A 55,426-nucleotide genomic window follows, 5' to 3' on the forward strand; every position below is an offset into this window, starting at 1 on the left:
GGGCGGGGGTGGAGCCTTCGGTTCGGGTGAAGATGTCGGCAAGGGCCATGGTGTCGCTCCTCGTTGATGCAGATTCGTGCTCTTCCTCTACTTTCCCGGGTAACAGACAGCTCTTCCCGCGAAATCTGGTGTCAAGAGTTGCGATTCTTTCGCTAGCATCAAGGAATGCCCCCCACGTCACTGGAACTGTCGACCCTGGGTCACCGCATCCGTCATCAGCGTCTCGCCCACGGCTACACGCTCGACGAGCTCGGAGCGCTGGTCGGGGTCGCCGGGAGCCAGCTCAGCCTCATCGAGAACGGCAAGCGCGAGCCGAAGCTGTCGCTGCTGCAGGCGATCGCCTCGACGACCGGCGTCGAGGTGGGCGACCTCCTGTCGGCAGAGCCGCCGAACCGTCGTGCCGCGCTCGAGATCGAGCTCGAGCGCGCGCAGTCCAGCTCGGTCTTCCGCCAGCTCGGCGTCACGCCGATCAAGGTGACCAAGGGCATGTCCGACGACACGATCGAATCGATCCTGGGCCTGCACCGCGAGCTGCAGCGCCGTGAGCGCGAGGCCATCGCGACGCCCGAAGAGGCACGCCGCGCCAACACGGAGCTGCGCCTGATGATGCGCGAACGCGACAACTACCTCCCCGACATCGAGAGACTCGCCGAGAAGCAGCTCAAGGCGGCGGGTCACGTGTCGGGCGCCCTCACCCACCGCACCGTCAGCATCATGGCCGAGAAGCTCGGCTTCGAGCTGATCTACGTGAACGACCTCCCGCACTCGACCCGTTCGGTGACCGACCTCGAGCACGGCCGCATCTACCTGCCGCCCGCATCCATCCCGGGCGGGCACGGCCTGCGGTCGATGGCGCTGCAGGCGATGGCGCACCGTCTGCTGGGCCACAAGAGGCCGACCGACTACGCCGATTTCCTTCAGCAGCGGCTCGAGATCAACTACTACGCCGCGTGCTGCCTCATGCCCGAGACCGCATCGGTGGCGTTCTTGCAGCAGGCCAAGAAGGACCGCAACCTGGCCGTCGAGGATTTCCGCGACGCGTTCGGCGTCACCCACGAGGCGGCGGGCATGCGGCTCACCAACCTCGCGACGCACCACCTGGGTATCAAGCTGCACTTCCTGCGCGTGGACGGCTCGGGTGCGATCTCCCGCGTGTACGAGAACGACGACCTGCCGCTCCCGATGGATGTCACGGGTGCCGTCGACGGCCAGATCGCGTGCCGCAAGTTCTCGGCCCGCGCCGCCTTCTCGGAGCAGAACCGCACGACGGAGCACTACCAGTACACCGACACCCCCGCGGGCACGTACTGGTGCTCGACGCAGACCGGGACCACGGCAGAGGGCGAGTTCTCGATCACCGTCGGGGTGCCCTTCGACGACGCGCGGTGGTTCCGCGGGCGCGAGACGCAGAAGCGCGCGACGTCGACGTGCCCCGACGAGTCGTGCTGCCGCCGCGTCGCCTCCGATGTCTCAGAACGCTGGGCGGGCAAGGCCTGGCCGAGCGCCCGTGTGCACATGCAGATGTTCTCGCCGCTCCCCCGCGGCGCGTTCCCCGGCGTCGACGACAACGAGGTGTACGACTTCCTCGACCGCCACGCGGACTGACGAGGAGCACGGATGCCGCGGCCCGGCCACTCGTCGCGTGCTATGCCGTGATGAAATCGCGGTAGCGGTCGAGGGCTGCGGCGATCTCTTCGTCGGTCGCGGCGCCGGGGGTGAACAGCTCGGGCACCGGGGACTCGGCGTGCCGGCCGACGGCAAGCGAGTGCGTCCACACCCCGACGGCTTCACCACGGGCGACGAGGATCGGTCGCACGATGCCGTTCATGCTCGGGCCGATCGCCCTGAGGAACTCCGGCGCACACGGCACGGTCCGGTCGACGTACGACAGGTAGTACTCCTCGAACGGCGGCAGCGCGACGACCTCCGGGGCCGCGGCGCTGCGGCGCGGCGCGGCGCCCGCGACGACGTACTGCGGCTCGGGTTCGTCGGCGACGACACGGACGCGATCGGATGCCGCCTCCGCCGCCCCGCGCGACACCCCGAGCGGGAGCCCGGTCCACCACGCGAAGTCGCGGGCCCCGGCGGGCCCGTGGGAGGCGATGTAGCGGACGAAGAACTCGGCCATCGGATCGGCCGGGGTCGCAGCATCCGTGATCCATTCGTCGGCGAGCACGAAGTACTGCTCGCGCGTGGGCCCGTTATCCCGTGGCACGACCGGCCCCTGGCACAGCACGGCGCGCAGCGACAGCGCGACGAGAAGGTGGTAGCCCCGCTGGCGCAGGGTCGACACGCCGCCCCGCTCCCACGCCTGGAACAGCTCCTTGCGGGTGAGGCGGTCGCCGCCGCCGAGCGCGGCCCTCGCCAGGCGCTCCGCGCGGCCGGCCTCGTCGGCGTCGATCCCCTCGTTGCGATGAACGGCCGCCGCCTGCCGGCGCTGACGCTCGGCGGTGAGCGACAGCACCCACTCCATGTCCGCCGCGGGGATGGTGTGGATCGTCCCGCGCATCGTCCACGTGCGCACGATCTCGCCGCGACCATACGCGGCGTCGACGTCGTGCACCGTCGTGCGGCCTCGCACGCGCGACGCGAGCGCCCAGCGCCCACCCCAGAACTCCTGGCTCTGCGTCGCGAGCATGTGCTGCGCCGCGTCGGCGACGGTCGCCGCGGGCGCGCTCAGCCGATGCGACCGGAGCCGCTCGTGCCGCAGGGTCGAGGCATCCATTCGCCCATCATGGCGCAGGCCACGGACGCGGTGTCCGCGATCGTCAGCGCTGGTGCGCGGCGTCGCAGGCCGCGCGGGCGTCCTCGATGCGCGGGTGGTTCTCGATCGCCCAGTCCGCGAGCGCCATCGCCAGCTGGATGAGCGTGAGCGGATGCCTCGGCCCGAGCCATCCGCTCTCCGCTGTCGTGGACTCCAGGCACACGATCTCCCTATGCTGACGGAATGACGGTGCCCGCCGAGGATCCGCGGAGCTGCCCCACGTGCGGCGACCCGCTGAGGTTCGAGATCCTCGACGACGAGCGCTTCCTCGTCGCCTGGTCGTGCGTGAACTGCGGCCTGATCCGTACGACCGAACCGGCTTAGGAGACCTCCATGGATGAGTCGACGAACGGGTCGGGCTGGATGTCCCCTGGAGCGTTCCACCGGGCGCCGGACGTCTCCGACTGGCGCGTCACCGGCACCGGCCCGCAGGCCGTCTTCACCGCGACCTCGCTCGCGCACGCGGCCGAGCTCGTCGCCCCGATCGTCGCCGCCGCCGAGCGGCTCGAGCTCCTGCCCGACATCGACCTGCGCCCCGAGGGGATCGTCGTGCGTGTCCCGTACCGCGACGCAGCGGGTATCCCGGCGGCCGCCGCGGACTTCGCGGCGGCCGTGTCGCGGGCCGCCGCCGAGCGCGGTCTGACCCCGGATCCCTCGCGGGCGCAGTCGATCGGCATCTACGTCGCCGAGCACTCGCGGGCCGACGTGCGACCTTTCTTCATCGCCGCACTCGGCTACGAGCCCTTGGGCGACACGGATGCTGCGGACCCGCTGCGGTGCGGACCGCAACTGGCGTTCAACCCGATCACCGGAGACTCGCCGTCGAGGGGCCGCACTCATTTCGACGTCTTCGTGCCGGCCGACCAGGCCGAGGCGCGGGTGGATGCCGCACTCGCCGCGGGCGGCAGACTCGCCGACGACTCGCACGCTCCGGCCTGGTGGTCCCTCGCCTCGCCCGACAACCACGGCGTCGACATCGCGGCCTGGACGGACACCTTCGACTGAACGGCGGCGCCGCGGTCTCGTCTTCTAGGTGACGGCCGGCGGGACCGTGATGCGCATGACGGTCTTGTTCTTGCCGAGGTGGCGCTCGAACGTGAAGCCGGCCTTCTCGAACATGGCCCTCGTTCCGTTGTGGAGGAACGACGACGACGTCTTCTTCCCGACGGGCAGCTCGTTGGGGAAAGAGACGACTTCGCCCCCGCCCGCCTGGGCGATCAGCTCGAGGGCGCCGTCCAGTGCCTCTCGCGCGACTCCCGAACGGCGGTGATCGCGGTCGACGAAGAAGCAGGTGATGCGCCACGGCGCCGGGTTCGTCTCACCGGCGTCGTACTCCCTGCGGTGGTAGATGCCGGGCAGTTCGAGCGGGCTGCCGTACTCGCACCACGCGATCGCGTCGTCGCCGTCGAAGACGAGCGCAGCGTGCGCGACGCCCTCCCCCACGAGTCGCTGCTTGAACGTCGGCCGGTCGTACTCGCTCTTGACGGTCGTATCCGTGTCGCCATGGAAGTAGGAGCAGTAACAGCCGCCCCAGACCCCGTTGTGCTTCTCGGCGAGTGCCAGCCACGCGGGGAACGTCTCGGGGGTGAGCGGCTTGACCACGTGCGACGTCGTCGCGGAGCCCACGTCCTACCTCCGACTCGACCTCGCCGCGGTGATGATCCGCGCCAGCGCCCAGCCGGCGGCGGACACCAGCGGCACGCTCACCATGATCATGGCCACGGGGTTCGGCTGGAACTTCGGACCGTTCGGACCGTTCACGTACGCGCCGATGGGCAGCACGTAACCGCCGCCTCCCCCTCCGCTTCCCTCGCCTTCACCCTCGGGCAGCCCGCCGCGCTGAGGCCACTTGCCGGAGCCGCCGCCACCGCCGAATCCGAAGATCACCAGCGCCGCGGGCGTCACCTGCCGCCCGCCGACGTCGATGGTCTCGCCGAACGCCATCTTCGCGCCCCAGGAGGGCGCGGACCTGGTCAGGCTCTCGATCGGTGACTCCATCGGCGACTCCTCCGGTTGCGCCCGCCACACCCAACCTAGAGAGCCGCGCCTGACGCCGCCAGAGGGCGATGCGACGCGTCACTCGGGGGCGTACTTGAACGAGAGCTGGATCCGCGAGCGGAACAGCAGCGCGCCGTCGTCGCCGACGACGACGTCCTGCTTCGTCACCTCGGCGATACGCAGATCGTGCAGCGATCCCGACGCGGTGCTGATGGCTTCTCGGGCGGCCTCCTCCCAGGACGAGGCACTCGTGCCGATGACGTCGATCACTCGGTAAACGCTCATCTCAACCCCTCATCGCTTCATCGTCGATGCCGACAGGTCCATAGTGATCGCGCTCACGCGCGTATGGAAGGGGTCCCCTGCGCGGGGGCCGCTCAGAAGGGGTTCGGCGTCAGGGTGTACTTGGTCTGCAGGTACTCGTGGATGCCCTCCGCGCCGCCCTCGCGGCCGAGGCCCGACATCTTCCAGCCGCCGAACGGGGCGGCGGCGTTGGAGACGACGCCCATGTTGAGGCCCATCATGCCGGTCTCGAGGCGCTCGATCATCCGCTGCCCGCGCGCGAGGTTCTCCGTGAACACGTACGACACCAGACCGTACTCGGTGTCGTTGGCCAGGCGCACGGCCTCGTCCTCGTCGTCGAACGGGACGATGGCGAGGACCGGCCCGAAGATCTCCTCGCGGAGGATGTCGGAACCCGCCTGCACGTCGGTGACGACGGTGGGCTCGTAGAACGTGCCGGGACCGTCGACCTCGTTGCCGCCGGTGGCGACCTTCGCGCCGCGCGACACCGCGTCCTGCACGAGCTGCGCTGCCTTGGCGACGGCGCGGTCGTCGATGAGCGGGCCGATCACGACGCCCTCCTCCGTGCCGCGACCGATCTTGAACCCGTTGACGCGCTCGGTGACCCGGCGGGCGAACTCGTCGGCGACCGAGCGGTGCACGATGAAGCGGTTGGCGGCGGTGCACGCCTGCCCGATGTTGCGGAACTTCGCCGCGATCGCACCGTCGACCGCCTTGTCGAGGTCCGCGTCGTCGAACACGACGAACGGCGCGTTGCCGCCGAGTTCCATCGACGTGCGCAGCACGCCCTGCGAGGCCTGCTCGAGGAGGCGCTGGCCGACCTGCGTCGACCCGGTGAACGACAGCTTGCGCAGCCGCGGGTCGCGGATGATCGGCTCCGACACCGCACCCGAGGTCGAGGTCGTGAAGACGTTGACGACACCCTTGGGCAGGCCCGCGTCTTCGAGCAGCTTCGCGAAGTAGAGGGTGGTCAGCGGCGTGAGCTCGGCCGGCTTGATCACGACGGTGCAGCCGGCGGCGAGCGCGGGCGCGATCTTGCGGGTCGCCATCGCGAGCGGGAAGTTCCACGGTGTGATGAGGAAGCAGGGGCCGACCGGGTGCTGCGACACGATCATGCGTCCAGTGCCCTCGGGGTTGGCGCCGTAACGGCCCTGGATGCGGGAGGTCTCCTCGCTGAACCAGCGCAGGAACTCGCCGCCGTACGCGACCTCGCCGCGGGCCTCGGCCAGGGGCTTGCCCATCTCGATCGTCATGAGAAGCGCGAACTCCTCCTTGCGCTCCTGCAGCAGATCGAACGCGCGACGCAGGATCTCGGCGCGCTGACGGGCCGGCGTCGCCGCCCATGCCGGGAACGCCTCGACCGCGGCGTCGAGCGCCGCTTTGCCGTCTTCGGGCGAGGCGTTCGCGATCTCCTTCACGACCTCCCCGGTCGCGGGGTCGTAGACCTTCAGCGTCTTGCCGCCGGATGCCGCACGCCACTGCCCGCCGATGAGCAGCCCATCGGGCACGGACGCCAGCAGCTCGGACTCACGGGTTTCGGTGATCGTCGTGGTCACGGGGACTCCCTTGTCGGTGGACGGATGCCTCGGCACCCTCTTCGATCGTTGGTCTGGGGCTATTCTGCCCGCGGCCGCCTACGCCGGCCGATGTACATCTTGTACAGTTCGCTGTCATGATTCGCCCGCCCGCACAGCGGTCGCGCCCTCCGCCCGCTTCCTCATCTGAGGTCGTGGGCCGAGACGAGGACCGGACTCGAGCCGCGACCCCTCATCTCGGCGCTGCTCCTCAATTGAGGACCCGCTCGAGTGCCGGCGCGTGCTGGTCGACGAGGGCGCCGGCGAGGAACGCGGCGAGCTCGCCGGTCGCGGCGAGCGGGAGCACCGCAGCGACGTACTGATCGGGACGCACGACGACGACCACGCCGTCGCGCGAGATCCCGCGCTCCTCGAAGATGTCGTCGGTGGTCCACGCACTCGGCGCGGCCGCGTAGACCTTCTCCCAGTCGGTGAGCCCGAGGGGACCGGTCTTCGGCAGGAAGAGCTCGGGTACGCGGGTGATGTCGACGTCCTCGTGCGCCTGCTGATAGACCACCTTCACGTCGAACACGGCGTCGACGTCGGCACCGTCGGGCGTGAAGCGCTGCACGGGCGACTCCGGCGACGCCATGAACGCCGCCCAGTCGGAGAGGACGGATGCCTCGCCCGCGGCCGGCGCGTCGGCGAAGGCGTAGATCCGCCAGCGGCCGTCGGCTTTCGCGTGGTGCCCCAGATGCACGGGGTTGCCGTCGCACACGCGGACGACCTCGACCGACTTGAAGCGCTTGCCCAACGGGAAACCATCGGCGAGGGCCTGGTGCGCAGCATTCGTCACGATCATCGATGGGCCGTACTGCGTCATGAAGCCCGACGGGAACTCCGCGGTGCCGAGGTAGAACGTCGCGAGCTCCTGGGGGTCGGAGATCTCCTCGGGCTTGCGAGCCATGAGGGTCGACCACTCGCGGTCGAAGTCGATGAGCTGCTGCGCGACGGGCTGCCGCTCGGCCGAATACGTCGACAGGAGCGAGGCGGGGCTGAGGCCGGTGAGGACGTGCCCCAGCTTCCAGCCGAGGTTGAAGCCGTCCTGCATCGAGACGTTCATGCCCTGGCCCGCCTTGGCGCTGTGCGTGTGGCACGCGTCGCCGGTGAGGAAGACGCGCGGGTCGTGCCCCTGGTCGACGTCGACGTCGTCGAACTTGTCGGTCACGCGGTGGCCCACCTCGTACACGCTGTGCCACGCGACCTGCTTCACGTCGAGCGAGTACGGGTGCAGGATCGCGTTCGCCCTGCGGATGATCTCGTCGATGGGCGTCTGGCGCACCCGGTGGTCGTCGTCGGCGGCGACCGCACCGAGGTCGACGTAGACGCGGCAGAGGTAGCCCCCCTCGCGCGGGATCAGGAGGATGTTGCCGGCCTCCGCGTTGATCGCGCACTTGGTGCGCCAGTCCGGGAAGTCGGTGTTGACGAGCACGTCCATGACGCCCCACGCGTGGGCCGAGAACGCGCCGACGTGCTTGCGCCCGATCGCCTCGCGCACGCCGCTGCGCGCGCCGTCGCACCCGACGACGTACTTCGCACGGACGATGCGCTCCTCGCCGGTGCGCTCCCCTGCCGTGTGGCGCACGCGCACCTCGACGGGGAAGTCGCCGTCGTCGTGGACCGTGAGGCCTGTGAATTCGATGCCGTAGTCGGGCACGATGCGGCCCGGACCGTGGGCGGCGGCCTCGGCGAAGTAGTCGAGCACGCGCGCCTGGTTCACGATGAGGTGCGGGAACTCGCTGATCTTGAGCGCGTAGTCCTCGGTGCGCGCCGTGCGGATGATGTTGTCGGGGTTCTCGGGATCGGGGCCCCAGAAGTTCATCCAGGCGATGTTGTAGGCCTCGGCGATGATGCGCTCCGCGAACCCGAACGCCTGGAACGTCTCGACGCTGCGCGGCTGGATGCCGTCGGCCTGGCCGAGCACGAGGCGTCCGTCACGCCGCTCGATCAGTCGCGTCGTGACGCCGGGGAACTGCGACATCTGCGCCGCGAGGAGCATGCCCGCCGGCCCCGAGCCGACGATCAGCACGTCCGTCTCGTCGGGCAGCTCGACCGGGCGGTCGATGCCCGTGCCGGCGGCGTCCTGCACGCGCGGGTCGGCGGAGACGTAGCCGTGGTGGTGGAACTGCATCGGTGTCCTCCTCGGACGACGGTGTCGAGGGCTCGTGGCGCGAAGTGCTTGCTGCGAGCGCGAGCGTGTTCTATATTCGAACACGCCGTTCTACTATTGAACAGATCGTATACGAAGGGATGCGGCATGACAAGGCTCGACAGCACGACAGCGCCCGCGTCGCAGACGCTGAGCCGCGGCATCCGGATCCTCGAAGTGCTCGCCGACGCGCGCGGGCCGCTCTCGATCGACGAGATCGCCACGCGGCTCGAGGTGCATCGATCGGTGGCCTACCGGCTCCTGCGCACCCTCGAAGACCATGGGCTGGTCGAGCGCGACGCGGCGGGTCGCATCGAACTCGGCGCGCGGCTCGCCGCCCTCGCGGCCGGCGTCGCGCACGACCTGCAGGCCGAGGCGCTCCCCGAGCTCACCGCGGTCGCGGGCGACCTCGGCGTCACCTGCTTCCTCGCGGTGCTCGACCATGAGGAGTGCGTCACCCTGTCGAGCGTCGAGCCGCGGCACGCCGTGAACCCCGTCGCGCAGCGGCCGGGAACGCGGCATCCCATCACGCGCGGCGCGCCGGGCAAGGCGATCCTGTCGCTGCTCCCGACGGCGGCGTGGCCGGCCGGCGTGTCAGCGGAGCTGACGGAGGAGGTGACGGACGCTGCCGCCCGCGGCTACGCGACCAGCCACGACGAGGTCATCCCGAGCCTGCGCGCGGTCGCCGTGCCCCTTGTCGTGCGCGGACGCGGGCCCGCGGCCATCGCGGTCGTGTTCGTCGCGAGCGCCCACTCGGACGACGAGATCGCGACGCGTCTCACCCGGTCGGCGGGGGCGATCCGCGAGGCGCTCGGCGGCTGAGGCTCTTCCGGCTTACGCGGTCGTCGAGTACTCGGTGACGAGGCGGATGTTGTACTCCGCGACGCGCTGCGGTACGCCGTCGAACGCCTCGGCCCGCGCGTCAGACGCCAGGTACTCCTTCTCGAGGGCGACGAACGCGTCCTCGTCGCCCGGCGCGCTCACCGCCCACACGAACTCGTTCGTCTCGGGCACGCCGTAGGCGAACTCGATCGTGAAGCCGGCGGCGGGCCGCACCCGCGGCATCCACTCGTTCCACCACGCGACGAACGCGTCGTACTCCCCTTCGACGAGCGTGTACCGGCGGAGCTGGGTCGTCTTCATGACTCCCATCCTGCCCGAAGACCTATACTCGTCACGTCCGGTGGCACCGTCGCCCGCCGGTGCTCGAAAAAAGGGCACGCAGCGCGCTCGCGCGAGACACATACGGCTCTTGATCCGTTCCGTCTCGAAAGGCACCGCCATGTCTCCCGCCATGAGCACCGTCTCGGCGCATGTCGCCCTCACGCTCGCCCGCCACATCGACCACGTCTTCGGCGTGATGGGCAACGGCAATGCGTACTTCCTCGACGCGCTCGAGCGCTCCACCGACGTGCACTTCACGGCGGTGCGCCACGAGGCGGGCGGCGTCGTCGCCGCCGACGCCTATCACCGCGCCTCCGGCCGGCTGGCCGCCGCCACCGCGACCTACGGCGCGGGCTTCACCAACACCCTGACCTCCCTCGCCGAAGCGGTGCAGGCCCACGTGCCGCTCGTGCTCGTCGTCGGCGATGAGCCGACGTCCGGCCCGCGCCCGTGGGACGTCGACCAGATCGCCCTCGCATCGGCCGTCGGCGCGCGCACCTATACGGTCGGGCGAGCGGATGCTGCGGCCACCACGATCATCGCGATCGAGCACGCGCTCACCTACCGGGTGCCCACAGTGCTCGCCATCCCCTATGACGTCGCCGCGCGCGATGCGGGGCCGCTTCCCGAGGCACCCGAGCCGCGTCTTCCCGCGCCGCTCGAGCCCGCAGGGCCGTTCGCCGAAGGCGCGGTCGAGGGGCTCGTCGAGGCGCTGGCCTCGGCCGAGCGCCCGTTCCTGCTCGCCGGTCGCGGAGCCTGGATCTCGGGCGCCGGCGAGGCGCTCGGCGACGTGGCCGACGCCGTCGGCGCCGTCACCGCCTCCACGGCCCTCGGCCGCGGCATCTTCCCGCGCGCCGAGTTCGACCTCGGGGTCGCCGGCGGCTTCGGCGCAGAAGGGGCGATGGAGCTCGTGCGCGAGGCGGACGTCGCCGTGGTCTTCGGAGCGTCGCTGAACCAGTTCACGATGCGGTTCGGAGACCTGTTCTCCCCCGGCACCCGGGTGTTCCAGGTCGACGTCGCACCGGCCGCCACCCACCCGCACGTCGGTGGCTACATCCGAGGCGATGCCGCAGTCGTGGCCCGCGCCGTCGCCGACGGCCTGCAGGCGCGCGGCGGTTCGGCGAGCGGCTGGCGCGAGCGCGTCGACCTCATGCCGCTGCGTGCCTATGAGCGCGGCGACGACGTCGCACCCGACGGCCGCCTCGACCCGCGCGCCGTCGCCGCGCGCATCGGTGAGCTGCTGCCCGAGGATCGCGTCGTCGTCTCGGACGGCGGACACTTCATCGGCTGGGCGAACATGTACTGGCCGGTCGCCGCGCCCGACCGCATGACGATGGTGGGCACGGCGTTCCAGTCGATCGGGCTCGGCTGGCCGTCGGTCCCCGGGGCCGCGCTCGCCAAGCCCTCGGCGACCGTCGTGCTCACGACCGGCGACGGCGGCGGGCTCATGGCACTGGCCGACCTCGAGACCGCCGTCCGCGTCGCGGGCGGCCGCGGTCTCGCCGTCGTCTGGAACGACGCGGCCTACGGCGCCGAGATCAACCTGTACGGCCTCAAGGGCCTCGCGAAGGAGCCCATGCTCATCCCGGAGGTCGACTTCGCCGCCCTGGCTTCCGGCGTCGGGGCGGAGGGCGTCGTCGTGCACACGCTGGCCGACCTCGACCGGCTTGCGCAGTGGGCCGCCGAGCCCGCAGCATCCCGCCCGTTCCTCGTGCTCGACTGCCGCATCTCGGGCGCGGTGATCGCGCCGTATCAGCGCGAGATCATCCGCGTGAACTCCTGACTCCTGCTGCCGAGCGCATCCTTCGCAGTGAAGGCCTCTCCCGGCCTCGTCACTCACCGGTGAAGTCGGGCTTGCGCTTCTGCTGGAAGGCGGCGAAGCCCTCCCGGTAGTCGGCGGTGCTGCGGAGGGCCTCCTGGCCGCGGGCCTCCTCGGCGACCGCGTCCCACAGCCGCTCGCCGCGCAGGCGCGCGATGAGGCGCTTCGAGGCGACGAACGCCGCCGTCGGCCCCGACGCCGCGACCGTCGCCCGCTGCAGGGTGAAGTCGAAGACCTCCTCGACCGGCATCGCCCGACTGAACAGCCCCGCGGCCACGGCTTCCGCGCCCGAAATCATCGCACCGGTGTAGATGAGATCCAGCGCCCGGTGCGCGCCGAGCCGTTCGTAGAGCAGGGCGTGGCCGCCCGAGTCCAGCATCGCTCCGAGGCTCGCGAAGGGAGAGCCGATCTTGGCGTCCTCGGCGACGTACACGACGTCGGTCGCGATCGCGAGCCCCAGACCCACGCCGAGGCACGCACCGTGGACAGCCGCGAAGGTCGGCGCGGGGAACGCGGCGATCCGCCTCATCAGCGTCTCGACGCCGGCGAGGTATTCGGGCACGTCGTCGGTCGCCGGGTCCACACCCGCGATGTCGCGGCCCGCGCAGAACGCCCGACCCTCGGCGCGCAGCACGAGCGCACGCACCCCCGACTCCTCGGCGCTGCGGTACGCGGCATCCATCTCCCCCAGCTCGCGCAGCGAGAGCGCATTGAGCTTCCCGGGCGCGTTCAGCACGACCTCGGCGACATCGCCGGTGATGGACAGCTCGATCATGGCGTTCCTCTTAGACGTCGTAGTCGACGACCACCGTGTCGGTCGTCGGGTGGGATTGACAGGTCAGCACGTACCCGCGTTCGAGCTCGTCGGGTTCGAGCGCGTAGTTCTCGGTCATCGTGACCGACCCCTGGAGGAGGCGAGCACGACACGTGCCGCACACGCCGCCGGCACAGGCGAAGGGGACGTCCGGCCGCACCCGCAGCGCCGCGTTGAGGATCGACTCGTGCGCGGCGACGGGGCTGTCGACGGCCTGCGACTGCCCGTCGAGGGTGAACTCGATGCGGCGCACGGGCTCGTCCTCCGCCACCACGACGGTCCGACCCGCCGACGGCTCGGCGCGATCCCCCTCTCCCGTCGTGAAGAGCTCGTAGCGCACGTGCGCGGGGTCGATGCCGATGTCGGCGAGGGTGTCGCGGCAGAGCTGCACGAGCTCGAACGGCCCGCACAGGAACCACTCGTCGACCGTGTCGGGGAGCACGAGGTCGCCGAGGATGCGCCGCAGCCTCGGCTCGTCGATGCGGCCCGAGAGCAGCGGCGCGGTGCGCTGCTCGCGTGAGAGCACGTGGTGCAGCGCGAGCCGGGTCGGATAGCGGTCCTTGAGGTCTGACAGCTCGTCGAGGAACATCACGTCGAGGCTCGAGCGGTTCGTGTACACGAGCGTGAACCGCGACGTGCGTGACCGCGCCAGCACGGTCGCGGCGAGCGCCATGAGAGGCGTGATGCCGGACCCCGCGGCGATGCCCGCGACGTGCGCGTCGTCGAGGTCGGCGAGCTTCGACGTGAATGTTCCCTGCGGGCTCATCACGTCGATCTCGTCGCCGACCTTCAACTCGGTCTGCGCCCACGTCGAGAACCGGCCGCCGAGATCGCGCTTGATCGCGACGCTGATCGTGCGCGGCCCGTCGCCCCCGCCGCCGGAGTCCTCCGCGCGGCACAGCGAGTACGAGCGGCGCACCTCGTGCCCGTCGAGCACTTTGCGCAGGGCGACATGCTGCCCCGCGAGGTAGCCGAACTCGTCGCGGGCCTCCTCGGGGATCGCGAATGTCACCTCGACCGAGGCATCCGTCAGCGGCCTGATCGCGGCGACCCGCAGCGTGTGGAAGCGCGCGCGGTGCTTGGCCCCGCGCGGGCCGCCGACCGCGGTCGTCAGCAGCGTCTCGGCGATGCGCTCGTTCTCGCCCGCCGCGCCGTCGGGCCGCATCAGTGCACCTTGAAGTGGTCGAAGGGCTCGAGGCACGCGCGGCACTCGTAGAGGGCCTTGCACGACGTCGACCCGAACCGAGCGATCTCACGCGTGTCGAGCGACCCGCAGCGCGGGCAGCGCACCGACAGCTGCAGCCGGATCGGCCCGCCCACGGCCGCGCGCCCGGAGGGCGGCGCGATGCCGTACTCGACGAGCTTGCGCTTGCCGGCCTCCGTCATCCAGTCCGTCGTCCACGCAGGGGTCAGCACGAGTCGCACCTCGACGTCCTCGTAGCCCGCCGCCGTCAGCGCGAGCACGACGTCGTCGCGGATCGCATCCATCGCCGGGCAGCCCGAATAGGTCGGCGTGAGGGTGACGGTCACACGCCCGTCGTCGACGGCGACGTCGCGCAGCACGCCGAGGTCCTCGATCGTGAGGACGGGCACCTCGGGGTCGAGGACGGATGCCGCGACCTCCCACGCGCGCCGGGCCGTGGTGCCCAGGCCGGTCACCATGTGGCCCCCCGGTGCTGGCGGGCCAGCACCTGCATCTCAGCGAGCAGGTAGCCCAGCGTCGGGAAATGCGACCCGCGCCGCCCACCGGCCGACGACATCGCGGTGGCCGGGACCTCGAGCTCGGCCTCGGCGAACACCGCCGCGATCACCGCGTCGAACGCCGGCTGCAGCGCAGACGGCGGCACCGCGACGCCGTCGAGCCGGTCGATCAGCGGCTCGTCCCGGAACAGCTCGCCCACGTAGGGCCACACGTCGCCGATGGCCTGCACCATGCGCCGGCGCGACTCGTCGGTGCCGCCGGCCAGGCGCAGCGTCCACTGCACCGCGTGGTCGCGGTGGTACTCGACCTCCTTCACCGCCTTCGCGGCGATCGCGGCGAGCGTCTCGTCGGACGACCCGCTGAGTGCCGTGTAGAGCTCGAAGAGGTACACGGATGCTGCGAGCTGACGCGCGATCGTCTGCGCGAAGTCCCCGTTGGGCTGCTCGAAGAGCCAGGCGCACCGGAACTCGGGCTCGTCGCGCCAGTAGGCGAGGTCGTCCTCGGAGCGCCCGTCGTAGCTGCCGGCATACCGCAGGAACGACCGCGCGTGCCCGAGCAGGTCGAGCGCGATGTTGGCGAGTGCGACGTCCTCCTCGAGCTCCGGGGCGCGGGCGATCCAGCCGCCGAGCTGCTGCGACAGGATGAGCGCGTCATCACCCAGCCACAGGGCGTACTCGGCCACCTCCGCCGTCGCCGCGCGGCCCTCGGCACCGGCCAGTTCGGCCGACAGCTCGACCTGCTCGACGGTCACGTCGCCGTGCGGGGCACCGACCGGTTCCTGAGCGTGTCGACGGGTCACAGGTGCGGCACCCCCTCCGACGCCGTGTAGTACGTCGCGTGGCGGTAGTTCTTGCCCGCGGGGCTCTCGAAGAACGCCCCCTTCGCGTCGGGGTCGCTCGTCGTGATCGCGTCGGCGGGCACCACCCAGATCGAGGTGCCCTCCCCCCGGCGGGTGTACAGGTCGCGGGCGTTGCGCAGCGCAAGCTCGGCATCCGGCGCGTGCAGCGACCCGGCGTGCACATGGCTGAGCCCGCGGTTCGCGCGCACGAACACCTCCCACAGCGGCCACGACTCGCGCGGCGATGCACCTGGCGTGGTCATCACGCCGCTCCCTTCCTCGCCGCGGTTACGCGCAGCTGCTGCTTGCGGGCGTACTCGGCGGCGGCCTCCCGCACCCAGGCGCCGTCCTCGTGCGCGTTGCGCCGATTGCGGATGCGCTCGACGTTCATCGGCCCCCGGCCGGCGAGCACCTCGTGGAACTCCGTCCAGTCGATCTCCCTCGTGTGCCACCGCCCGGCGGCCTCGTCCCACCGCAGCTCGGGGTCGGGAAGCGTCACACCCAGCACCTCGGCCTGGGGCACCAGCATCCCGATGAACCGCTGCCGCAGGTCGTCGTTCGAGAACCGCTTGATCTTCCACGCCATCGACTGCGCCGAGTTCGGCGACTCGTCGTCGGGCGGCCCGAACATCATGAGCGACGGCCAGTACCAGCGGTTGACGGCATCCTGAGCCATCTCCCGCTGCGCGGGCGAGCCCTGCATCAGCGTCAGCAGGATCTCGAACCCCTGCCGCTGGTGGAACGACTCCTCCTTGCAGATGCGCACCATCGCCCGGCCGTACGGACCGTACGACGCGCGGCACAGCGGCACCTGGTTGCAGATCGCGGCGCCGTCCACGAGCCAGCCGATCGCGCCCATGTCGGCCCACGTCGGCGTCGGGTAGTTGAAGATCGACGAGTACCGCGCCCGTCCCTCGATGAGCTGCTCGGTCATCTCGTCGCGCGTGATGCCGAGCGTCTGGGCGGCCGAGTACAGATAGAGCCCGTGCCCCGCTTCGTCCTGCACCTTCGCCATCAGGATCGCCTTGCGCTTGAGGCTCGGCGCCCGCGTGATCCAGTTACCCTCGGGCTGCATGCCGATGATCTCGGAGTGCGCGTGCTGCGAGATCTGCCGGATCAGCGTCTTGCGATACGCCGCCGGCATCCAGTCCCTCGGCTCGATGCGCGAGTCGGCCTCGATGAGCGCGTCGAACGCCGCCTGCTCGGCCGCCTCATCGATCAGCGTCTCGGTCGTCATCATCGACTCCTCATTTACAGACCGTTCGTTCAGTAAAGTCTACCCGGTGACGGATGCCTCGGCACCGCCGCCGACGGCATCGTCAGGGTGAGTCCGCCGCGTGGTGAAGGACCGGCCGCGGAACTCTGCGACCACGTCGCCCGTCTCGTCGGTCACCGTGACGTCGTAGAGGCCGCTGCGGCCGGAGAGGATGCGGCGCCGCGCGTGTGCGGTGAGGATCTGGCCCGCGCGCGTGGCCTTGACGAACGAGATGTCGGCTCCGGCGGCGACGGTGACGTCGTCCCCGGCGCCCGCGGCCAGCGGATCGAGCTCGTTGCACGCCATCGCGAACGCCGTGTCGGCGAGCGCGAACACCATCCCGCCGTGCGTGATCGCGAATCCGTTGGTCATGTCTTCGCGCACCCGCATCGAGACGACGGCCTCCCCGGGCTCGTCCCGCTCGACGACCATGCCGAGCGCGGCCGAGGCGCGATCGCGCCGCAGCATGCGGCGCTGCCCGGCGAAGTGCTCCGCGGGATCGCTCACGCCGTCACCTCTCGGGCCTCGGATGGCACGGATGCGGCGGTGGCGGCATCCGTGTCCGCGGTCTTCGCGACCAGCGTGAGCACGTCGTAGGTCGCGACGGTCTCGTCACGCTGGTTCAGGATGACGGCGTCCCACCGCACCTCGCCGTACTCGTCGGTCTCGCGCGGGGTGATCTGCTTCGCCGTGAGCACCACGCGGATCTCGTCGCCGGGCGACACCGGCGTCATGAAGCGCAGGTTCTCGAGGCCGTAGTTGGCGAGCACCGGACCCGGCTCGGGATCGACGAACAGGCCCGCCGCCCACGACACGAGCAGGTACCCGTGGGCGACGCGGCCCGGGAAGAACGGGTTCGCTGCGGCGGCCTCCTCGTCCATGTGGGCGTAGAAGAGGTCGCCGGTGAAGCTCGCGAACGTCTCGATGTCGTCCAGCGTCACCGGGCGCAGGGGCGAGGCGACCTGGTCGCCGACGGCGAGCTCCGCGAGCGACTTGCGGAAGGGGTGACGATCGGAACGGGATGCTGCGCCCTGGTGCCAGACCCCGGTGAGGGCGGTCAGCATGGCGGGCGAGCCCTGCACCGCCGTGCGCTGCATGTGGTGCAGGACGGCACGGATGCCGCCGAGCTCCTCTCCCCCGCCGGCGCGGCCGGGTCCGCCGTGGACGAGGTGGGGCACCGGCGCGCCGTGGCCCGTCGACGTGCGGGCGTCGTCGCGGTCGAGGAAGAGGATGCGCCCGTTGTACGCGGCGGTGCGCGCGAGGAGGGTGGCGGCGACCGCCGGGTCGGCGGTGGCGACGCTCGTGACGAGGGACCCGCCGCCCCGGCCCACGAGGTCCGCTGCCTCGTCCACCGTGCGGTAGGCCAGAACGCTCGCCACCGGACCGAACGCCTCGACGTCGTGCACGGCGTCGGGAAGCGCATCCGGCGCGCCCTCGAACCCGATGACGATCGGGCCGACGAAGGCGCCGTCCGGGGCGGGACCCGTGGAGCCGTCCGCGAGGGTCACGTCCGGGGCATCCGTCGATCCGAGCAGGATGCGGCCGCCCGCGGCCTCGAGCGCCCCGACGGCGTGGAGCACCTCGTCGCGCTGGGCGAGCGAGACGAGCGGACCCATCGTGACGGCGTCGGCGTGCGGGTCGCCCACGACGACGCGCTCCGCGATCCTGTCGCGCAGGGCCTCGACAAGCGGCTCGACGACCCCGGCCGGCACGATGGCGCGACGGATCGCGGTGCACTTCTGCCCGGCCTTCGTCGTGAGCTCGACCATGAGCTGTCTGACGTACGCCTCGAACTCGGGTGTGCCCGGGACGGCGTCGGGGCCGAGAACCGACGCGTTGATCGAGTCGGTCTCGCTCGTGAACCGCACGCCGGGCGCCGCCTGAGACCGCAGGCGCTCCGCGGTCGACGCGCTGCCCGTGAATCCGACGAGGTCGCCGAGGCCCAGATGGTCGAAGAGCCCCGGCACGGCACCGCTCACCAGCTGCAGGGAGCCGGCCGGCAGGCGTCCCGTCTCGACGAGGATCCGCACCCACGCCTCGGCGACATACGCCGTCGGCGTCGCAGGTTTCACGATCGTGGGCACGCCCGCCAGGAACGCCGGCGCGAACTTCTCGAGCGCACCCCACATCGGGAAGTTGAAGGCGTTGATCTGCACGGCGACTCCGGGCAGCCGCGTGTACACGTGACGCCCGAGGAAGGAGCCGTCGTTGGACAGCGGCTCGACGGGGCCGTCGAGGTACACCTGCGCGTTCGGCAGCTCGCGCCGCCCCTTCGACGAGTACGTGAAGAGCACGCCGATGCCGCCGTCGACATCGCTCAGCGAATCGCGCGTGGTCGCACCGGCCCGCTTGGAGAGCTCGTACAGCTCCTCCTTGCGCGCGGTGAGCGCGATGCCGAACTCCTTCAGCAGCAGCGCGCGCTGGTGGAAGGTCAGCGCGCCGAGGCCGGCCTGGCCCACCGAGCGGGCGTGGGAGATCGCTCCGGCGAGGTCGATGCCCTCGGTGCTGACGAGCGTCACGACCTCGCCCGTCGAGGCGTCGCGCACGTCCGTCGCCCCGGCTTCGGATGCGGGCGTCCACCATTCGTCGCGCAGGTAGCTGGGGAGGACGGCCGTCCCTGTCCGCTCGATCATCGCTGTTCACTCCATTCGTAGAAGCCGCGGCCGGTCTTGCGGCCGAGATGTCCGTCCGCGACGAGGCGCCTGAGCAGTTCCGGAGGAGCGAAGCGCTCCCCGAGCCGGCGGTGCAGCTCCTCGGCGATGCCGAGTCGCACGTCGAGGCCGACGAGGTCGGTCGTGCGCAGCGGGCCGAGCGGATGCCGGTACCCGAGCTGCATCGCCGCATCGATGTCGGCAGCCGAGGCCACGCCCTCCTCGAGCATGCGGATCGCCTCGAGCCCGAGCGCGACGCCGAGTCGGCTCGACGCGAAGCCCGGGCTGTCGCGCACGACGATCGGCGTCTTGCCGAGCGCGGTGATCCAGCCGCGCGCGTCGTCGACGAGCGCGGGGTCGGTCGCCGCGCCGGTCACGACCTCGACGAGCTGCGACGTCGGCACGGGGTTGAAGAAGTGCAGGCCCAGGAAGCGCTCCGGGCGGTCGAGGCCGGATGCGAGGTCGTCGATCGAGATCGATGAGGTGTTGGTGGCGAGCGCCGCATCCGATCCGAGCACGCGCTCGGCGCGCGCGAGCGCCGCGAGCTTCAGCTCCCGATCCTCGGGGACCGCCTCGACCACGAGGTGACAGCCGGCCAGTGCCGCAGCATCCGTCGCGGTCTCGATCGCCGCGGCGAGCGCGTCGTACCCGATGTCGGTCGTGCCGCGCTCGACGCTCTGCCGCACGCTCTCGAGAAGACGAGCGGATGCTGAGGCCGCCGCCTCGTCGTCGCGCTCGACCACGACCACCCCGGCGCCGGCGAGCACGAACGCGTGTGCGATGCCCGCACCCATGCGCCCGCCGCCGATCACCCCGACCCGCCCCGGAACGTCGTTCATCACCGCTTCCTCTCGAGGAAGGCCGTCATGCGCCGGTCCTTCTCCGGGCTCTCGAAGAGCTGCGCCTGCAGTTCGAGCTCGATCTCGGGATGGGCCGCGCGCGGGGCGAGCAGCGCCGTCTTCGTGTGGCGCGTAGCAAGCGGGTCGTTGTGCGCGATGCGGTCGGCGATCGCATGGGCCGCGGCGAGCAGATCGCCGGGATCATAAAGGGACGACACGAGCCCCCACTCGACGGCGGTCGCAGCATCCAGGATCCGCCCCGTGAGCAGCATCTCGGCGGCGCGGGCCTCACCGACGATCTCGGGCAGACGCCAGGTCGCGCCGGCCGCGGCGATGATGCCGAGACCGGTCTCGGGGTTGCCGATCTTGAGGCTCGGCGTGCCGATACGGATGTCTGCCGCGTACGCGAGCTCGGCCCCGCCGCCCAGCGCGTAGCCGTCGATCGCCGCGATGACGGGCATCGGGAGACCCCGCACCCGCGTGAACGCCCGTGTGTTGATGCCGCGGCGGGCGTCGGCGGCGCGGCGCTCGCGCAGCTGCGCGATGTCGGCACCCGAGGCGAACACGCCGTCGGAGCCGGTGAGGATAAGCGTGCGCGGCTCGCGCTCGAGCTCGCCGCACAGCTCGTGCAGGCGGTCGATGGTGTTCTGGTCGATGGCGTTGCGCACCTCGGGCCGCGACAGCGTCGCGACGACGCGGTCCTCGCGACGCTCGATCTTGAGCGGCTCAGGCATCGGCATCCTCTCGCTCCGCTCCGTCGCGGTCTCGCGCCCATAATATCTGATCGATCGTTCAGTAATGGCATGCGCTCACGTTCGATCCATGCGCTCTCGCCGAGATCACCCGTCGCGTGCGCGCGCGACGTTTCCGCTCGGCGAGAGCACGCGATGTGGACAACGGCGACGCGCGGCACGGACGAGAGGTCGGGAGATGGATGCTGCCGGCACAGGTGCGAGACTGGGCGCATGTCGGCGAGCACCGAGGCCTCCCCCGCGCGACGCGGGCGGCCGGGCTACGACCGCGACCAGGTGCTCGCGGTGGCGGTGGCCCTCTTCAACGAGCAGGGATACGACGCGACGTCCGTCTCCCATCTGGCGTCACGCCTGGGCCTGACCAAGTCGGCGCTGTACCACCACTTCGACTCGAAGGAGCAGCTGCTCGCGCTCGCCCTCGGCGAGGCGCTCGACGGGCTGGAGGGCGTGCTCGACGGCCCGGACGCGGCGGTGACCGACCCGGCCGAACGGCTCGGGGCGGTGCTGCGCGGCGCGGTGCGCGTGCTCGTCGACAAGCTCCCCTACGTCACCCTTCTGCTGCGGGTGCGCGGCAACAGCGACGTCGAGCGCGCCGCCCTCCAGCGGCGGCGGGCGTTCGACCACCGCGTGACTGCGCTCGTGGCCGAGGCGCAGCGCGCCGGTCAGGTGCGCGCCGACGTCGACGGCGCCGTCGCCACGCGTCTGGTGTTCGGCATGGTCAACTCGATCGTCGAGTGGTACCGCCCCGGCGGCGCCGTCGACCGAGAGCGCCTTGCCCACGACGTCGTCGCAGTCGCGCTGGACGGCATGCGCACCCGCTGACCGGTCGCGACGGGAAGGGCACGGTCACGACACGAAGGGCACGGTCACGACACGAAGGGCATGGTCCGCGACGGGACGAGCGGGACGGGACGACGGATGCCGCGGCCCGCGGCCTGCGGGCAGGCTGGGGACGCGGCATCCGCCTTCGAAACGAGGCTCAGGCCTTGGAGAGGCCGTAGATCGGGCTGACCGACTGCTCGGCTTCGTGGTCGGGACCCAGCGGGATGCCGGAGCGGTCGCGCAGCAGCAGCGTCGCGATGAGGCCGATCACCGTCATGCCCGCCAGGTACCAGGTGACCGACAGGGTCGAGCCCGTCTGCTGGACCAGCCACTGCGCGATCGTCGGGGCGAACGCGCCGCCGAGGATCGCGCCGATCGCGTACGAGATCGAGACGCCCGAGAAGCGGATGGATGCCGGGAAAAGCTCCGAGTACAGCGCGGCCTGGGGGCCGTACGTGAAGCCGAGGCCGATCGTGAGGATCGCGAGGCCCAGGAAAAGCAGCCAGATGTCGCCGGTGTTCACGAGGGGGAAGAGCAGGAACACGCCCACGAGCTGCAGGATCCAGCCGATGATGTACGTGGTGCGGCGGCCGATGCGGTCCGAGATGAACCCGGCGGCCAGCGTCGAGAGCAGCCAGGTGACGGCCGAGCCCGCGACAGCCCACAGCACCGGCCCGCGCTCGAGGCCGAGCGGCCCCTCGGGGTTCGTGGAGTAGCCCTGGATGTACCCGCCGGTGGTCATGTAGCCGACGGCGTTGTTGCCCGCGAAGACCAGCGCGGCGATGATCACGAGCAGCAGGTGCTTGCGGAAGAGCGTGATGATCGGCATCTTCGCCTTCTCCTTGCGCTCGGCGAGCTCGGCGAAGACCGGGCTCTCCTCGACGCGGCGGCGGACGTAGTAGCCCACGAGGATCAGCACGACGCTGAGCAGGAACGGCACGCGCCAGCCCCACACGAGGAACGCGTCGCCGGGGGCGATCATCGCCATGAGCGCCATGACGCCCGAGGCGAGGAGGAGACCCAGCGGCACGCCGATCTGCGGCGAGGCGCCGAACGCGCCGCGGCGCTTCTTGGGCGCGTGCTCGACGGCCATCAGCACGGCGCCGCCCCACTCGCCGCCTGCGGAGATGCCCTGGATGATGCGCAGGAGGACGAGGAGGATCGGCGCCGCGACGCCGATCGCCTCGTAGGTCGGCAGCAGGCCGATGAGGGCAGTCGCCGCGCCCATGAGGATCAGCGTCCACATGAGCACGACCTTGCGGCCGTACTTGTCGCCGAAATGACCGGCGAGGAAGGCGCCCAGCGGGCGGAAGAGGAAGCTCACGCCGACGGTCGCGAAGGCGACGATCGCGCTGTTCGCGCCGAGCGGCGCGAAGAACAGCTGGCCGAACACGAGTCCGACCGCGGTGGCGTAGATGAAGAAGTCGTACCACTCGACGGTGGTGCCGACGACGGTCGCGAAAACGACGCGGCGTCGGTCTGTGGTGGACGCGATGGTTCCGGTCGGGGTGAACCCTGCTGCGGGCCCGGATGTGCTGCTGCTCATGGTGACTCCTGTGTCGGGGGCTGACGGCGTCGTCGCCGGCGAACCGATGAGGTGGTTGCCGGATGCAGCACGATCATATACGATTTCGGATACGACGCAACAGATCGCTTCGAAGAGGGAGCTCATGGACGAGATCACGGATGCCGCAGACCGCCGTTTCGCGGCCCTCCCCGGCCGCCCGGGCAAAGTCGTCGCGGTCCACCTCAGCTACGCGTCCCGTGCGGATCAGCGCGGACGGCGGCCGCAGCATCCGTCCTACTTCTTCAAGCCGTCGAGTTCGCTCGCGGCATCGGGCGACACGATCGAGCGCCCCGCGGGAACCGAGCTCCTCGCCTTCGAGGGCGAGATCGCGCTCGTGATCGGCGCGTCGGCCCGCCGCGTGGGACCGGCCGACGCGTGGGATCACGTGGCGTGGGTCACGGCGGCCAATGACTTCGGGCTGTACGACCTGCGCGCGAACGACAAGGGCTCGAACGTGCGCTCCAAGGGCGGCGACGGGTACACGCCCATCGGCCCTTCGCTCATCGACGCCCGTGCGATCGACCCCGACGCGCTGCGCGTGCGCACCTGGCTCAACGGCGAGATCGCCCAGGACGACACGGCGGCGGGCATGATCTTCCCGCTCGCGCAGCTCGTCGCAGACCTGTCGCAGCACTTCACGCTCGAGACCGGCGACGTGATCCTCACGGGCACGCCCGCCGGGTCGTCGGTGGCCCAGCCCGGCGACGTGGTCGAGGTCGAGGTCGACGTTCCCGGCGGCCCATCGTCGGGGCGGCTCGTCACCACGGTGGTGCAGGGCTCGGAGACCTTCGACGCGGAGCTCGGCTCGCTGCCCGCGGTCGACGACCTGCAGCGCACCGAGGCCTGGGGCTCACGCCAGGCGGCCGGCCTGCCCGCGGCCGGGTCTCCCGAATCAGGAGATCTGACGAACGCAGGGCGTTCGGCCGCGGATTCTCCTGTCTCCACCAGATCTCCTGTTCTCAGCGACGTGCTGCGCGCCAAGCTCGACGTGGTGCCCGTCGCGGGCCTGTCGGCGCAGCTGCGCAAGCGCGGGCTCAACAACGTGCACATCGACGGCGTGCGGCCGCTGCATCCGGAAGCGAAGCTCGTGGGCACGGCCCGTACGCTGCGGTTCGTGCCCAACCGCGAGGACCTGTTCGCCTCCCACGGCGGCGGCTTCAACGCCCAGAAGCGGGTGTTCGACGCCGTCGGCGAGGGCGAGGTCGTCGTGATCGAGGCACGCGGCGAGGCGGGGTCGGGCACGCTCGGCGACATCCTCGCGATCCGCGCTCACGCGCGCGGTGCGGCCGGCATCGTCACCGACGGAGGGGTGAGGGATGCTGCAGCCGTCGCCGCTGTCGGCATCCCGGTCTACTCGGCCGGCGCGCACCCGGCGGTGCTGGGCCGCAAGCACGTGCCGTGGGACGCCGACGTCACGATCGCGTGCGGCGGCACGACCGTCCAGCCGGGCGACATCATCGTCGGCGACGCCGACGGGGTCGTCGTGATCCCGCCGGGGATCGCCGAGGAGGTCGTCGACGCCGCGCTCGCGCAGGAGGACGAGGACGCCTGGATCGCCGAACGCGTCGCTGAGGGGCATCCCGTCGACGGGCTCTTCCCGATGGACGCCGAGTGGCGCGCGAAGTACAACGACCGCGAGGGAGACCGCGCATGACCCCGCTCGAGGCCCTGCCCGCGGCAGCGAACGACGCCGCGCTCAGCAAGTCGCAGCAGGCGTACCGCTGGATCAAGGAGCGCATCGCCAACCAGGAGTTCACGCCCGGCTATCGGCTCGTGCTCGGCAGCATCGCCGGCGAGCTCGACATGAGCGTCGTGCCGGTGCGCGAGGCGATCCGCCAGCTCGAGGCCGAGGGGCTCGTCACGTTCGAGCGCAACGTCGGCGCGCGCGTGTCGATGGTCGACGACTCGCAGTACCGCTACAGCATGCAGGCGCTGTCGATCCTCGAGGGCACCGCGACCGCGCTCGCCGCGCGCCGGCTCACCGCCGACGACATCCGCAACGCGCGCCGCATCAACGAGCTCATGATCGAGACGCTCGAGCACTTCGACCCGCGCGCGTTCACCGCGCTCAATCAGGAGTTCCACGCGGCGCTGTTCGAGAAGTGCGCGAACCCCCGCATGCTCGACCTCGTCCACGCCGAGTGGGCCCGCCTCGGGCACCTGCGCGACTCGACCTTCAGCTTCGTGCCCGGCCGCGCCCAGGAGTCGGTGCGCGAGCACGAGAACATCCTCGTGCTCATCGAGACCGGCGCTCCCCTCGGCGAGATCGAGAAGGCCGCTCGGCGCCACCGGTCGGCCACGCTCGACGCCTACATGATCCACGAGCACCCCGACGAGGCCCTCGGCCTTCCCGCGTTCTGATCGATGGATGCCGCGCGCCGCGGCATCCGTCCCCCCGACCTCCGACGAAGGAGCAGCAATGACCGACACCCAGACCGCTCTCGCGACGCGGCATGTGCCCGAGGGCCTGCCGAGCCGTATCCAGCACTACATCGACGGCGAGTTCGTCGACTCGGCCGACGGCGACACGTTCGACGTGCTCGACCCCGTGACCAACGAGACCTACGTGCAGGCCGCGGCCGGCAAGAAGGCCGATATCGACCGGGCCGTCGCCGCCGCGCGCCGCGCGTTCACCGAGGGCCCGTGGCCGCGGATGCTGCCGCGCGAGCGTTCGCGGGTCCTCCACCGCATCGCCGACATCGTGGAGTCGCGCGACGCGCGCCTCGCGGAGCTCGAGTCCTTCGACTCGGGTCTGCCGATCACGCAGGCTCTCGGCCAGGCCCGGCGGGCGGCCGAGAACTTCCGGTTCTTCGCCGACCTGATCGTCGCGCAGGCCGACGACGCCTACAAGGTGCCGGGCCGCCAGATGAACTACGTGAACCGCAAGCCGATCGGCGTCGCCGGGCTCATCACGCCGTGGAACACGCCGTTCATGCTCGAGTCGTGGAAGCTCGGCCCCGCGCTGGCCACCGGCAACACCGTCGTGCTCAAGCCCGCCGAGTTCACGCCGCTGTCGGCGTCGCTGTGGGCCGGCATCTTCGAGGAGGCGGGTCTCCCGAAGGGCGTCTTCAACCTCGTCAACGGGCTCGGCGAGGACGCCGGCGACGCGCTGGTCAAGCACCCCGACGTGCCGCTGATCTCGTTCACGGGAGAGTCCCGTACCGGGCAGATCATCTTCGGCAACGCCGCGCCGTTCCTGAAGGGCCTGTCGATGGAGCTCGGCGGCAAGAGCCCGGCCGTCGTGTTCGCCGACGCCGACCTCGACGCCGCGATCGACGCCACCATCTTCGGGGTGTTCTCGCTGAACGGCGAGCGCTGCACGGCGGGCTCGCGGATCCTCGTGGAGCGCCCGATCTACGACGAGTTCGTGAAGCGCTACGCCGCGCAGGCCGACCGCGTCGTCGTCGGCTACCCGCACGACCCCAAGACCGAAGTCGGGGCTCTGGTGCACCCGGAGCACTACGACAAGGTCGTCTCGTACATCGAGATCGGCAAATCCGAGGCGCGCCTCGTCGCCGGCGGCGACCGCCCCGACGGGTTCGAGACGGGCAACTTCGTGCGCCCCACGGTGTTCGCCGACGTCGCCCCCGACGCCCGCATCTTCCAGGAGGAGATCTTCGGACCCGTCGTGGCGATCACCCCGTTCGACACCGACGAGGAGGCCCTCGAGCTCGCCAACGGCGTGCGCTACGGCCTCGCCGCGTACGTGTGGACCAACGACCTCAAGCGTGCGCACAACTTCTCGCAGGCCATCGAGGCGGGGATGGTGTGGTTGAACTCCAACAACGTGCGCGACCTCCGCACCCCGTTCGGCGGTGTCAAGGCCTCCGGGCTCGGACACGAGGGCGGCTACCGCTCGATCGACTTCTACACCGACCAGCAGGCCGTGCACATCACGCTCGGCCCGGCCCACAACCCGACCTTCGGCAAAGCCGATCCTCACGCCGAGCAGGCCGACGCCGCGGCGAAGCTGCAGGCCTGAGCCGCAGCATCCGTTTCCTCACCCGAACTCACCACGCAAGGACGCGACATGACCCACCGTGACCAGATGACCCGCACCTCCTCCGGCTTCTATGTCAGTCAGGAGGCGCCGATCCTCTCCGACAACCCCATCCCGACGCCGAGCGTGCCGGCGCCCGACATCCTGCGGTGCGCATACATGGAACTCGTCGTGACCGACCTGCTCGCGTCGCGCGAGTTCTACGTCGACGTGCTCGGCCTGTACGTCACCGAGGAGGACGAGAACACGCTCTACCTCCGCTCGACGGAGGAGTTCATCCACCACAACCTGGTGCTCCGCCAGGGACCGGTGGCCGCCGTCGCGGCGTTCTCGTACCGCGTGCGCACCCCCGAGGACCTCGACCGGGCCGTCGCCTTCTACGAGGAGCTCGGCTGCCGCATCGAGCGGCGCCCCGACGGATTCACGAAGGGCATCGGAGACTCGGTGCGGGTGACCGACCCCCTCGGCTTCCCGTACGAGTTCTTCTACGCCACCGAGCACGTCGAGCGCCTGTCGTGGCGGTACGACCTGCACACGCCCGGGGAGCTCGTGCGCCTGGACCACTTCAACCAGGTCACCCCCGACGTGCCGCGGGCCGTCAACTTCATGCAGTCGCTGGGCTTCCGCGTGACGGAAGACATCCAGGACGAGGAGGGCACCGTCTACGCCGCCTGGATGCGCCGCAAGCCCACCGTTCACGACACCGCGATGACCGGCGGCGACGGCCCGCGCATGCACCACGTCGCGTTCGCCACCCACGAGAAGCACAACATCCTCGCGATCTGCGACAAGCTGGGCGCACTCCGCCGCTCCGACGCGATCGAGCGCGGCCCGGGCCGCCACGGCGTCTCGAACGCGTTCTACCTGTACCTGCGTGACCCCGACGGCCACCGCGTCGAGATCTACACGCAGGACTACTACACCGGCGACCCCGACAACCCCGTCGTCACGTGGGACGTGCACGACAACCAGCGCCGCGACTGGTGGGGCAACCCCGTGGTGCCGTCCTGGTACACCGAGGCCTCTCTCGTGCTCGACCTCGATGGCAACCCGCAGCCCGTCGTCGCCCGCACCGACTCGTCGGAGATGGCGGTGACGATCGGCGCGGACGGCTTCTCGTACACGCGCCCCGACGACGAGGCCGAGGAGATGCCCAGCTGGAAGCAGGGCGAGTACAAGCTCGGCCACCAGCTGTAGGGGGAACGGATGCTGCACCCCGACGACATCACCGCGATCGCGGCCGAGCTGGCCGAGGCCGACCGCACACACGGCGTGATCCCGCGCATCACCGCGCGTTACCCGAACGCGACGGTGGAGGACTCGTACGCCATCCAGGGCGTGTGGCGCGACCAGAACATCGCCGCCGGACGCACGCTCGTGGGCCGCAAGATCGGGCTGACCTCGAAGGCGATGCAGCAGGCGACCGGCATCACCGAGCCGGACTACGGCGTGATGTTCGACGACACCGTGTACGAATCGGGCGCCGAGATCCCGGTCGAGAAGTTCTCGAACGTGCGCATCGAGGTGGAGCTCGCGTTCGTGCTGAAGACGCCGCTCGAAGGCCCCGACTGCACCCTCGATGACGCCGTGGCGGCGATCGACTACGCGGTGCCCGCGCTCGAGGTGCTGAACTCGCACATCGAGCTCGAGGGCCGCACCATCGTCGACACCATCAGCGACAATGCCGCGTACGGCGCGATGGTGCTCGGCGACGTGCGCAAGCGCCCCGACGAAATCGACCTGCGCTGGGTTCCCGGGGTTCTCAGCCGAAACGGCGAGATCGAGGAGACCGGCGTCGCCGCCGGTGTGCTCGGCCACCCCGCCACCGGCGTGGCGTGGCTCGCGAACAAGTTCCACCAGCATGGCGCGCGGCTGGAGGCGGGCGAGATCATCCTCGCCGGTTCGTTCACCCGCCCCATGTGGGTCTCGCGGGGCGATACGGTCAGGTGCGACTACGGACCCATGGGAGTGATCGAATGCCGCTTCGTCTGAGCCCGACCTTCCGCGAGCACCTCGCGCACACCGACCGCCCGCTCGCCGGCATGTGGGTGTGCACCGGCTCCCCGCTCGTGGCCGAGATCTGCGCCGGCTCGGGCCTCGACTGGGTGCTCATCGACATGGAGCATTCCCCGAACGGGCTGGAGTCGGTGCTGGCCCAGCTGCAGGCCGTCTCCGCGTACCCGGTCACCCCGGTCGTGCGCGTGCCGATCGGCGACGTCGTGACGATCAAGCAGGTGCTCGATCTCGGAGCGCAGAACCTGCTGGTGCCGATGGTGTCTTCGAGGACGGATGCCGAGGCCGCCGTCGCGGCCGTGCGCTATCCGCCGCGGGGCACGCGGGGCGTCGGCTCGGCGCTCGCGCGGTCGGCACGCTGGAACCGGGTCGACGCGTATCTCGAGGAGGCGGACGACCACGTGTCGCTGTTCGTCCAGATCGAGACGGCGGCGGGCGTGGATGCCGCCGCCGAGATCGCCGCGGTCGACGGCGTCGACGGCATCTTCGTCGGACCGTCCGATCTCGCCGCGTCGATGGGCGTGCTCGGCCAGCAGACCCACCCCGACGTCGTGACCGCCGTCCAGCGCACTTTCGACGCGGTGCGCGCGGCCGGCAAGCCGGTCGGGGTCAACGCCTTCGACCCCGCCACCGCCGACGCGTACTTCGAAGCCGGGGCGTCCTTCGTTCTCGTCGGGGCGGACGTCGCCCTGCTCGCACGCGGCTCCGAGGCCTTGGCGGCCCGCTTCATCCCCACTGGCCCCGTCGCCGGGCGCGCCTCCTACTGACCCCGGTTCGACCGTTCTTCCGCCCAGACGACGAGTCTCAGGTGCCGGCGCGCCCCAGCTGTCAAGGGGACCCGGGTGCCGCGCGGGCGTGACACGCTGGGGGCCATGAAGCGCGACGTCTCCAGCCGCATCACCCTCAACGTGACCGAGACCGCCGAACTGGTGTTCGCCATCGCGGCCTCCCGTCACTACTCGCCCGAATACGAAAGCCTCACCGCGACCGTCGACGGCAACGCCGTCGACGTCGAAGAACTCCTCGATGCGCACGGCACGCGCCTGCACCGGGTGATCGCGCCCGTGGGCGACTTCGTGCTCGAGTACAGCGCCACGCTCCCCGCGGGCGAGCCGGCCGCCGGGGATGACGTCGAGCGGCTCGTCTACCTCCGCCAGAGCCGCTACGCCGAGTCCGACGCCATGGCCCCGACCGCGGCTGCCGAGTTCCGCGGCATCGAGGGGGGCGCCGAGCTCCTCGCCGCCGTGTCGTCATGGGTCGGCACGCGGCTCTCGTACGTGCCCGGCTCGTCGCTTCCGACCGACGGCGCCACCCGCACGCTCCTCGCCCGCCAGGGGGTCTGCCGCGACTACGCCCACCTGTGCATCGCGCTGCTGCGGGGGCTCGGCATCCCGGCGCGCATGGTCGCGGTGTACGCGCCAGGGCTCACGCCGATGGACTTCCACGCGGTCGCCGAGGCATGGATCGACGACGCCTGGCGCGCGGTCGACGCCACCACGCTCGCCCCGCGCTCGAGCCTGGTGCGGATCGCGACGGGGCGGGACGCCGCCGATACCGCGTTCCTCACCGTGGTCTCCGGTCGCGCCGACCTCGTCGACCTGGCGGTGACCGCCACCGCCGACGTGCTTCCCGACGACGATCTGACACAGCTCGTCTCCCTCGCCTGAGCACGAAGCGGCGCCCGGAGGCAGCATCCGCTCCCCTCCGTCATCGGGACGTGGCACAGTGAATCCATGAAGAAGTGGGTCGTGCGGTTCGCGTCGCTGCTGGTGTTCAACATCGTCGTGCTGCTGATCGTCGGCTGGCTCACGCCGGCGCGCGTCGGCTGGGCCGCACTGTGGGCCGGCATCGTGCTGACGGCGCTCGTCATCTGGATCAAGCCGCTCGTCGAGAAGTGGTTCCGCTCGATGGCGGCCAAGTCCGCCAACCAGCGCACCAGGGCCGGCGAGAAGCTCGTCGAGTTCCTGCTCGCCTTCGCCGTCGCCTTCCTCGTCTGGATCGTCACCGTCGTCTTCACCGGCGTCTCGATCGGTGGCGGCATCTTCGGTGCGTTCTGGGGCTGGGTGATCCCGCCGGTGATCCTCCTCATCGGCTGGGCGATCTACGGCGCGATCGACGACAGGGTCGAGACCCACGCCGGTGCGCTGTACGACAAGGCGGCCGGTTCGAAGGCCGGATCGACGGATGCTGCAGCCCCGCCGATCCCCTCCCCCGAGGCATCGGCTGCCCGGAGGGAGCTGAACGACGGGCTCACGGACGAGCAGCGACGCATGCTCGACGAACTCGGCAAGGGCTGATTCCGCCCGACCTGTCGATCGGGGCGCACGTCGATCGTCATCAGGGTGTCGACAGCCCTCCAGAAAGGACGACGCCATGCGGTACGCACTTCTCCTCCACTACCCCGAGATGACCCCGGAAGACATGGGCGACGATGCCTGGGCCGAGGGCATGCGCGAGTTCGACGAGTACGCCAAGGCGCTCGACGATGCGGGCGTGCTGATCTCGGCCGAGGTGCTGCAGCCCTCCGCGGTGACCACGACGGTGACGGCTCCCGACGGCACGCTGCGCGTGCAGGACGGTCCGTTCGCCGACACCAAGGAGCAGCTCGGGGGCACGTTCGTGATCGACGTCGCCGACCTCGACGCCGCCATCGGGTGGGCCGGCAAAGCGCCGTCGGTCAGCTGGGGCACCGTCGAGGTGCGGCCCAGCGCGACCCGATTCGAGAACGGCGCCTGGACCCCGTTCGCGAGCTGATGCCCACCGGCTCCGACTCCCGCGCGGTCGCCGAGCGCGCCGCGCGGGAGTCGTACGGCCGCATCCTGGCCGTCGTCGCCGCCTCCACGCACGACGTCGCCCTCGCCGAGGATGCCCTCGCCGACGCGTTCGAACGGGCGCTGCGCAGCTGGCCGGAGGCCGGCATCCCCGCCAATCCCGAAGGGTGGCTGGTCATCGTGGCCCGTAACCGACTGCGAGACGCCCTCTCGTCGGCGGCCCTCCGGATGCGCGTGCCGCTCGACGCGGGGATCGCCGCGGTGCGCGCCGACGAGCGGGAGGTCGACGCACTCACGGCGCTGGAGCGTGCCGAGGCGATCCCCGACCGCCGGCTCGAGCTGCTCTTCGCGTGCGCGCACCCCGCGATCGACCCGGCCGTGCGCACGCCGCTCATGCTGCAGACGGTGCTGGGATTCGAGGCCGCTGACATCGCGCGGGCGTTCGGAATCGAGTCTTCGGCGATGGCCCAACGGCTGGTGCGCGCCAAGCGGCGGATCCGGGATGCCGGCATCCCGTTCCGCGTGCCCACTCGCGCCGACATGCCGACCCGGCTGCCGGCGGTGCTCGAGGCGATCTACGGCGCCTACGCCATCGGCTGGCTCGACCAGGGCGACGAGCCGCGCGAGTCGCTCGCCGATGAGGCCCGGTGGCTCGCGGTGCTCACGGCGACGCTGCTCGACGACGAACCCGAGGCGTGGGGGCTGGCCGCGCTCCTCACGTACGCGCAGTCGCGGGCGCCGGCCCGCGCCGACCTGCCCTGGCCTCCCCTCGACGAGCAGGACCCGGCGGGGTGGGATCGCTCACTCATCGCCGAGGGCGCGGCGCTGCTGCGCCGCGCGTCGGCACTCGGGTCGCCGCTCGGGCGCTTCCAGCTCGAGGCGGCGATCCAGGCGGTGCACTGCGACCGAGCCCGCAGCGGCACCCTCGACGTGGAGACGCTCGTGAAGCTCTACCGCGGGCTCGTCGCGATCGCACCGACCGACGGAGCACGGCGGGCGCTCGCGGCGGCCGAAGCCCGCGCTCCGCAGGCATCGGACCTGTAACAAACCGACCCGCACGGACCGCTGCACCGAAGGCGTCGCCAAGATGGAGGAAGCCGCGCGGCGACAGCACGCGCGCGCGGCCACCCGACACCTGGAGGCATCATGTCGCGCCGCATCCGTCTCGTCCGCATCGCCGCCGCCGGCATCGCCGTCGCAGCCCTCGCCCTGACCGGCTGCGCGTCGGGCTCTGCTCCGGCCAGCAGCGAGTCGCCGGCCGCAGACGCCGGCTACGTCACACCCGGCAAGCTCACCATCGCCACCGGCGAGACGGCGTACGAGCCGTATGTGATCGACGACGACCCCGAGTCGGGCGAAGGTTTCGAGGCGGCGGTCGCTTACGCCGTCGCCGAGGAGCTGGGCTTCGCCGCCGAAGACGTCGAGTGGGTGCGGACGAGCTTCGAGTCGGCGATCGCTCCCGGACCGAAGAGCTTCGACTTCAACATCCAGCAGTACACGATCACCGACGAGCGCAAGCAGGCGGTCGACTTCTCGTCGCCGTACTACGAGGCGAGCCAGTCGGTCGTCGCGCTGAAGGGCGGCGCGGCCGAGGGCGTCACCGACATCGCGGGGCTCAAGGGACTCGTTCTCGGCGCCATGTCGGGCTCGACGAGCGCGACGACGATCGAGGAAGCGATCGCCCCCACCACGGCACCCCAGCTGTACAGCTCGAACGAGGACGCGGTGGCCGCGCTCAAGGCCGGCCAGATCGACGCCATCGTGCTCGACACCCCGACCGCGTACACCGCGGTGAACTTCTACATCGACGACTCCTTCACGGTGGGCGAGCTGCCGGCAGCGGGTGTCCCCGATCAGTGGGGCCTGCTGCTGGCGAAGGACTCCCCGCTGACCGCAGACGTCACGGCGGCCGTCGACACCCTGCGCGAGAACGGCACGCTCGACGAGCTCGAGCAGGAGTGGCTCTCGGTGCTCAGCGAGGGCGTGCCGCAGCTGAAGTGATCGCGTCGGCTACGTTCGTTCGGTGACCCTGCACCAGCCCAGCGCGCTCGAGCTCGACCGTCGCGCCTACCGGCGCCGCCGCTCGCGGCAGTCGGTGCTCATCGCGATCGCCTCGTCCCTCGCGTTCGCGGTGATCGTCTGGGTGACGGTCATCAACACCGAGGGCTGGTCGAAGGTCCAGCAGTCGTTCTTCAACCTCGACGTCGCGATCCAGGCGCTGCCGAAGGTCTGGGACGGCTTCCTGATCAACCTGCAGGTCCTCGCATACTCGGTCGTGACCGTCGCGATCGTCGCTCTCGTGATCGCGGTGCTGCGGACGCTCCGAGGACCCGTCTTCTTCCCCGCGCGCGTGCTGGCCGCCGGCTACACCGATCTCTTCCGCGGCCTGCCCTTCATCATCGTGCTCTACCTCATCGGCTTCGGCCTGCCGACCATCACGAACACACGCATGCCGGTGGTGCTGCTCGGGGTCATCGCGGTGACGCTGACGTACTCCGCATACGTCGCCGAGGTGATCCGCGCGGGGATCGAGGCCGTCCATCCGTCGCAGCGCCTCGCCGCGCGGGCGCTCGGGCTCGGATACGTGCAGTCCCTGCGCCGCGTCGTACTGCCGCAGGCGCTGCGCAAGATCACACCGCCGCTCATGAACGACTTCATCTCGATGCAGAAGGACGTGGGACTCATCTCCATCCTGGGCGCGGTCGACGCGATCGCCGCGGCGCGGTCGGTGGCGTCGCTCACGTACAACTTCACGCCCTACGTCGTCGCCGGGGTGCTCTTCATCCTGCTCGCGATCCCGACGATCCGTCTGACGGACTGGTACACCGCGAGGCTGCGCGAGCGCGAGCAGGCGGGGGCGATCCTGTGACCGCCCTGCTGCGAGCGACCGGCATCCACAAGTCGTTCGGCGATCGTGAGGTGCTGCGCGGCGTGGACGTCGATCTCGCCACCCACGAAGTCGTCGCACTCATCGGCGCCAGCGGCTCGGGCAAGTCGACGCTGCTGCGATGCCTCAACCTGCTGGAGCCGATCGACGACGGGCAGATCTTCCTCGACGACGAGGACATCTCCGATCCACGAGTCGACGCGAACCGCGTGCGCGCCCGCTTCGGCGCCGTGTTCCAGAGCTACAACCTCTTCCCCCACCTGTCGGTGCTCGACAACGTCACCCTCGCCTCCCGGGTCGTGCACCGCAAGCCGCGACGTGAGGCCGAGGCCCGCGCGCTCGACCTGCTGAGCCGTATCGGACTCGCCGATCTCGCCCGCGAGCACCCCGACCGCCTCTCGGGGGGCCAGCAGCAGCGCGCCGCGATCGTCCGGGCCATCGCGACCGACCCCGAGGTGCTGTTCCTCGACGAGATCACCTCGGCGCTCGACCCCGAGCTCGTCGGCGAGGTGCTCGAGCTCGTGCGGCAGCTCGCCGCCGACGGCGCGACCATCCTGATGGCGACCCACGAGATGGCGTTCGCGAGGGACGTCGCCCACCGCGTGGTCTTCCTGGACGCCGGCACGATCGTGGAGCAGGGGCCGCCTGCCGAGGTGCTCGCGGCGCCGCGTGAGCCTCGAACCCGGGCGTTCCTCGCCCGCTTCACGGCGTGAACCGACCGCATGAGTCAACTTGTTGACTCACTGCGAGTCAACTGGTTTACTCATTGATGTGTCCGACCGCCTGAGCTTCACCCTCCACGAACTCGTCGCCGAACTCGATGCGTTCGCCGACGCCGCGCTGCAGGCGGGGTACGGCGTGACGTTCAACCACTTCCAGTTCCTGGCCGTGCTCGACGAGCACGAGCCGGTCGACATGACGACGCTCGCCCGCTGCCTCGGCGTCACGAAGGCGGCCGTGAGCAAGCGGGTGCCGGCGCTCGTCGAGGAGGGATGGATCACCGCGGCGTCGCGGCCCGGCGCGGGCCGCAGCGTCCTGCTCGCGCTCACACCCAAAGGCACGGCGCTCGTGCGCGATGCGGGGGAAGTCCTCGAGCGCGACTTCGCCGCGATGCTCACGCACCCCTGCCTCGCGGCCGATCCCATCGACGCCCCGCGCCTGAACGCCCAGCTCGTCGCCCTCACCGCCTTCATCCAGCAGCACCCGACCGCCCCGCAGGAGGCCCTCGCATGAACGCTCCGCGCATCCTCGTGATCGTCGGCACGCCCTTCGCCGGCAGCCTCAACCACGCGCTCGCCCAGTCGTACGCCGATGCCGCGCGCGCCGGCGGCGCCGAGGTGCGGGTCATCGACCTCGCTACCGACGCCGTGCCGCAGCATCCATCCATCCGCGATGAGGTGCGCCTCCCGCGCACCGATGCCGATGTGCAGCTCACTCCCGAGGTCGCCGCATACGTCGCCGACGTCGACTGGGCCGACCACCTCGTGTTCTTCTTCCCGCAGTGGTGGGGGTCGCTCCCGGGCGCGCTCAAGACCTGGATCGACCGCGTGTTCGTGCGCGGCTTCGCCTACCGCTACCGGCCCACCGGGCGCCTGTGGGACAAGCTGCTCACCGGACGCAGCGCCCGCATCGTGATGACGATGGACTCCCCCGCCTTCTGGAACGCGTGGGTGTATCGCAACGCGCCGATCCGTTCACTGCGCAACGCGACGCTCGAGTACTGCGGAATCACGGTGCGCGGGGTCACCCGCCTCGCGGAGGTGCGGCACAGCTCCGAGGCCGACCGCGAGCGCTGGATCCGCGGCATGGCGTCGTTTGGGGCGACGGATGCCGAGTCCGTCGCCCCGCGCGCACGCGACGAGCTCGTCGCCGCCTGACGTCAGGCGAGCGAGCGCTCGGCGGCCTCGACCACGTTCGTCATGAGCAGGGCCACCGTCATCGGGCCGACGCCGCCGGGGTTCGGCGACAGATAGCCGGCGACCTCGGCGACGTCGGGAGCGACGTCTCCGTAGACCCGCGACTTGCCCGACTCGGGATCGTCCTCGCGGGTCACGCCGACGTCGAGCACCGCGGCGCCCGGCTTGACGTCCTCCGCGCGCACGATGTGCTTGACGCCCGCGGCCGCGACGATGACGTCGGCCTGGCGCAGGTGGTGCGACAGGTCCTCCGTGCCGGTGTGGGTCAGCGTCACGGTCGCGTTGATCTCACGGCGGGTCAGCAGCAGGCCGATCGAGCGGCCGATCGTCACGCCGCGACCGACGACGACCACGTCCTTGCCCTTGAGGTCGTAGTCGTTGCGCAGCAGCAGCTCGATGACCCCGCGCGGCGTGCAGGGCAGCGGCGTGGTGATCGGCGAGTTGACGTTGAGCACGAGGCGGCCGAGGTTCGTCGGATGCAGCCCGTCGGCGTCCTTCGCGGGGTCGATGCGCTCGAGGATCGCGTCGGTGTCGAGGTGCTTCGGCAGCGGCAGCTGCACGATGTAGCCGTGGCACCCCGGATCGGCGTTGAGCTCGTCGATCAGCGCCTCGACCTCGGCCTGCGTGGCGTCGGCCGGCAGCTCCTTCTGGATCGAGTTCATGCCGATCGCCTCGGACTCGCGGTGCTTCATCCCGACGTACAGCTGCGACGCCGGGTCGGCGCCGACGAGCACCGTGGCGATGCCGGGCGTGACGCCCTTCTCCTTGAGCGCGGCCACGCGCTCGCGCAGCTCGTCCTTGATCGCGGCGGCCGCGGCCTTGCCGTCAAGCTTCTGTGCGGTCATCCTTGGTCTCCTCGTGTTTCGCGCGCTCTCGGCCCGGATGCCCACCGGCCCTCGGCGGCTTTCCCACTCAGTGGCGGAAGTCGGGGTACAGCGGGAACTTGGCGGTCAGTGCCGCGACGCGCAGACGCAGCTCCTCGACGTCGGCCCCGGGCTGCAGCGCGAGCGCGATGACGTCGGCGACCTCGGTGAACTCGGCGTCGCCGAAGCCGCGGGTCGCGAGCGCCGGCGTGCCGATGCGCAGGCCGGACGTGACCATCGGCGGGCGCGGGTCGTTGGGCACCGCATTCCGGTTCACCGTGATGTGGATCTCGTGCAGCAGGTCCTCGGCCTGCTTGCCGTCGATCTCGGCGTGGCGCAGGTCGACGAGCACGAGGTGCACGTCGGTGCCACCCGAGCGGACCGCGATGCCGGCGTCCTTCACATCCTGCTGCGACAGGCGCTCCGCGATGATGTGGGCGCCGCGCAGAACGCGCTCCTGGCGCTCCTTGAACTCGGGGGTCGCCGCAAGCTTGAACGCGGTCGCCTTCGCCGCGATGACGTGCATGAGCGGGCCGCCCTGCTGGCCCGGGAAGACCGCGGTGTTGATCTTCTTCGCGATCTCGGCGTCATTGGTGAGGATGAAGCCCGAGCGCGGGCCGCCGATCGTCTTGTGCACGGTCGACGACACGACGTGCGCGTGCGGCACCGGGTTGGGGTGCAGGCCCGCGGCGACGAGGCCGGCGAAGTGCGCCATGTCGACCCAGAGGGTCGCGCCGACCTCGTCGGCGATCGCCCGGAACGCGGCGAAGTCGAGCTGGCGCGGGTAGGCCGACCAGCCCGCGATGATGACCTTGGGCTGGTGCTCGAGCGCGAGGCGGCGCACCTCGTCCATGTCGATCGTCGACGTCTCGGGGTCGACGCCGTAGGCGACGATGTTGTAGAGCCGGCCTGAGAAGTTGATCTTCATGCCGTGCGTGAGGTGACCGCCCTGGTCGAGCGAGAGGCCGAGCAGCGTGTCGCCGGGGCGCGCGATGGCGTGCAGCACGGCGGCGTTCGCGGTGGCGCCCGAGTGCGGCTGGACATTGGCGAACTCGGCGCCGAACAGCGCCTTGGCGCGGTGGATCGCGAGCTCCTCGGCGACGTCGACCTCCTCGCAGCCGCCGTAGTACCGGCGGCCCGGGTAGCCCTCGGCGTACTTGTTGGTGAGCACCGAGCCCTGCGACTGCAGCACCGAGACGGGAACGAAGTTCTCGGAGGCGATCATCTCGAGGTAACCGCGCTGGCGGTCGAGCTCGCGGTCGAGCACCTGGGCGATCTCGGGATCGACCTCGGCGAGCGGGGCGTTGAAGAACTGATCGGTCATGCGATCTCCAGACTCACGGCTTTCGGATAGGGGTGTTCCACATCGGCCCAGGCGTGCGGTCGAATGCCGTAGTCGGTCGCTCCCCGGTGGTGGCCCACCTCAACGCCAGTCGCGACAGACCGAGCATAACGGAACACGAACCGCTAGGCTGAGTCCGATCCCTTTTGTTAGGACTCTTTACATGAATCGTCGACGAGGACGGGCTGTCGCGGCAGCCGTCCTCGCCGCTGCACTGCTGGCCGGCTGCGCACCGGTCGCACAGAATGGAGACACCGTGTCGCTTCCCGCCGTCGTCCCCGCCCCCGTCTCGATCGAGGCCGGCTCCGGCGCGCCCTTCCGGCTCTCGTCCGACACGGTGGTCAACGGTGACACGGATGCCGCCACCGCCCTCTCTGCGATCGTCGAGGCCCGCACGGGGCTGACTCTCGCGACCGGCGAGGGCCGGGACATCGAGCTGCGGGTCGACGCGGGTGCGGGCGCAGCCGAGTCGTACCGCATCGCCGCGGACGAGGCATCCGTCGTCGTCACCGGGGCCGACGCGGCCGGACTCTTCTACGGCGTGCAGACGCTGGGCCAGCTCATCGCGCGAGACGGCTACGGGTGGACGATCCCTGCCGTGACGATCGAGGACGCCCCCCGCTTCGCGTACCGCGGCGTCATGCTCGACGTCGCCCGCCACTTCCACCCGGTCGAGACCGTCATCGGCTACATCGACCGCGCGGCGTCGCTCAAGTTCAACGCGCTGCATCTGCACCTCACCGACGACCAGGGCTGGCGGATTCAGCTCCACTCGCGTCCCGAGCTCACCGAGAAGGCCTCGGGCACCTCGGTCGGCGGCGGTCCGGGAGGCTTCTACACGAAGGCCGACTACCGCGCGATCGTCCAGTACGCGGCGTCGCGTCACATGATCGTCGTCCCCGAGATCGACATGCCGGGCCACACGCACGCGGTCGGCCTCGCGTACCCCGAGCTCGCCGAGGACCCGAGCATCAGCGACCACATGCGCGAGATCATCCGCGACTACGGCGGCGAGGAGCCGCGCGTCGGTGCGCCCTACGACGGCATGGCCGTCGGGTTCTCGTCGCTGAAGATCCACGACGAGGCGACGTACGATTTCGTGGCCGACGTGTTCGGCGAGCTCGCCGCGATGACGCCGGGGCCCTACCTGCACTTCGGCGGCGACGAGTCGCTCTCGACGTCCGACGAGGACTTCGCCGTCTTCGTGGCACGGGCGAGCGGCATCATCGCCGACCTCGGCAAGACGCCGGTGGCGTGGCACGAGGCCGGCGCCGCGGCCGGCATCGCCGACACCACGATCGGCCAGTACTGGGGGTTCCTCACCCCGCAGGAAGGCGCCGCAGAGAAGGCGACCGCGTTCGTCGACAACGGCGCGCGGCTGATCCTCTCCCCCGCCGACGCGATCTACCTCGACATGAAGTATCCGGACGGCCCCGAGCTCGGCCTCACCTGGGCCAACGGGCCGACGAGCGTCCAGCGCGCGTACTCGTGGGAGCCGTCGCTCGTGGTCCCCGGCATCGACGACTCCGGCATCCTGGGCGTCGAGGCGCCGCTGTGGACCGAGACGATCCGCACCGCGGCCGACATCGACACCATGGCCTTCCCGCGTGCGGCCGCGGCCGCCGAGGCCGGCTGGTCGCCCGCGACCGGCGCGAGCGCCCTGCGCACGTGGGCGTCGTTCCGCGAGCGCGTCGGCGCACTCGGCCCGCTGTGGAAGAGCATGGGCATCGGCTTCCACCCGTCCGACGAGATCCCGTGGGCCACCGAGTGACCTGCGCCGAGTGATCCGGAGCACCGCATGAGCACCCTCGTCCACTCCGTCCGCCTGCTGGGCTGCGCCTCGGTCGACAGCGACCGCAGCGACGCGTGGGCCCTGTTCGAGGGCGGCCGCGTCGCGCGGGCCGGCGTCGGCGGCGATCTCCCCACTGCCGACGGAGTCGTCGACGGGGGGAACGGATGCCTCGTCCCCGGCTTCATCGACATCCACGGGCACGGCGGCGCCGGTGCGAGCTTCGACGACGGCCCCGAGTCGATCGCCACCGCCCGGGCCGTCCACCGCGCCCACGGGACGACGCGAGCGGTGCTCTCCCTCATCACCGCACCGGTCGACGACCTGACGGCGCGCGTGGCGATGGTCGCCGACCTCTGCGACGCCGATCCGACCGTCCTCGGCTCGCACCTCGAGGGCCCGTTCCTAGACCCCGGCCACAAAGGCGCGCACACCGAGTCCCTGCTGCGGGCGCCGGACGCGGCATCCGTCGACCGTCTTCTCGAGGCGGGACGCGGGACCATCCGCCAGGTGACGATCGCGCCGGAGCGCCAAGGCGCCTTCGAGGCGATCCGCCGCTTCGTCGACGCGGGCGTCGCGGTCGCCGTGGGGCACACGAACGCCGACGCCGACACGACCAGACGCGCCTTCGACGCCGGCGCGACGCTCATCACGCACGCGTTCAACGCGATGCCCGGCATCCACCACCGCGCTCCCGGCCCTGTCGTCGCGGCGCTGCGCGACGAGCGGGTGACGCTGGAAGTCATCGCCGACGGCGTGCACGTCGATCTCGAGCTCGTCGCGACGCTGTTCGCGGTCGCCGGCGACCGGATCGCACTCATCACCGACGCCATGGCGGCGGCCGGCTCGCGGGACGGCCGGTACGAGCTCGGCGGCCTCGCGGTCCGCGTCACCGACGGTGTGGCCCGCCTCGAAGAGGGCGGCGCGATCGCGGGCTCCACGCTCACGCAGGACGGGGCGCTGCGCCACGTCGTGGGCACGGGCGTGCCGCTGGAGGTCGCGTCGCATGCCCTCAGCCGCCGGCCCGCGCACGCGATCCACCGCGACGACCTCGGCACTCTCGACGTCGGCGCTCTCGCGGACGCGGTGCTTCTCGACGACGCCCTCGCCGTGCGCCGCGTCTGGGTCGCCGGGCACGACGCCTGAGCGCGCCCGCGCGGGCGGGACCGCGCTCCCGCCTCCCGCGCAGGCGAAAGGCGGGGCCGAAGGTCCCTCCCCCGAGATACCTTCGAGCCCCGCCTTCTCCGCGGGTGTCCCGCGGGGGGCGGCCACCGTCGTGCCCCACACAAGGGCGGCCAGCCACTCTGACGAAAGAGACGACGAGACCCGCGATCTATTACGCGGGTTCCGAAAATTCTCCGAGCGGATGCTGCGCCCTCGCGTCGCAGCCCTGGTCAAATCGGCGGGCGGAGACGACAATGGAACCCTGCCGCGGTCCGCACCCGGGATCGACGTCGTCGATGTGCGCCGCGGAACTGGGGGACCATGGACCACGACGAAGTGCGCAAGCAGGAGAGCGACGTCGTCACCGACGCCGACGCCGATCTCGTCCTGCGAACGAGAACAGGCGATACCGCCGCGTTCGCGGAGCTCTGGCGCCGCCACTACCGCGCGGGGGTCACCGTCGCCCGCAACATGACCTCGAGCCTCGATGCCGACGACCTCGTCCAGGAGGCGTACACGCGCATCTACCACTCGATCGTCCACGGCGGCGGGCCGACCGGGTCGTTCCGCGCGTACCTCTTCACCAGCATCCGCAACACCGCCGCCGCGTGGGGGCGCGCACGCCGCGAGACAGCGTACGAGGAGCTCGACGGCGTCGAGGATCCCTCGGGCGCCGAGCACGAGAGCGAAGCCGCGCTCGACCGCGGTCTCACGCATCAGGCGTTCCGCAGCCTCCCGACACGGTGGCAGGAGGTGCTCTGGTACTCCGAGATCGAGCGCATGAAGCCTGCGGAGATAGCCCCGCTGCTGGGCATGAAGCCGACAGCGGTCGCACAGCTCACCTTCCGCGCGCGGGAAGGACTGCGCGAAGCCTGGATCCAGGCGCACCTGCGGTCGCTCACCGACGGCTCGGACTGCCAGTGGACCATCGAGCGACTCGGCGCGTACTCGCGGCTCAATCTCGGTCGCCGCGACCACGCGAAGCTCGAGCAGCATCTCGCCCGGTGCGTGCGGTGCTCGATCGTCGCGAGCGAGGCCAAAGAGGTCTCGAGCCGGCTCGCACTCGTCCTGTTGCCGATCGCGCTCGGCGCCGTGGGCACCGCGGGCTACCTCGCGACCGTCCAGGGCGGCGGCACCTCGCTGGTCGCGCTGGCTTCCATGCCCTCCAACGTGGTGCATGGTGCCGTCACCGTCGCCCCGGCCGGTGTCATGGGCGGCGGTGCGAGCGCGAGTGCAGGCGTGGGAGCGGGGGCAGGCGTCAGTGCGGGTGCCGGTGCGGCGGCGACGTCGGCCGGTGTCGGATCGGCGGGGGCGGTCGGCGCAGCAGGGGCGGCGACCGCCGTCGCTTCGTCGGCGGCCGTGTTCGGCACGTCGGCGGTCGCGGGCATCGGGGCGGCCTCGGGGCTCGCCGCCGGGCTGGTCGTCGTCAGCGGCGTGGTCGCCGCCGCGGTGATGCTGCCCGCAGCAGCCGGCTCCGAACCTGCTCCGACTCCCGCGCCGACGGCCGAGGCCTCGGCGGACGATGTGAACTCGCCGGCACCGCTGCAGGACGACACCGGTGACTGGGCGCTCCGGCTTCCGGCCGAGCCGGGGCCCGGCCCGGCCGACATCCCCGTCATCCCCGACGCCGCAGCCGCCGACGGGAGTTCGCTGAGCGGCGGCGACCCGCAGAGCCACGGCGATACCACGCGCCAGACCGGCGACGCCCCGGAAGACGACGGTGTCGTGCAGGGAGGCAACAGCAGCGCCTCCGGGAGCAATGGCAACGCTCAGGGCGACGACCACCCCTCAGCGAACGCGGGCGACAAGGGCAGCGCATCCGGCGGCAACGGGAACAGCGCCGACTCCGGCAACGGCACGGCGACGCATGGCACCGGCAGCGGCAACGGCGGCACGACCGGGAACGGCGGCTCGACCGGGAACGGCACTCCGGCCAACGGCACCGGCAGCGGCAACGGCGGCACGACGGGCCCCGGCACGGGCACCAGCACCGGCAGCAGCACGAGCACCGGCAAGCGGGGCGTGAGTCTTCCGCGCGGGCTGGGCCGCGGCGTCGTCGACCGCGAGACCCAGACCTCGCCGGTCGAGGAGGCCGCCGACGCCGAGTCCGCCGAGCTGACGGACACCGTGCCGGCCGACACCCTGCCCGCCGAGACCGCGCCTGCCGACAGCGGCAACTGAACCGTCCGGACGAGCGCCCCACGGGCCCGGCGGACGCGGAGCCCACCCCGCCGTAGACTGGAAGCCATGTCCGACACGCCGAACGTCACTCCCGCGCGCCCTGCCGAACCGGCACCCGGAACACGCGCGCCGCTGACCGATGGCAAGGCTGCGCCGCTGGCTGCGACCGACCTGATCGCGTTCGTGTGCGAGATCTTCGCGTTCGGCACGCTCGCCCTGTGGGGCTTCACCATGTGGCCGTTCCCGTGGAACATCGTGGCCGGCATCGGGGCTCCCGTCATCGCGATCCTGCTCTGGGCGCTGTTCGTGTCGCCGCGCGCGGTGTTCGCCGTCCACCCCTTCGTCCGGGCGATCGTCGAACTCCTCGTCTACGTGTCCGCCAGCGCCGCCTGGTGGTCGATGGGCAACGCCTGGATCGGCCTCGCGTTCGGCGTCGTCGCCGTGACCGCCGGGGTCATCGCCGGCCGGCGGCGCCTGTCGTGACCCCGGGCGCCGACGCGCTCGTCCTCCTGCGCGCGGCGCTCGGCGACCGCGTCGACACCTCCCCAGCCTCGCTCGCGGCCGCGCGTGCCGACAAGTCCGGGCACGCGGCATCCGGTCTCCCCCTCGCCGTCGTGCACGCCCGCAGCGTCGAGGACGTGCAGCAGACGCTCCGCGTCGCCGCCGGCACGGGCACGCCCGTGGTCACCCGGGGCGCCGGCACGGGCCTCGCCGGGGGCGCCAACGCCGGGGACGGGGAGATCGCCCTGTCGGTGCGCAGCATGGATCGCATCCTGGAGGTGCGCCCCGACGACCTTCTGGCGGTCGTGGAGCCGGGCATCCTCAACGCCGAGCTGAACGCCGCGCTCGCCCCGCACGGCCTCTGGTGGGCGCCCGACCCGGCGAGCCGCGCGATCTCGACGGTCGGCGGCAACATCGCGACCGGCGCGGGCGGCCTGCTGTGCGCCAAGTACGGCGTGGTGCGCGACGCGGTGCTCGGCGTCGACCTCGTTCTCGCCGACGGCCGCCTGCTGCATCTCGGCCACCGTACCGTCAAGGGCGTGACGGGCCTCGACCTGACATCCTTGGTCGTCGGCTCGGAAGGCACCCTCGGCGTGGTCGTCGGGGCGACGCTGAAGCTCCGGCGCCTCGTGCCCGGCGAGGTGTGCACGATCGCCGCCACCTTCCGCGACGTGCGCGCCGCGGCCGAGGCATCCGCCGCCGTCACCGCATCCGGCGCCCAGCCCGCGATCATGGAGCTGATGGATGCTGCGTCCCTCGCCGCCGTGCACGCGCTGCTGCGACTCGCCGCGCCGACCCCCGGCGCGGCGCAGCTCACGGTGCAGACCGACGGCCCCGCCGCGGTCGCCGAGGCCGACGCCATCGCCGAGGTCCTGCGTCGCGCCGGCGGGACCGTCGCCGTCTCGCACGACCGCGACGAGGGCGAGCGGCTGCTGACGATCCGCCGGTCGATGCACCCCGCGATGGAGACTCTCGGCACCGCGCTCATCGAGGACGTCTCGGTGCCCCGCAGCGCCCTGCCTGCCATGTTCGACGAGATCGCGCGCGTCGAGCGCGAGCACGGCGTCGTGATCCCAACGGTCGCCCACGCGGGCGACGGCAACCTCCACCCCAACTTCATCTTCGAGGCCCAGCCCGACGAGTCCGGCATCGTGCAGGCGCCGGACCATATCTGGGCGGCCGCCGACGACCTCTTCCGCGCCGCGCTGCGCCTCGGGGGGACGCTGACCGGCGAGCATGGCGTGGGCGTGCTCAAGCGCCGGTGGCTCGCCGACGAACTCGGCGACGACCAGTGGGAGCTTCAGCGGCAGATCACCCGCGTCTTCGATCCCCAGGGAATCCTCAACCCCGGCAAGGTCTTCGCACGCTGAGCCGCGGCATACCTCATTCTCCGGTCGTCGAGACCGCAGCCGTCGGCCGAGACAGCGGGTGACACCCTCAGTCTCGGCCGCCCCGTGCCGTCTCGCGGGGATGGCCGACGGCCAGGAGTCAGATGCCCTGCCAGTCGGGCTTGTTGTCGTAGGCGTAGCGGTAGTAGTCGGCGCGCGTCAGCTGCGATGCCGCCGCCTCGTCGACCACGACCGTGGCGTGGGGGTGCAGCTGGATCGCCGACCCCGGGAGCGACGCCGACAGCGGCCCCTCGACGGCGCCGGCGACCGCGGCCGCCTTGCCCTCGCCGAACGCCAGCAGCACGAGGTGGCGGGCGCGCAGGATCGTGCCCAGGCCCTGCGTGATGCAATGCATCGGCACATCGTCGATCGAGTCGAAGAATCGCGCGTTGTCGCGGCGGGTCTGCTCGGTGAGGGTCTTCACACGGGTGATCGACGAGAACGACGAACCCGGCTCGTTGAAGCCGATGTGGCCGTCGGTGCCGATGCCGAGGATCTGCAGGTCGATGCCGCCCGCGTCGCGGATCGCGGCGTCGTACTCCTCGCCGTGATGCTCGATGCCTTCGGGGGTGCCGTCCGGCGTGCGGATGAGCGAGGGGTTGAGGCCCAGCGGCTCGACGACCTCGCGCGTGATCACCGACCGATAGCTCTCCGGATGCGCCGGATCGATGCCGACGTACTCGTCGAGCGCGAAGCCCCGCACCCGCGAGAGGTCGACGCCCTCGAGGCGCGATCGGAGCGCCTCGTACACGGGCAGCGGCGTGGACCCGGTGGCAAGTCCCAGCACCGTCTCGGGGTTGGAGCGGATGAGTCCCGCGATGTGGTCGGCGACGAGCGCGCCCGCGACGGCCTTGTCTTGAACGATGACGATCTCAGCCATGGACCAGTGCTTCCTCTGCGTCGTGTGCGGCGTCGCCCCCCGCACCTACCAGCGCCGCTCCGAGCGCGGCCGCCGGCGAACCCGGCGGCAGCAGCTCGACGCGTTCGGCGAGGCGCAGCGAGCGCATGAACGGGGATGCCTCGGCGCTGGCCGCGAGCTCGGCTGCGACGTCGTTCATCAGTCGGTCTCCCAATGCCGTCACACCCCCTCCGAGGACCACGATATCGACGTCGGCCGTCAGCACCAGCACCCTGACGGCGGCGGCCACGCCGCGGGCGAGACCGGCACGCAGCTGACGTGCCGACGCGTCGCCGGCATCGGCGGCGTCGAAGACGTCGCGCACCGGCAGCGCGGACCGCTTGGCCCAGCGCTCGGCGATCGCACCGCCGCCCGCGAGGGCCTCGATGCAGCCTCGCTGACCGCACCGGCACAGGGGTCCGTTCGGGTCGACGGAGATGTGGCCCACCTCGCCGGCGGTGCCGCGCGCGCCACGCCACAGCACGCCGTCCGAGACGATGCCGGCCGCGATGCCGGTGCCGAGGTTGAGATACGCCATGGACCCCGGCGCCGGGGCGCCGTCCCGTGTGTGGAGCGCGTGCGCGCCGAGGGCTGCGGCTTTGACGTCGTTCTCCACCTGCACCGGCACGCCCAGCTGGGGCGCGACCGCGGCGGCGAGGTCGAGTTCGTCGACGCCAAGGTTCACGGCGTGCACGACGCGGCCGGTGCCCGGCTCGATCTGCCCCGGGATGCCGACCCCGACCGACCGCACGGCCGAGAGGTCGACTCCGGCCTCGGCGCCGAGCGCACGCACGGCGTCCACGACCGTCTGGGCCACGGCATCCGGTCCCCATCCCGTGGGGATGCGCAGGCGTCCCGCGATGGCACCCTCGGCGTCGACCGCGACGGCGTCGGTCTTGGTGCCGCCGACGTCCAGCCCGACCTTCATCGGCCGACCTCCCCGCGGGAAGCGGCGTGATCCTTCGTGCGCATCAGCCCTTGACCGCCCCCGAGACAAGACCGCTCGTCATGCGGTGCTGGACGATCAGGAAGAACACGATCACCGGGACGGCCATGATCGTGGACGCCGCCATGACGACCGCCCAGTCGGTGGCCTTCGTCGCCTGCACGAACGCGCGCAGCCAGATCGGCAGGGTCAGCGACTCGGGCCGCGTCATGATGACGAGGGCGAAGACGAACTCGTTCCAGGCCTGGATGAAGGCGAACACGCCCGTCGCGATGAGGCCGGGGGCCAGCAGCGGGAACGTGATGCGCCAGAACGCGCCGGTCCGGCTGCATCCGTCGATCATCGCCGCCTCCTCGAGGTCGGCAGGCACGCCGTTGACGAAGCCGCGCAGCGTCCAGATGGTGAACGGCAGCACGAAGGCGATGTAGACGAAGCTCAGGCCGATGATCGAGTTGAGCAGGTACCAGCCGTCGAGCACGCGGAACACCGAGACGATCATCGCCTCAGCCGGGATCATCTGGATCACGAGGATCGCGATGATGAACGACGTGCGCGTGCGGAAGCGATAGCGCGACACGGCGATGGCGCCGAGGAAGGCGAACCCGAGCGCGGCCACCAGCGTGATGCCGGTGACGGCGACCGAGTTGAACAGCGCGTTGAGGAGGCTGTCGTCGGTGAGGGCTTCCTGATAGTTGCTGAGCGTGAACTCGTCGGGCCACCAGTGGGGGGTCGTCGAGCGCACGGCGGACGCGGGCAGCAGCGAGGTGTTCACCATCCAGTAGACGGGGAACAGCGAGGCGACGATGACGACCACGGCCGCGACGTTCAGGAGTACGCGCGAGATCGCGCGGCGAGGACGGGAGGTCATTGTTCCTCCTTGAGCATGGTTCGGATCCAGTACCCGGAGATGGCGAGGAGGATGACGACGAGGATCACCGAGATCGCGCCGCCCGCGCCGAGGTCGCCCGATGCCATGGAGACGCTGTAGATGTAGACGCCGATCGTGTTGGTCTCGGCCCGCACACCGCCGATGGACTGCAGCGCGTAGATCTGCGCGAAGACCCGGAGGTCCCAGATGACCTGGAGGACGAGCAGCACGAGGAGGATCGAGCGCAGATAGGGGAAGACGATGAGGCGGAACCGAGCGAGTCCTCCCGCGCCGTCGAGCGAGGCGGCCTCGAGCACCTCGTCGGGCACCTGCGAGAGCGCCGCGTACGTGCTGAAGGCGACGAACGGGATCGCCCCCCAGGTGATGATGATGGCCGCGACCGCGTAGAAGCTCGTCGGGTCGATGAGCCAGCTGTGGCCGATCCAGTTCTCGCCCGTGATCTGGGTGAGCACGTAGTTCACGAGGCCGTACTGGGTGTCGAAGATCCACCCCCACACGATCGTCGCGGTGAGCGCCGGCATCGCCCAGGCGAGCAGGAGCGAGACGGACACCGCCGTGCGCATCACTGTGCCGAGCTTGGTCATCATGACGGCGATCGCGACGCCGAGGAGCATGGTGGCGATGACGCTCACCACGCACAGCGCGACGCTGCGGCCCAGGACCGCCCAGAACTCGGGGTCTGTCAGGACGGCGACGTAATTGTCGATCCCGATGAACTCGGGCGGGGCGCCGAAGATCTGCGCGCGGCCGAACTCCTGGAACGACATGATCACCAGCTGCACGAGCGGCCAGCCGATGAAGACGACGAGCATGATGAGGGCCGGCGTCAGGAGCGCCAGCGGCGCCCACGGGAAGCGTCGCTTCTTCGGCCGTTCGGGGTCTGGCCGTGACTCGGGTGACGGGGCCGGCGGAGCCGACGCCTCTGCGGGGATGGTCGTCATGGCAAACCTCCTCTCAAGAATTGTGTCGAGCCCTGAGCGGGCATGGAACGGGGTGCCCCGCGGCACGGAGCACCCCATTCAGTGATGTCAGCCGTTCAGGATCGATTCGATCTGCTCGTCGGCTGCGGTGGCGAGCTCCTTGAGGTCGCCGCCGTTCGCGATGTTGACGAACAGGTCCTGCATGATGCCCTGCGCCTCGACGTCCGCCCAGTTCGGCGAAGCCGGCGTGAGCTTGGAGTTCGCGGCGGCCTCGGCGATGACGCTCGCGAGCTCGGGCGTGGCCGCGGCGACCTTGTCGCCGAGCGAGACGAGCGCGGGAACGAGGCCGTTCTCGGCGAGGATCGTCTGGTACTCGTCGCTCAGCATGATCTCGAGCGCGCTCTTGGCGAGGTCGGGGTTCTTCGACTTCGCGGCGATGCCGACGTTCGAGCCGCCGGCGAAGACCTGGGCGGCGCCGCCGTCCATGCCCGGGAGGGCGTAGTAGCCGGTGATGTCGGCGACGGCCGTCGGCTGCTTGTCCTCGTCGGCGACGATCGACCAGTAGGCCCAGCTCGGCGCCGAGTACGTGGCGGACTGCTCGGTGCGGAAGGGCACCCAGCCATCCGCCTCGTCGCCGTCCTTCGGGGCCAGCGACGCCTTGGTCATGAGCTCCTGAACCTGCGCGAGGCCGGCGAGCGACTCGTCGCTCGAGAGCTGCGCGTCCCACTCGTCGCCATCCTGGACGGCGATCTCGCCGCCGTTCTCCCAGATGAAGGGCAGGCCGTTGTACCAGTCCTTGCCCGGGAAGTAGACGCCCGAGACACCCGGCAGCGCCTCCGCGAGGGCGACGCCGTTCGACACGTACTCGTCGAGCGTCGTGGGCACCGCGACGCCTGCCTGCTCGTACATCGCCGTGTTGTAGAAGACGACGCGGGCGCCCGAGTAGTATGGCGCCGCGTAGAGCGTGCCGTCCCAGCTGCCGGCCTCGACGAAGCCGGGCAGCAGGTCGTCGCCGCCGAGCTCTCCCTCGATGTCGGCGAGGCTGAGGAGAGCGCCGCTCGAGGTGAACGCGGGAGCCTGCGTGTTGCCCATCTCGACGATGTCGGGGCTGTCGTTCGAGGACAGGCTCGTCGTGAGCTTGTCGACGAGGCCGGTCCACTGCTGCTCCTCGATGACCAGCGTCGACCCGGGGTTCTCGTCCTCGAAGGTCTTCTTCAGGTAGTCGCGAGCGTCCTGCGGCGTGTCGGTGCCGACGAGCCACACGCGGATCTCGGCGCCCTCCTCGGACGACGAGCCGCCGTCGCCGCCGCTGCCGCCGGCGCAGCCGGCGAGCACCAGCGCCGAGGCACCGATGAGCGCCACAGCTCCAAGCGTCTTCTTCATGGTGTCTTCCTTCGTTGTCGGTGTTCTCTTGGTGTTTCGATGGGCCGGGTGACCCATCGGGGGTCGGAAGCCCGCGAGAGGCATCCGTGGTGTTTCAGGATCCGGGGGGATCCGTCGGGGAATCGCGCTCTGTCAGGACACCCCGAGTTGTCCGGAGAGGACCATGACGGCCGCGCCGCGCAGGACGATGTCCTGGCCTTGCTCCGTCATCCGCACTCGCACGCCTTCGTCGACGGACGGCGCGAGCGTGCGCGCGCGGAGGGTCTCGACGGTCTGCTCCGCGAGGGAGCCGCCGAGGAGTTCAGGGGGGCCGGAGAGGACGATCTCCGACACGTCGAGGGCGCCGACCACCGGTGCCAGCGCGATACCGAGCCGCTCGCCCGCGTCGCGGAGGATTCCCTCGTGGGCGCCGGGATCGGCCGCCGCGCCCAGCCGCGAGGTCAGCGACGGCACCGAGAGCCATGCCTCGAGGCATCCGACCTTGCCGCACGCGCACTGCGGGCCGCCGTCGGTGCCGACGGTGACGTGGCCGATCTCGCCCGCGGCGAAGCGGCTGCCGCGCATCGGCTGGCCGGCGAGCAGCAGGCCGGAGCCCACGCCTCGGCCGACCTTGACGAGAAGCACGTCGTCGGGCGCGCCACCGAATGTGTACTCGGCGAGCACCGCCGCGTTGGCGTCGTTGGCCACCAGGACGGGTACACCGAGAGCACCGCGCAGCGCGCCCTCGAGGTCGAAGCCGGCCCAGCCGAAGTTCGGCGCGGTGAGGATGACGCCGCGGTCGTCGACGACACCGGGCGTACCGACGCCGATCCCCAGCACGGGCGCGTGGGAGTCGGCGACGAGCGCGCGGGCGAGCTCGACGACGGTGTCGACGAGGGCGTCGGCGGCCGGCACCGCGACCTCGCGGCGCGCGACGATGCCGCCGTCGAGCGTGAGGACGGCGCCGATGAAGGTGTCGCTGCCCGACAGATCGAGCCCGACGATGCGGTGGCCGGCGTGGTCGAGGTCGACGAGGATCGCCGGCTTGCCGGGACCCGAGGCCTCGCGCACCCCCATCTCCGCCACGAACCCGTCGGCGATGAGCTCGGCGACGAGGTCGGAGATCGTGACCCGGGTGAGACCCGTCTCGCGGGACAGGTCTGCGCGGCTCATCGCGCCCTGGTGGAACAGGGTCTGCAGCACGAGCGAGCGGTTGTGGCCGCGGGCGTGCTCAGGAAGGACCTTCGCGCCCTGGCGGAGCGTGCGTCCAGGGGCGAATGCGCGGGCATTCGTGGTGGGGCTCTGCGGCGCGTCGATGATGGAAGGGCCGCGCCGCGCTTCCGTGTTGGGCATGTTTGTTAGTACAGCTTACGAACTAACTTTTCGCAAGTCCCTGAGCAGTATTTGGGCGGATGCTTTACAAAACTGTGATCCGCCGTGTCCGGATCGTTACGGAGCCACGCGCGGGTTTCCCTGCGTGACCGGCCGTTCGTGCGTGACCAGGACGTGACCTCGGCGCCCCCGCATGTCGCCTACCATGGGGGAAGCGTGGATCACAGTCGGGGGTGTGGCGTGACGAATCTGGCGACCGAGTCGCAGGCCGGAAAGGCGTCCGAAGACGACGCCGTCCGGGCCGAGCAGGCCGTCGAAGAAGAGCAGTCCGAAACGACGGACACCACGGCACCTGATGCCGTGGACGAGACGGATGCCGAGTCCCCGGCGCTTGCCGAGGCGGCCGAGTCCGTCGCGCCCGCCGTAGAGGTCGACTCCCGCACCGAGAACGCGGAGGCCGAGCCCGCAGACGACGCCGGGGCCGAGCCCGAGGCTGAGCCCGACTCCGAGCCCGCGGACGAAGCCGAGTCCGCAGACGAGGCGCCCGAGGCCGCAGACGAGCCCGAGGCCGAGGCATCCGTCACCACCAGCGATGCCGGCGCAGAGACCGTCGCTGTCGCGACCGCCGTACTCGCACCGGAAGCGGCGACCGCGCTCGCGCCCGCCGCGGACTTCTCCGGCGGGACCCACACCGAGACCCCTCCCCGCACCGCGACCGCGGTCCCCACCGCCACCGCTCCGGCGGACGGCTCCCCCACTTTCGCGTGGGCGCCCGCGGAGCCCAAGCCGAGGAAGAAGCACACGGCGGTCTGGGTCGGCGCGGCCGCCGGCGTCGCCGTGGTCGGTCTCGTCGTTTCGTCTCTTGTGCTCATCGCCCCCGGTACCGCGGTCGCCGGCGTGCCGGTGGGCTGGCTCACCCCCGGCGCGGCCGCCGGAGTCATCGAGGAGCGCCTCGCCCAGACGACCGTCGTGCTCACCGGCGCGGGCGAGGGCGCCGAGGTCACCGCTGCGGAGCTCGGCGCCGCGGTCGACGCCCAGGCGCTCGCCGACGCCGCGTTCGCGCAGCACCCGATGTGGAACCCGACGGCGTGGTTCGCCGAGACCGACGCGGAGATCGAGCTCGATCCCGCCACCGCCACCGAAGCACTGCGCGAGGTCGCACCCCAGCTCTACACCGACGCCACCGACGCGACCGTCGCGTTCGATGCGGCGACCGCGTCGTACGTCTCGACGCCCGCGGCCGCCGGAACCGGGATCGACGTGGCGGCCGTCCAGGACGCGATCCAGGCGGCCTTCGAGGCCGGCGAGACACGCGTGCAGCTCGACCCGGTCACGGCCGAGGTTGCCGCAGACATCTCCACCGAGACCGCCGACGGGACCGTCGCGCAGCTGAACGGCATGCTCGACACCGCGGGCTTCTACGTGGGCGAGGAGCGCACGGTGCCCATCGATCGCGCGACGATGGCCGCCTGGCTGACCGTGACACCCGACCCCGAGAACGCTTCGTACGACATCTCCGCGGACGAGGCGGCCATCCAGACGGTGGTCGACGGGCTTCCCGCGGCCGTCAACCGGGCGGCCGAGAACGGCGCCGTCATCACCAACTCGGCGGGCAAGGTGCTCCGCGAGGAGGCGACGGGGATCTCGGGGCGCGAGGTGGGCGACACCTCGGGCCTGGCTTCCGATTTCGCCGCGCAGGTCGCCGCCGGCAACGCGGTCGTCCAGACGCCCGTGACCGAGGTCGCGCCCGTCGTCTCGACCCTCGCGCGCACGATCGAGGTGGACTTGTCGAACCAGACGGCGACCCTCTTCGAGAACGGCAGCCCGATCCGGACGTACACGATCTCGTCCGGACTCTCCGGCACGCCGACGCCCACCGGCCACTTCACCGTGAACGCGTACACCCGTGTGCAGGACATGGGCGCGCTGTGCTACAACCCGGCAGCCGTGAACAGCTACTGCACGAAGGATGTGCCCTGGATCACCTGGTTCGCGCCGGACATCGCCTTCCACGGCGCCTCGGCTTTCCGCAGCCGGCTGGGCGTGCCCCAGAGCCACGGCTGTGTGAACATGTGGAACGACGACGCCAAGTTCGTCTACGACTGGACCGCGCGCGGCACGGAGGTGTGGGTCCACGCCTGATCGCGGGCGCGTCTCGACGACGTGCCGCGGGCACATCACATGACGAGAGGGCCGGATGCTGCAGCATCCGGCCCTCTCGTCTGTCTGCCGTCAGAGCGCGTCGATGACCTCGTTGAAGGTCTGCGACGGGCGCATCACCCCGGCGACCAGTTCGGCGTCGGGGCGATAGTAGCCGCCGATCTCGACGGGCGCGCCCTGCACAGCGAGGAGCTCGTCGACGATCTTCTGCTCGTTCGCGGCGAGCGACTCCGCCACGGGAGCGAACGCCGCCGCCAGCTCGGGGTCGGCCTGCTGCTTCGCGAGCTCCTGCGTCCAGTAGAGCGCGAGGTAGAAGTGGCTGCCGCGGTTGTCGATGGTGCCGAGCGCACGGCCGGGCGACTTGTCGTTCTCGAGGAACGTGCCGGTCGCGGCATCCAGCGTGTCCGCCAGGACCTGCGCCTTGACGTTGCCGGTGAAGTCGGCGAGGTGCTCGAGCGACGCGGCGAGCGCGAAGAACTCGCCCAGCGAATCCCAGCGCAGGTAGTCCTCGGCGAGGAGCTGCTGCACGTGCTTGGGCGCCGATCCGCCCGCGCCGGTCTCGAAGAGGCCGCCGCCCGCGAGCAGCGGGACGATCGACAGCATCTTGGCGCTCGTGCCGACCTCGAGGATGGGGAACAGGTCGGTGAGGTAATCGCGCAGCACGTTGCCGGTCACCGAGATGGTGTCTTCGCCCTTGCGCAGGCGGTCCAGCGAGTACTGGGTCGCCGCGGCGGGAGCGAGGATCTCGATCGTGAGCCCGTCGGTGTCGTGGTCAGCGAGGTAGGTCTTCACCTTGGCGATGAGCGCCGCGTCGTGCGAGCGGTTCTCGTCGAGCCAGAACACCGCGGGGGCGCCGGTGGCGCGGGCGCGCGTGACGGCCAGCTTCACCCAGTCGCGGATCGCGACGTCCTTGGTCTGCGTGGCGCGCCAGATGTCGCCCGCGGCAACCTCGTGCTCGAGCAGGACGTCGCCCGCCGAGTTCACGACCTGGACGGTGCCGGCAGCGGCCAGCTCGAACGTCTTGTCGTGGCTGCCGTACTCCTCGGCGGCCTGCGCCATGAGGCCGACGTTCGGCACGGTGCCGATCGTCGCG

55 protein-coding genes and 1 riboswitch (1 of these 56 cut by a window edge) are annotated in these 55,426 nt (G+C 71.0%); of the genes, 27 read left to right on the forward strand and 28 right to left on the reverse strand.

Annotated features, from left to right (window positions below):
* Positions 1-165 precede the first annotated feature (165 nt).
* Positions 166-1,605 carry an XRE family transcriptional regulator gene (locus JNB61_RS11880; protein ID WP_220290964.1) on the forward strand — a complete coding sequence of 480 codons (1,440 nt, stop codon included), beginning with the start codon at positions 166-168 and terminating at the stop codon, positions 1,603-1,605.
* 40 nt (positions 1,606-1,645) lie between these two features.
* Here the strand turns inward: JNB61_RS11880 and JNB61_RS11885 are convergent, their stop codons facing one another.
* Together JNB61_RS11885 and JNB61_RS11890 are read right to left on the reverse strand one after the other, a co-directional pair.
* Complete coding sequence (locus JNB61_RS11885) at positions 1,646-2,725, reverse strand: winged helix DNA-binding domain-containing protein (RefSeq protein WP_220339736.1); 1,080 nt, start codon at positions 2,723-2,725, stop codon at positions 1,646-1,648.
* 43 nt (positions 2,726-2,768) lie between these two features.
* Positions 2,769-2,927: a hypothetical protein gene (locus JNB61_RS11890; RefSeq protein WP_220339737.1), complete on the reverse strand. Its 159-nt coding sequence runs from the start codon at positions 2,925-2,927 to the stop codon at positions 2,769-2,771.
* Positions 2,928-2,947: 20 nt separating this feature from the next.
* On the opposite strand from JNB61_RS11890, the gene JNB61_RS11895 reads away from it, so the two are divergent.
* Positions 2,948-3,088 carry a hypothetical protein gene (locus tag JNB61_RS11895; RefSeq protein ID WP_220290970.1) on the forward strand — a complete coding sequence of 47 codons (141 nt, stop codon included), beginning with the start codon at positions 2,948-2,950 and terminating at the stop codon, positions 3,086-3,088.
* Between the two features lie 9 nt (positions 3,089-3,097).
* Positions 3,098-3,769 (forward strand): VOC family protein, encoded by a 672-nt coding sequence (locus tag JNB61_RS11900; RefSeq protein WP_220339738.1) that lies wholly within the window; start codon positions 3,098-3,100, stop codon positions 3,767-3,769.
* Between the two features lie 24 nt (positions 3,770-3,793).
* Here JNB61_RS11900 and JNB61_RS11905 read toward each other — a convergent pair whose 3' ends face one another.
* The 5 genes from JNB61_RS11905 to JNB61_RS11925 all read right to left on the reverse strand — a co-directional run bounded on the left by JNB61_RS11905 (position 3,794) and on the right by JNB61_RS11925 (position 8,770).
* A complete protein-coding gene (locus JNB61_RS11905) occupies positions 3,794-4,390 on the reverse strand; it encodes a GNAT family N-acetyltransferase (RefSeq protein ID WP_220339739.1) in 597 nt (198 codons plus the stop codon).
* Positions 4,391-4,393: 3 nt separating this feature from the next.
* Positions 4,394-4,762, reverse strand: coding sequence for a hypothetical protein (locus JNB61_RS11910; RefSeq protein WP_220339740.1), 369 nt, complete (start codon positions 4,760-4,762; stop codon positions 4,394-4,396).
* A gap of 78 nt (positions 4,763-4,840) precedes the next feature.
* Complete coding sequence (locus tag JNB61_RS11915) at positions 4,841-5,047, reverse strand: dodecin family protein (protein WP_159845939.1); 207 nt, start codon at positions 5,045-5,047, stop codon at positions 4,841-4,843.
* 92 nt (positions 5,048-5,139) lie between these two features.
* The gene (locus tag JNB61_RS11920; protein WP_220291085.1) at positions 5,140-6,609 is read right to left on the reverse strand and encodes an NAD-dependent succinate-semialdehyde dehydrogenase; all 1,470 of its coding nucleotides are present in this window, start codon (positions 6,607-6,609) and stop codon (positions 5,140-5,142) included.
* Positions 6,610-6,850: 241 nt separating this feature from the next.
* On the reverse strand, positions 6,851-8,770 hold the full coding sequence (locus JNB61_RS11925; RefSeq protein WP_220339741.1) for an FAD-binding monooxygenase: 1,920 nt from the start codon (positions 8,768-8,770) through the stop codon (positions 6,851-6,853).
* A gap of 126 nt (positions 8,771-8,896) precedes the next feature.
* On the opposite strand from JNB61_RS11925, the gene JNB61_RS11930 reads away from it, so the two are divergent.
* Complete coding sequence (locus JNB61_RS11930) at positions 8,897-9,610, forward strand: IclR family transcriptional regulator (protein WP_220339742.1); 714 nt, start codon at positions 8,897-8,899, stop codon at positions 9,608-9,610.
* 12 nt (positions 9,611-9,622) lie between these two features.
* Here the strand turns inward: JNB61_RS11930 and JNB61_RS11935 are convergent, their stop codons facing one another.
* Complete coding sequence (locus JNB61_RS11935) at positions 9,623-9,931, reverse strand: hypothetical protein (RefSeq protein WP_159845947.1); 309 nt, start codon at positions 9,929-9,931, stop codon at positions 9,623-9,625.
* A 151-nt stretch (positions 9,932-10,082) separates the two neighbouring features.
* On the opposite strand from JNB61_RS11935, the gene JNB61_RS11940 reads away from it, so the two are divergent.
* Positions 10,083-11,735, forward strand: coding sequence for a thiamine pyrophosphate-binding protein (locus JNB61_RS11940; RefSeq protein ID WP_220339743.1), 1,653 nt, complete (start codon positions 10,083-10,085; stop codon positions 11,733-11,735).
* Between the two features lie 49 nt (positions 11,736-11,784).
* On the opposite strand, the gene JNB61_RS11945 is transcribed toward JNB61_RS11940, so the two are convergent.
* From JNB61_RS11945 to JNB61_RS11990, 10 genes are read right to left on the reverse strand one after another with little or no spacing between them, the layout of a single operon-like run.
* The gene (locus JNB61_RS11945; protein WP_220339744.1) at positions 11,785-12,546 is read right to left on the reverse strand and encodes an enoyl-CoA hydratase/isomerase family protein; all 762 of its coding nucleotides are present in this window, start codon (positions 12,544-12,546) and stop codon (positions 11,785-11,787) included.
* Between the two features lie 10 nt (positions 12,547-12,556).
* Positions 12,557-13,750 (reverse strand): 1,2-phenylacetyl-CoA epoxidase subunit PaaE, encoded by a 1,194-nt coding sequence (gene paaE, locus JNB61_RS11950; RefSeq protein ID WP_220339745.1) that lies wholly within the window; start codon positions 13,748-13,750, stop codon positions 12,557-12,559.
* Positions 13,750-14,247 carry a 1,2-phenylacetyl-CoA epoxidase subunit PaaD gene (gene paaD, locus JNB61_RS11955; protein ID WP_220339746.1) on the reverse strand — a complete coding sequence of 166 codons (498 nt, stop codon included), beginning with the start codon at positions 14,245-14,247 and terminating at the stop codon, positions 13,750-13,752. Before paaD ends, paaE begins: the two co-directional genes overlap by 1 nt.
* On the reverse strand, positions 14,241-15,086 hold the full coding sequence (paaC, locus tag JNB61_RS11960) for a 1,2-phenylacetyl-CoA epoxidase subunit PaaC (RefSeq protein ID WP_220339747.1): 846 nt from the start codon (positions 15,084-15,086) through the stop codon (positions 14,241-14,243). Before paaC ends, paaD begins: the two co-directional genes overlap by 7 nt.
* Complete coding sequence (gene paaB / locus JNB61_RS11965; RefSeq protein ID WP_159845965.1) at positions 15,083-15,388, reverse strand: 1,2-phenylacetyl-CoA epoxidase subunit PaaB; 306 nt, start codon at positions 15,386-15,388, stop codon at positions 15,083-15,085. Before paaB ends, paaC begins: the two co-directional genes overlap by 4 nt.
* A complete protein-coding gene (gene paaA / locus JNB61_RS11970; protein ID WP_220339748.1) occupies positions 15,388-16,362 on the reverse strand; it encodes a 1,2-phenylacetyl-CoA epoxidase subunit PaaA in 975 nt (324 codons plus the stop codon). Before paaA ends, paaB begins: the two co-directional genes overlap by 1 nt.
* A gap of 39 nt (positions 16,363-16,401) precedes the next feature.
* Positions 16,402-16,848, reverse strand: a complete 447-nt coding sequence (paaI, locus tag JNB61_RS11975) for a hydroxyphenylacetyl-CoA thioesterase PaaI (protein WP_220339934.1) — start codon at positions 16,846-16,848, stop codon at positions 16,402-16,404.
* A gap of 35 nt (positions 16,849-16,883) precedes the next feature.
* Positions 16,884-19,013 (reverse strand): phenylacetic acid degradation bifunctional protein PaaZ, encoded by a 2,130-nt coding sequence (gene paaZ, locus JNB61_RS11980; RefSeq protein ID WP_220339749.1) that lies wholly within the window; start codon positions 19,011-19,013, stop codon positions 16,884-16,886.
* On the reverse strand, positions 19,010-19,870 hold the full coding sequence (locus tag JNB61_RS11985; RefSeq protein ID WP_220339750.1) for a 3-hydroxyacyl-CoA dehydrogenase family protein: 861 nt from the start codon (positions 19,868-19,870) through the stop codon (positions 19,010-19,012). The genes paaZ and JNB61_RS11985 overlap by 4 nt, the downstream gene beginning before the upstream one ends.
* Positions 19,870-20,604, reverse strand: a complete 735-nt coding sequence (locus JNB61_RS11990; protein ID WP_220339751.1) for an enoyl-CoA hydratase/isomerase family protein — start codon at positions 20,602-20,604, stop codon at positions 19,870-19,872. The genes JNB61_RS11985 and JNB61_RS11990 overlap by 1 nt, the downstream gene beginning before the upstream one ends.
* Positions 20,605-20,835: 231 nt before the next feature.
* On the opposite strand from JNB61_RS11990, the gene JNB61_RS11995 reads away from it, so the two are divergent.
* Positions 20,836-21,444 carry a TetR/AcrR family transcriptional regulator gene (locus tag JNB61_RS11995; protein ID WP_220339752.1) on the forward strand — a complete coding sequence of 203 codons (609 nt, stop codon included), beginning with the start codon at positions 20,836-20,838 and terminating at the stop codon, positions 21,442-21,444.
* Between the two features lie 157 nt (positions 21,445-21,601).
* Here JNB61_RS11995 and JNB61_RS12000 read toward each other — a convergent pair whose 3' ends face one another.
* The gene (locus tag JNB61_RS12000; protein ID WP_220339753.1) at positions 21,602-22,990 is read right to left on the reverse strand and encodes an MFS transporter; all 1,389 of its coding nucleotides are present in this window, start codon (positions 22,988-22,990) and stop codon (positions 21,602-21,604) included.
* 124 nt (positions 22,991-23,114) lie between these two features.
* On the opposite strand from JNB61_RS12000, the gene JNB61_RS12005 reads away from it, so the two are divergent.
* The 15 genes from JNB61_RS12005 (at position 23,115) to JNB61_RS12075 (ending at position 36,559) form a co-directional block, all read left to right on the forward strand.
* Positions 23,115-24,665, forward strand: coding sequence for a fumarylacetoacetate hydrolase family protein (locus JNB61_RS12005; protein WP_220339754.1), 1,551 nt, complete (start codon positions 23,115-23,117; stop codon positions 24,663-24,665).
* A complete protein-coding gene (locus JNB61_RS12010) occupies positions 24,662-25,372 on the forward strand; it encodes a GntR family transcriptional regulator (protein ID WP_220291004.1) in 711 nt (236 codons plus the stop codon). The genes JNB61_RS12005 and JNB61_RS12010 overlap by 4 nt, the downstream gene beginning before the upstream one ends.
* Positions 25,373-25,430: 58 nt before the next feature.
* Complete coding sequence (gene hpaE, locus JNB61_RS12015; RefSeq protein WP_220339755.1) at positions 25,431-26,993, forward strand: 5-carboxymethyl-2-hydroxymuconate semialdehyde dehydrogenase; 1,563 nt, start codon at positions 25,431-25,433, stop codon at positions 26,991-26,993.
* Positions 26,994-27,041: 48 nt separating this feature from the next.
* Positions 27,042-28,208, forward strand: coding sequence for a 3,4-dihydroxyphenylacetate 2,3-dioxygenase (gene hpaD, locus JNB61_RS12020; RefSeq protein ID WP_220291009.1), 1,167 nt, complete (start codon positions 27,042-27,044; stop codon positions 28,206-28,208).
* 9 nt (positions 28,209-28,217) lie between these two features.
* A complete protein-coding gene (locus JNB61_RS12025; RefSeq protein ID WP_220339756.1) occupies positions 28,218-29,003 on the forward strand; it encodes a 2-keto-4-pentenoate hydratase in 786 nt (261 codons plus the stop codon).
* Positions 28,988-29,791, forward strand: coding sequence for an HpcH/HpaI aldolase family protein (locus JNB61_RS12030; RefSeq protein WP_220291036.1), 804 nt, complete (start codon positions 28,988-28,990; stop codon positions 29,789-29,791). Before JNB61_RS12025 ends, JNB61_RS12030 begins: the two co-directional genes overlap by 16 nt.
* Before the next feature lie 105 nt (positions 29,792-29,896).
* Complete coding sequence (locus JNB61_RS12035; RefSeq protein ID WP_220339757.1) at positions 29,897-30,691, forward strand: transglutaminase-like domain-containing protein; 795 nt, start codon at positions 29,897-29,899, stop codon at positions 30,689-30,691.
* A gap of 66 nt (positions 30,692-30,757) precedes the next feature.
* On the forward strand, positions 30,758-31,321 hold the full coding sequence (locus JNB61_RS12040; RefSeq protein ID WP_220339758.1) for a hypothetical protein: 564 nt from the start codon (positions 30,758-30,760) through the stop codon (positions 31,319-31,321).
* Between the two features lie 76 nt (positions 31,322-31,397).
* A complete protein-coding gene (locus JNB61_RS12045; RefSeq protein ID WP_220291042.1) occupies positions 31,398-31,778 on the forward strand; it encodes a YciI family protein in 381 nt (126 codons plus the stop codon).
* Positions 31,778-32,839 carry an RNA polymerase sigma factor gene (locus tag JNB61_RS12050; protein ID WP_220339759.1) on the forward strand — a complete coding sequence of 354 codons (1,062 nt, stop codon included), beginning with the start codon at positions 31,778-31,780 and terminating at the stop codon, positions 32,837-32,839. Before JNB61_RS12045 ends, JNB61_RS12050 begins: the two co-directional genes overlap by 1 nt.
* Before the next feature lie 102 nt (positions 32,840-32,941).
* On the forward strand, positions 32,942-33,796 hold the full coding sequence (locus JNB61_RS12055; RefSeq protein ID WP_220339760.1) for an ABC transporter substrate-binding protein: 855 nt from the start codon (positions 32,942-32,944) through the stop codon (positions 33,794-33,796).
* A 22-nt stretch (positions 33,797-33,818) separates the two neighbouring features.
* Complete coding sequence (locus JNB61_RS12060; RefSeq protein ID WP_220291048.1) at positions 33,819-34,664, forward strand: amino acid ABC transporter permease; 846 nt, start codon at positions 33,819-33,821, stop codon at positions 34,662-34,664.
* Positions 34,661-35,395, forward strand: coding sequence for an amino acid ABC transporter ATP-binding protein (locus tag JNB61_RS12065; protein ID WP_220339761.1), 735 nt, complete (start codon positions 34,661-34,663; stop codon positions 35,393-35,395). The genes JNB61_RS12060 and JNB61_RS12065 overlap by 4 nt, the downstream gene beginning before the upstream one ends.
* 58 nt (positions 35,396-35,453) lie before the next feature.
* Positions 35,454-35,915, forward strand: coding sequence for a MarR family winged helix-turn-helix transcriptional regulator (locus JNB61_RS12070; RefSeq protein WP_220339762.1), 462 nt, complete (start codon positions 35,454-35,456; stop codon positions 35,913-35,915).
* Entirely contained in the window at positions 35,912-36,559 is a 648-nt protein-coding gene (locus tag JNB61_RS12075) for an NAD(P)H-dependent oxidoreductase (protein ID WP_220339763.1), read from the forward strand. Before JNB61_RS12070 ends, JNB61_RS12075 begins: the two co-directional genes overlap by 4 nt.
* Positions 36,560-36,561: 2 nt before the next feature.
* Here JNB61_RS12075 and JNB61_RS12080 read toward each other — a convergent pair whose 3' ends face one another.
* Both JNB61_RS12080 and glyA read right to left on the reverse strand, forming a co-directional pair.
* On the reverse strand, positions 36,562-37,443 hold the full coding sequence (locus JNB61_RS12080; RefSeq protein WP_220291057.1) for a bifunctional methylenetetrahydrofolate dehydrogenase/methenyltetrahydrofolate cyclohydrolase: 882 nt from the start codon (positions 37,441-37,443) through the stop codon (positions 36,562-36,564).
* A gap of 67 nt (positions 37,444-37,510) precedes the next feature.
* Positions 37,511-38,785, reverse strand: coding sequence for a serine hydroxymethyltransferase (gene glyA / locus JNB61_RS12085; protein ID WP_220291059.1), 1,275 nt, complete (start codon positions 38,783-38,785; stop codon positions 37,511-37,513).
* Between the two features lie 38 nt (positions 38,786-38,823).
* A riboswitch (ZMP/ZTP riboswitch) is annotated at positions 38,824-38,908 on the reverse strand.
* 151 nt (positions 38,909-39,059) lie between these two features.
* Between glyA and JNB61_RS12090 the strand changes: the two genes are divergently transcribed.
* From JNB61_RS12090 to JNB61_RS12110, 5 genes are all read left to right on the forward strand, one after another.
* Positions 39,060-40,574, forward strand: a complete 1,515-nt coding sequence (locus tag JNB61_RS12090; RefSeq protein ID WP_220339935.1) for a beta-N-acetylhexosaminidase — start codon at positions 39,060-39,062, stop codon at positions 40,572-40,574.
* Between the two features lie 27 nt (positions 40,575-40,601).
* Entirely contained in the window at positions 40,602-41,738 is a 1,137-nt protein-coding gene (gene nagA, locus JNB61_RS12095; RefSeq protein ID WP_220339764.1) for an N-acetylglucosamine-6-phosphate deacetylase, read from the forward strand.
* A gap of 339 nt (positions 41,739-42,077) precedes the next feature.
* A complete protein-coding gene (locus JNB61_RS12100; RefSeq protein ID WP_220339765.1) occupies positions 42,078-43,937 on the forward strand; it encodes a sigma-70 family RNA polymerase sigma factor in 1,860 nt (619 codons plus the stop codon).
* Between the two features lie 66 nt (positions 43,938-44,003).
* Positions 44,004-44,420, forward strand: coding sequence for a YrdB family protein (locus tag JNB61_RS12105; RefSeq protein ID WP_220291063.1), 417 nt, complete (start codon positions 44,004-44,006; stop codon positions 44,418-44,420).
* Positions 44,417-45,808 (forward strand): FAD-binding oxidoreductase, encoded by a 1,392-nt coding sequence (locus JNB61_RS12110; protein ID WP_220339766.1) that lies wholly within the window; start codon positions 44,417-44,419, stop codon positions 45,806-45,808. The genes JNB61_RS12105 and JNB61_RS12110 overlap by 4 nt, the downstream gene beginning before the upstream one ends.
* Before the next feature lie 118 nt (positions 45,809-45,926).
* Here the strand turns inward: JNB61_RS12110 and JNB61_RS12115 are convergent, their stop codons facing one another.
* The 6 genes from JNB61_RS12115 to JNB61_RS12140 form a co-directional block, all read right to left on the reverse strand.
* Complete coding sequence (locus JNB61_RS12115; RefSeq protein ID WP_220339767.1) at positions 45,927-46,706, reverse strand: glucosamine-6-phosphate deaminase; 780 nt, start codon at positions 46,704-46,706, stop codon at positions 45,927-45,929.
* The gene (locus JNB61_RS12120; protein WP_220339768.1) at positions 46,699-47,652 is read right to left on the reverse strand and encodes an ROK family protein; all 954 of its coding nucleotides are present in this window, start codon (positions 47,650-47,652) and stop codon (positions 46,699-46,701) included. Before JNB61_RS12120 ends, JNB61_RS12115 begins: the two co-directional genes overlap by 8 nt.
* A 43-nt stretch (positions 47,653-47,695) precedes the next feature.
* Positions 47,696-48,538 carry a carbohydrate ABC transporter permease gene (locus tag JNB61_RS12125; protein ID WP_220291072.1) on the reverse strand — a complete coding sequence of 281 codons (843 nt, stop codon included), beginning with the start codon at positions 48,536-48,538 and terminating at the stop codon, positions 47,696-47,698.
* Positions 48,535-49,500, reverse strand: coding sequence for a carbohydrate ABC transporter permease (locus tag JNB61_RS12130; protein WP_220291073.1), 966 nt, complete (start codon positions 49,498-49,500; stop codon positions 48,535-48,537). The genes JNB61_RS12125 and JNB61_RS12130 overlap by 4 nt, the downstream gene beginning before the upstream one ends.
* 87 nt (positions 49,501-49,587) lie before the next feature.
* Positions 49,588-50,862, reverse strand: a complete 1,275-nt coding sequence (locus JNB61_RS12135; RefSeq protein ID WP_220291075.1) for an extracellular solute-binding protein — start codon at positions 50,860-50,862, stop codon at positions 49,588-49,590.
* A gap of 132 nt (positions 50,863-50,994) precedes the next feature.
* The gene (locus JNB61_RS12140; protein ID WP_220291077.1) at positions 50,995-52,194 is read right to left on the reverse strand and encodes an ROK family transcriptional regulator; all 1,200 of its coding nucleotides are present in this window, start codon (positions 52,192-52,194) and stop codon (positions 50,995-50,997) included.
* Positions 52,195-52,413: 219 nt separating this feature from the next.
* On the opposite strand from JNB61_RS12140, the gene JNB61_RS12145 reads away from it, so the two are divergent.
* Entirely contained in the window at positions 52,414-54,315 is a 1,902-nt protein-coding gene (locus tag JNB61_RS12145; protein WP_220339769.1) for a L,D-transpeptidase family protein, read from the forward strand.
* A 90-nt stretch (positions 54,316-54,405) separates the two neighbouring features.
* On the opposite strand, the gene JNB61_RS12150 is transcribed toward JNB61_RS12145, so the two are convergent.
* Positions 54,406-55,426: the 3' portion of an NADP-dependent isocitrate dehydrogenase gene (locus JNB61_RS12150; protein ID WP_220291079.1), read on the reverse strand. Its footprint extends 1,193 nt past the window's final position; only the last 1,021 of its 2,214 coding nucleotides appear in the window; its start codon lies beyond the right edge, outside the window; it ends in the stop codon at positions 54,406-54,408.

The sequence above is a fragment of the Microbacterium ureisolvens genome (assembly GCF_019511645.1).
Classification (GTDB): domain Bacteria; phylum Actinomycetota; class Actinomycetes; order Actinomycetales; family Microbacteriaceae; genus Microbacterium; species Microbacterium ureisolvens_A.

What these genes read in the sequence shown, in the direction of transcription:
- hpaE (WP_220339755.1), top strand. Translation starts at nt 25,431, where the DNA reads ATGACCGACACCCAGACCGCTCTCGCGACGCGGCATGTGCCCGAGGGC.
- paaA (WP_220339748.1), bottom strand. Translation starts at nt 16,362, where the DNA reads ATGACGACCGAGACGCTGATCGATGAGGCGGCCGAGCAGGCGGCGTTC.
- glyA (WP_220291059.1), bottom strand. Translation starts at nt 38,785, where the DNA reads ATGACCGATCAGTTCTTCAACGCCCCGCTCGCCGAGGTCGATCCCGAG.
- JNB61_RS12075 (WP_220339763.1), top strand. Translation starts at nt 35,912, where the DNA reads ATGAACGCTCCGCGCATCCTCGTGATCGTCGGCACGCCCTTCGCCGGC.
- JNB61_RS11880 (WP_220290964.1), top strand. Translation starts at nt 166, where the DNA reads ATGCCCCCCACGTCACTGGAACTGTCGACCCTGGGTCACCGCATCCGT.
- JNB61_RS12000 (WP_220339753.1), bottom strand. Translation starts at nt 22,990, where the DNA reads ATGAGCAGCAGCACATCCGGGCCCGCAGCAGGGTTCACCCCGACCGGA.
- JNB61_RS12115 (WP_220339767.1), bottom strand. Translation starts at nt 46,706, where the DNA reads ATGGCTGAGATCGTCATCGTTCAAGACAAGGCCGTCGCGGGCGCGCTC.
- JNB61_RS11900 (WP_220339738.1), top strand. Translation starts at nt 3,098, where the DNA reads ATGGATGAGTCGACGAACGGGTCGGGCTGGATGTCCCCTGGAGCGTTC.
- JNB61_RS12005 (WP_220339754.1), top strand. Translation starts at nt 23,115, where the DNA reads ATGGACGAGATCACGGATGCCGCAGACCGCCGTTTCGCGGCCCTCCCC.
- JNB61_RS12030 (WP_220291036.1), top strand. Translation starts at nt 28,988, where the DNA reads ATGCCGCTTCGTCTGAGCCCGACCTTCCGCGAGCACCTCGCGCACACC.
- JNB61_RS11995 (WP_220339752.1), top strand. Translation starts at nt 20,836, where the DNA reads ATGTCGGCGAGCACCGAGGCCTCCCCCGCGCGACGCGGGCGGCCGGGC.
- JNB61_RS12105 (WP_220291063.1), top strand. Translation starts at nt 44,004, where the DNA reads ATGTCCGACACGCCGAACGTCACTCCCGCGCGCCCTGCCGAACCGGCA.
- paaZ (WP_220339749.1), bottom strand. Translation starts at nt 19,013, where the DNA reads ATGATCGAGCGGACAGGGACGGCCGTCCTCCCCAGCTACCTGCGCGAC.
- JNB61_RS12010 (WP_220291004.1), top strand. Translation starts at nt 24,662, where the DNA reads ATGACCCCGCTCGAGGCCCTGCCCGCGGCAGCGAACGACGCCGCGCTC.
- paaI (WP_220339934.1), bottom strand. Translation starts at nt 16,848, where the DNA reads ATGCTGCGGCGCGATCGCGCCTCGGCCGCGCTCGGCATGGTCGTCGAG.
- JNB61_RS12050 (WP_220339759.1), top strand. Translation starts at nt 31,778, where the DNA reads ATGCCCACCGGCTCCGACTCCCGCGCGGTCGCCGAGCGCGCCGCGCGG.
- paaD (WP_220339746.1), bottom strand. Translation starts at nt 14,247, where the DNA reads ATGGTGACCGGCCTGGGCACCACGGCCCGGCGCGCGTGGGAGGTCGCG.
- JNB61_RS12120 (WP_220339768.1), bottom strand. Translation starts at nt 47,652, where the DNA reads ATGAAGGTCGGGCTGGACGTCGGCGGCACCAAGACCGACGCCGTCGCG.
- JNB61_RS11935 (WP_159845947.1), bottom strand. Translation starts at nt 9,931, where the DNA reads ATGAAGACGACCCAGCTCCGCCGGTACACGCTCGTCGAAGGGGAGTAC.
- JNB61_RS12135 (WP_220291075.1), bottom strand. Translation starts at nt 50,862, where the DNA reads ATGAAGAAGACGCTTGGAGCTGTGGCGCTCATCGGTGCCTCGGCGCTG.
- paaB (WP_159845965.1), bottom strand. Translation starts at nt 15,388, where the DNA reads ATGACCACGCCAGGTGCATCGCCGCGCGAGTCGTGGCCGCTGTGGGAG.
- hpaD (WP_220291009.1), top strand. Translation starts at nt 27,042, where the DNA reads ATGACCCACCGTGACCAGATGACCCGCACCTCCTCCGGCTTCTATGTC.
- nagA (WP_220339764.1), top strand. Translation starts at nt 40,602, where the DNA reads ATGAGCACCCTCGTCCACTCCGTCCGCCTGCTGGGCTGCGCCTCGGTC.
- JNB61_RS12100 (WP_220339765.1), top strand. Translation starts at nt 42,078, where the DNA reads ATGGACCACGACGAAGTGCGCAAGCAGGAGAGCGACGTCGTCACCGAC.
- JNB61_RS12040 (WP_220339758.1), top strand. Translation starts at nt 30,758, where the DNA reads ATGAAGAAGTGGGTCGTGCGGTTCGCGTCGCTGCTGGTGTTCAACATC.
- JNB61_RS12130 (WP_220291073.1), bottom strand. Translation starts at nt 49,500, where the DNA reads ATGACGACCATCCCCGCAGAGGCGTCGGCTCCGCCGGCCCCGTCACCC.
- JNB61_RS12140 (WP_220291077.1), bottom strand. Translation starts at nt 52,194, where the DNA reads ATGCCCAACACGGAAGCGCGGCGCGGCCCTTCCATCATCGACGCGCCG.
- JNB61_RS12045 (WP_220291042.1), top strand. Translation starts at nt 31,398, where the DNA reads ATGCGGTACGCACTTCTCCTCCACTACCCCGAGATGACCCCGGAAGAC.
- JNB61_RS12025 (WP_220339756.1), top strand. Translation starts at nt 28,218, where the DNA reads ATGCTGCACCCCGACGACATCACCGCGATCGCGGCCGAGCTGGCCGAG.
- JNB61_RS12080 (WP_220291057.1), bottom strand. Translation starts at nt 37,443, where the DNA reads ATGACCGCACAGAAGCTTGACGGCAAGGCCGCGGCCGCCGCGATCAAG.
- JNB61_RS11945 (WP_220339744.1), bottom strand. Translation starts at nt 12,546, where the DNA reads ATGATCGAGCTGTCCATCACCGGCGATGTCGCCGAGGTCGTGCTGAAC.
- JNB61_RS11910 (WP_220339740.1), bottom strand. Translation starts at nt 4,762, where the DNA reads ATGGAGTCACCGATCGAGAGCCTGACCAGGTCCGCGCCCTCCTGGGGC.
- JNB61_RS11990 (WP_220339751.1), bottom strand. Translation starts at nt 20,604, where the DNA reads ATGCCTGAGCCGCTCAAGATCGAGCGTCGCGAGGACCGCGTCGTCGCG.
- JNB61_RS11895 (WP_220290970.1), top strand. Translation starts at nt 2,948, where the DNA reads ATGACGGTGCCCGCCGAGGATCCGCGGAGCTGCCCCACGTGCGGCGAC.
- JNB61_RS12035 (WP_220339757.1), top strand. Translation starts at nt 29,897, where the DNA reads ATGAAGCGCGACGTCTCCAGCCGCATCACCCTCAACGTGACCGAGACC.
- JNB61_RS11915 (WP_159845939.1), bottom strand. Translation starts at nt 5,047, where the DNA reads ATGAGCGTTTACCGAGTGATCGACGTCATCGGCACGAGTGCCTCGTCC.
- JNB61_RS11925 (WP_220339741.1), bottom strand. Translation starts at nt 8,770, where the DNA reads ATGCAGTTCCACCACCACGGCTACGTCTCCGCCGACCCGCGCGTGCAG.
- JNB61_RS12125 (WP_220291072.1), bottom strand. Translation starts at nt 48,538, where the DNA reads ATGACCTCCCGTCCTCGCCGCGCGATCTCGCGCGTACTCCTGAACGTC.
- JNB61_RS11940 (WP_220339743.1), top strand. Translation starts at nt 10,083, where the DNA reads ATGAGCACCGTCTCGGCGCATGTCGCCCTCACGCTCGCCCGCCACATC.
- JNB61_RS12055 (WP_220339760.1), top strand. Translation starts at nt 32,942, where the DNA reads ATGTCGCGCCGCATCCGTCTCGTCCGCATCGCCGCCGCCGGCATCGCC.
- JNB61_RS11985 (WP_220339750.1), bottom strand. Translation starts at nt 19,870, where the DNA reads ATGAACGACGTTCCGGGGCGGGTCGGGGTGATCGGCGGCGGGCGCATG.
- JNB61_RS11930 (WP_220339742.1), top strand. Translation starts at nt 8,897, where the DNA reads ATGACAAGGCTCGACAGCACGACAGCGCCCGCGTCGCAGACGCTGAGC.
- JNB61_RS11885 (WP_220339736.1), bottom strand. Translation starts at nt 2,725, where the DNA reads ATGGATGCCTCGACCCTGCGGCACGAGCGGCTCCGGTCGCATCGGCTG.
- paaE (WP_220339745.1), bottom strand. Translation starts at nt 13,750, where the DNA reads ATGCGGCCCGACGGCGCGGCGGGCGAGAACGAGCGCATCGCCGAGACG.